The 54,770-nt window shown below is 59.4% G+C and carries 59 protein-coding genes (1 of these 59 only partly in view); 30 read left to right on the forward strand and 29 right to left on the reverse strand.

All coding sequences use genetic code 11. The features are described from left to right. Positions 1-200: 200 nt before the first annotated feature. Complete coding sequence (locus tag HX793_RS11195) at positions 201-1,412, forward strand: YeeE/YedE family protein (protein WP_016976431.1); 1,212 nt, start codon at positions 201-203, stop codon at positions 1,410-1,412. 1 nt (position 1,413) lies between these two features. Here the strand turns inward: HX793_RS11195 and HX793_RS11200 are convergent, their stop codons facing one another. Next, complete coding sequence (locus tag HX793_RS11200; protein WP_177095482.1) at positions 1,414-1,575, reverse strand: DUF2986 domain-containing protein; 162 nt, start codon at positions 1,573-1,575, stop codon at positions 1,414-1,416. 139 nt (positions 1,576-1,714) lie between these two features. Here HX793_RS11200 and panB point away from each other — a divergent pair, with 139 nt between their 5' ends. Next, a complete protein-coding gene (panB, locus tag HX793_RS11205) occupies positions 1,715-2,530 on the forward strand; it encodes a 3-methyl-2-oxobutanoate hydroxymethyltransferase (RefSeq protein ID WP_033901002.1) in 816 nt (271 codons plus the stop codon). Here panB and HX793_RS11210 read toward each other — a convergent pair. Genes HX793_RS11210 through HX793_RS11220 form a run of 3 tightly spaced genes read right to left on the reverse strand, consistent with a single transcriptional unit; the run spans position 2,518 to position 5,508 of the window. Continuing rightward, on the reverse strand, positions 2,518-3,912 hold the full coding sequence (locus tag HX793_RS11210) for an aminotransferase-like domain-containing protein (protein ID WP_177095484.1): 1,395 nt from the start codon (positions 3,910-3,912) through the stop codon (positions 2,518-2,520). The genes panB and HX793_RS11210 overlap by 13 nt on opposite strands. Positions 3,913-3,918: 6 nt before the next feature. Next, a complete protein-coding gene (locus HX793_RS11215; RefSeq protein ID WP_177095486.1) occupies positions 3,919-4,437 on the reverse strand; it encodes a DUF2569 domain-containing protein in 519 nt (172 codons plus the stop codon). Between the two features lie 27 nt (positions 4,438-4,464). After that, the gene (locus HX793_RS11220) at positions 4,465-5,508 is read right to left on the reverse strand and encodes an alpha/beta hydrolase family protein (RefSeq protein ID WP_177095488.1); all 1,044 of its coding nucleotides are present in this window, start codon (positions 5,506-5,508) and stop codon (positions 4,465-4,467) included. A 132-nt stretch (positions 5,509-5,640) separates the two neighbouring features. Here HX793_RS11220 and msrA point away from each other — a divergent pair, with 132 nt between their 5' ends. Continuing rightward, entirely contained in the window at positions 5,641-6,147 is a 507-nt protein-coding gene (gene msrA, locus HX793_RS11225) for a peptide-methionine (S)-S-oxide reductase MsrA (protein WP_038844295.1), read from the forward strand. A gap of 54 nt (positions 6,148-6,201) precedes the next feature. Here msrA and HX793_RS11230 read toward each other — a convergent pair whose 3' ends face one another. The 5 genes from HX793_RS11230 to HX793_RS11250 all read right to left on the reverse strand — a co-directional run bounded on the left by HX793_RS11230 (position 6,202) and on the right by HX793_RS11250 (position 9,490). After that, positions 6,202-6,648, reverse strand: coding sequence for a hypothetical protein (locus HX793_RS11230; protein WP_016976438.1), 447 nt, complete (start codon positions 6,646-6,648; stop codon positions 6,202-6,204). Between the two features lie 24 nt (positions 6,649-6,672). Continuing rightward, positions 6,673-7,188 (reverse strand): hypothetical protein, encoded by a 516-nt coding sequence (locus tag HX793_RS11235; RefSeq protein WP_177053545.1) that lies wholly within the window; start codon positions 7,186-7,188, stop codon positions 6,673-6,675. A gap of 144 nt (positions 7,189-7,332) precedes the next feature. Further along, positions 7,333-8,583 carry a flavin-containing monooxygenase gene (locus HX793_RS11240; RefSeq protein ID WP_177053544.1) on the reverse strand — a complete coding sequence of 417 codons (1,251 nt, stop codon included), beginning with the start codon at positions 8,581-8,583 and terminating at the stop codon, positions 7,333-7,335. A 20-nt stretch (positions 8,584-8,603) separates the two neighbouring features. Continuing rightward, a complete protein-coding gene (locus tag HX793_RS11245) occupies positions 8,604-9,050 on the reverse strand; it encodes a type II 3-dehydroquinate dehydratase (protein WP_016976441.1) in 447 nt (148 codons plus the stop codon). A 17-nt stretch (positions 9,051-9,067) separates the two neighbouring features. Then, positions 9,068-9,490, reverse strand: a complete 423-nt coding sequence (locus HX793_RS11250; protein ID WP_177053543.1) for a RidA family protein — start codon at positions 9,488-9,490, stop codon at positions 9,068-9,070. A 182-nt stretch (positions 9,491-9,672) separates the two neighbouring features. On the opposite strand from HX793_RS11250, the gene HX793_RS11255 reads away from it, so the two are divergent. From HX793_RS11255 to argE, 7 genes are all read left to right on the forward strand, one after another. Then, on the forward strand, positions 9,673-10,662 hold the full coding sequence (locus tag HX793_RS11255) for a LysR family transcriptional regulator (protein WP_016976443.1): 990 nt from the start codon (positions 9,673-9,675) through the stop codon (positions 10,660-10,662). Positions 10,663-10,916: 254 nt separating this feature from the next. Next, the gene (locus tag HX793_RS11260; protein WP_025999743.1) at positions 10,917-12,434 is read left to right on the forward strand and encodes an amino acid ABC transporter permease/ATP-binding protein; all 1,518 of its coding nucleotides are present in this window, start codon (positions 10,917-10,919) and stop codon (positions 12,432-12,434) included. Between the two features lie 26 nt (positions 12,435-12,460). Continuing rightward, positions 12,461-13,333 (forward strand): phytanoyl-CoA dioxygenase family protein, encoded by an 873-nt coding sequence (locus HX793_RS11265; protein ID WP_177053541.1) that lies wholly within the window; start codon positions 12,461-12,463, stop codon positions 13,331-13,333. A 27-nt stretch (positions 13,334-13,360) separates the two neighbouring features. Next, complete coding sequence (locus HX793_RS11270) at positions 13,361-14,191, forward strand: ABC transporter substrate-binding protein (RefSeq protein WP_177058770.1); 831 nt, start codon at positions 13,361-13,363, stop codon at positions 14,189-14,191. 54 nt (positions 14,192-14,245) lie between these two features. Beyond that, entirely contained in the window at positions 14,246-14,977 is a 732-nt protein-coding gene (locus HX793_RS11275; RefSeq protein WP_177053539.1) for a class II aldolase and adducin N-terminal domain-containing protein, read from the forward strand. A 9-nt stretch (positions 14,978-14,986) separates the two neighbouring features. Next, the gene (locus tag HX793_RS11280; RefSeq protein ID WP_177058768.1) at positions 14,987-15,661 is read left to right on the forward strand and encodes a DUF1028 domain-containing protein; all 675 of its coding nucleotides are present in this window, start codon (positions 14,987-14,989) and stop codon (positions 15,659-15,661) included. Further along, the gene (gene argE / locus HX793_RS11285) at positions 15,658-16,806 is read left to right on the forward strand and encodes an acetylornithine deacetylase (RefSeq protein ID WP_177058766.1); all 1,149 of its coding nucleotides are present in this window, start codon (positions 15,658-15,660) and stop codon (positions 16,804-16,806) included. The genes HX793_RS11280 and argE overlap by 4 nt, the downstream gene beginning before the upstream one ends. Positions 16,807-16,837: 31 nt before the next feature. Here the strand turns inward: argE and HX793_RS11290 are convergent, their stop codons facing one another. After that, on the reverse strand, positions 16,838-18,079 hold the full coding sequence (locus HX793_RS11290) for an acyl-CoA dehydrogenase family protein (protein WP_177095490.1): 1,242 nt from the start codon (positions 18,077-18,079) through the stop codon (positions 16,838-16,840). A gap of 241 nt (positions 18,080-18,320) precedes the next feature. On the opposite strand from HX793_RS11290, the gene HX793_RS11295 reads away from it, so the two are divergent. From HX793_RS11295 to HX793_RS11305, 3 genes are all read left to right on the forward strand, one after another. After that, positions 18,321-19,244, forward strand: coding sequence for an ABC transporter substrate-binding protein (locus HX793_RS11295; protein WP_177095492.1), 924 nt, complete (start codon positions 18,321-18,323; stop codon positions 19,242-19,244). 139 nt (positions 19,245-19,383) lie between these two features. Then, positions 19,384-19,686 carry a type II toxin-antitoxin system RelE/ParE family toxin gene (locus tag HX793_RS11300; RefSeq protein ID WP_016976452.1) on the forward strand — a complete coding sequence of 101 codons (303 nt, stop codon included), beginning with the start codon at positions 19,384-19,386 and terminating at the stop codon, positions 19,684-19,686. Between the two features lies 1 nt (position 19,687). Beyond that, complete coding sequence (locus HX793_RS11305; RefSeq protein WP_177058764.1) at positions 19,688-20,053, forward strand: addiction module antidote protein; 366 nt, start codon at positions 19,688-19,690, stop codon at positions 20,051-20,053. Position 20,054: 1 nt separating this feature from the next. Here the strand turns inward: HX793_RS11305 and gudD are convergent, their stop codons facing one another. Continuing rightward, a complete protein-coding gene (gudD, locus tag HX793_RS11310) occupies positions 20,055-21,380 on the reverse strand; it encodes a glucarate dehydratase (RefSeq protein WP_177095494.1) in 1,326 nt (441 codons plus the stop codon). Between the two features lie 19 nt (positions 21,381-21,399). Continuing rightward, positions 21,400-22,761, reverse strand: coding sequence for an MFS transporter (locus HX793_RS11315; RefSeq protein WP_177058762.1), 1,362 nt, complete (start codon positions 22,759-22,761; stop codon positions 21,400-21,402). Between the two features lie 382 nt (positions 22,762-23,143). On the opposite strand from HX793_RS11315, the gene HX793_RS11320 reads away from it, so the two are divergent. The 3 genes from HX793_RS11320 to HX793_RS11330 are packed head-to-tail and all read left to right on the forward strand — an operon-like array spanning position 23,144 to position 24,885. Further along, the gene (locus HX793_RS11320; protein ID WP_016976456.1) at positions 23,144-23,863 is read left to right on the forward strand and encodes a FadR/GntR family transcriptional regulator; all 720 of its coding nucleotides are present in this window, start codon (positions 23,144-23,146) and stop codon (positions 23,861-23,863) included. Beyond that, positions 23,860-24,555 (forward strand): tRNA (adenine(22)-N(1))-methyltransferase, encoded by a 696-nt coding sequence (locus tag HX793_RS11325; RefSeq protein ID WP_177058760.1) that lies wholly within the window; start codon positions 23,860-23,862, stop codon positions 24,553-24,555. The genes HX793_RS11320 and HX793_RS11325 overlap by 4 nt, the downstream gene beginning before the upstream one ends. A gap of 39 nt (positions 24,556-24,594) precedes the next feature. Continuing rightward, positions 24,595-24,885, forward strand: a complete 291-nt coding sequence (locus HX793_RS11330) for a DUF3144 domain-containing protein (RefSeq protein WP_016976458.1) — start codon at positions 24,595-24,597, stop codon at positions 24,883-24,885. A 52-nt stretch (positions 24,886-24,937) separates the two neighbouring features. On the opposite strand, the gene HX793_RS11335 is transcribed toward HX793_RS11330, so the two are convergent. The 3 genes from HX793_RS11335 to HX793_RS11345 form a co-directional block, all read right to left on the reverse strand. Then, complete coding sequence (locus tag HX793_RS11335; RefSeq protein WP_016976459.1) at positions 24,938-25,513, reverse strand: DUF2589 domain-containing protein; 576 nt, start codon at positions 25,511-25,513, stop codon at positions 24,938-24,940. Positions 25,514-25,584: 71 nt separating this feature from the next. Next, the gene (locus HX793_RS11340) at positions 25,585-26,238 is read right to left on the reverse strand and encodes a DUF2589 domain-containing protein (protein ID WP_016976460.1); all 654 of its coding nucleotides are present in this window, start codon (positions 26,236-26,238) and stop codon (positions 25,585-25,587) included. Positions 26,239-26,320: 82 nt separating this feature from the next. Further along, positions 26,321-26,704: a transcriptional regulator gene (locus tag HX793_RS11345; protein ID WP_016976461.1), complete on the reverse strand. Its 384-nt coding sequence runs from the start codon at positions 26,702-26,704 to the stop codon at positions 26,321-26,323. A gap of 164 nt (positions 26,705-26,868) precedes the next feature. Between HX793_RS11345 and HX793_RS11350 the strand changes: the two genes are divergently transcribed. After that, positions 26,869-27,483 carry a pesticin C-terminus-like muramidase gene (locus HX793_RS11350; protein WP_177058758.1) on the forward strand — a complete coding sequence of 205 codons (615 nt, stop codon included), beginning with the start codon at positions 26,869-26,871 and terminating at the stop codon, positions 27,481-27,483. A gap of 42 nt (positions 27,484-27,525) precedes the next feature. On the opposite strand, the gene HX793_RS11355 is transcribed toward HX793_RS11350, so the two are convergent. Further along, a complete protein-coding gene (locus HX793_RS11355; RefSeq protein WP_025999744.1) occupies positions 27,526-27,990 on the reverse strand; it encodes a hypothetical protein in 465 nt (154 codons plus the stop codon). A 75-nt stretch (positions 27,991-28,065) separates the two neighbouring features. Further along, positions 28,066-28,578, reverse strand: coding sequence for a M35 family metallo-endopeptidase (locus tag HX793_RS11360; protein WP_016976464.1), 513 nt, complete (start codon positions 28,576-28,578; stop codon positions 28,066-28,068). Between the two features lie 316 nt (positions 28,579-28,894). Between HX793_RS11360 and HX793_RS11365 the strand changes: the two genes are divergently transcribed. Together HX793_RS11365 and HX793_RS11370 are read left to right on the forward strand one after the other, a co-directional pair. Next, entirely contained in the window at positions 28,895-30,952 is a 2,058-nt protein-coding gene (locus HX793_RS11365) for a methyl-accepting chemotaxis protein (RefSeq protein ID WP_177095496.1), read from the forward strand. Positions 30,953-31,104: 152 nt separating this feature from the next. Then, positions 31,105-32,841 carry an OPT family oligopeptide transporter gene (locus HX793_RS11370; protein WP_177095498.1) on the forward strand — a complete coding sequence of 579 codons (1,737 nt, stop codon included), beginning with the start codon at positions 31,105-31,107 and terminating at the stop codon, positions 32,839-32,841. A gap of 38 nt (positions 32,842-32,879) precedes the next feature. Here the strand turns inward: HX793_RS11370 and HX793_RS11375 are convergent, their stop codons facing one another. After that, positions 32,880-33,320: a hotdog fold domain-containing protein gene (locus HX793_RS11375; RefSeq protein WP_177095501.1), complete on the reverse strand. Its 441-nt coding sequence runs from the start codon at positions 33,318-33,320 to the stop codon at positions 32,880-32,882. Positions 33,321-33,456: 136 nt separating this feature from the next. Between HX793_RS11375 and HX793_RS11380 the strand changes: the two genes are divergently transcribed. Then, positions 33,457-34,083, forward strand: coding sequence for a TetR/AcrR family transcriptional regulator (locus tag HX793_RS11380; RefSeq protein ID WP_016976468.1), 627 nt, complete (start codon positions 33,457-33,459; stop codon positions 34,081-34,083). On the opposite strand, the gene HX793_RS11385 is transcribed toward HX793_RS11380, so the two are convergent. Next, the gene (locus HX793_RS11385) at positions 34,061-34,516 is read right to left on the reverse strand and encodes a VOC family protein (RefSeq protein ID WP_016976469.1); all 456 of its coding nucleotides are present in this window, start codon (positions 34,514-34,516) and stop codon (positions 34,061-34,063) included. The genes HX793_RS11380 and HX793_RS11385 overlap by 23 nt on opposite strands. Positions 34,517-34,646: 130 nt before the next feature. Here HX793_RS11385 and HX793_RS11390 point away from each other — a divergent pair, with 130 nt between their 5' ends. Next, positions 34,647-35,273 carry a glutathione S-transferase family protein gene (locus HX793_RS11390; RefSeq protein ID WP_177058754.1) on the forward strand — a complete coding sequence of 209 codons (627 nt, stop codon included), beginning with the start codon at positions 34,647-34,649 and terminating at the stop codon, positions 35,271-35,273. Here the strand turns inward: HX793_RS11390 and HX793_RS11395 are convergent, their stop codons facing one another. After that, the gene (locus tag HX793_RS11395) at positions 35,274-35,900 is read right to left on the reverse strand and encodes a LysE family translocator (protein WP_177053523.1); all 627 of its coding nucleotides are present in this window, start codon (positions 35,898-35,900) and stop codon (positions 35,274-35,276) included. A 126-nt stretch (positions 35,901-36,026) separates the two neighbouring features. On the opposite strand from HX793_RS11395, the gene HX793_RS11400 reads away from it, so the two are divergent. Continuing rightward, the gene (locus tag HX793_RS11400; protein WP_177053522.1) at positions 36,027-36,749 is read left to right on the forward strand and encodes a BPL-N domain-containing protein; all 723 of its coding nucleotides are present in this window, start codon (positions 36,027-36,029) and stop codon (positions 36,747-36,749) included. Between the two features lie 12 nt (positions 36,750-36,761). Here the strand turns inward: HX793_RS11400 and solA are convergent, their stop codons facing one another. After that, on the reverse strand, positions 36,762-37,937 hold the full coding sequence (solA, locus tag HX793_RS11405; RefSeq protein WP_177095503.1) for an N-methyl-L-tryptophan oxidase: 1,176 nt from the start codon (positions 37,935-37,937) through the stop codon (positions 36,762-36,764). A gap of 67 nt (positions 37,938-38,004) precedes the next feature. Next, the gene (locus HX793_RS11410; protein WP_177095505.1) at positions 38,005-39,243 is read right to left on the reverse strand and encodes an epoxide hydrolase family protein; all 1,239 of its coding nucleotides are present in this window, start codon (positions 39,241-39,243) and stop codon (positions 38,005-38,007) included. Between the two features lie 108 nt (positions 39,244-39,351). Between HX793_RS11410 and HX793_RS11415 the strand changes: the two genes are divergently transcribed. After that, entirely contained in the window at positions 39,352-39,939 is a 588-nt protein-coding gene (locus HX793_RS11415; protein ID WP_177095507.1) for a TetR/AcrR family transcriptional regulator, read from the forward strand. Here the strand turns inward: HX793_RS11415 and HX793_RS11420 are convergent, their stop codons facing one another. From HX793_RS11420 to HX793_RS11430, 3 genes are all read right to left on the reverse strand, one after another. Continuing rightward, positions 39,940-41,187: a hypothetical protein gene (locus tag HX793_RS11420; protein WP_177095509.1), complete on the reverse strand. Its 1,248-nt coding sequence runs from the start codon at positions 41,185-41,187 to the stop codon at positions 39,940-39,942. A 70-nt stretch (positions 41,188-41,257) separates the two neighbouring features. After that, positions 41,258-41,620 (reverse strand): hypothetical protein, encoded by a 363-nt coding sequence (locus tag HX793_RS11425; RefSeq protein ID WP_177095511.1) that lies wholly within the window; start codon positions 41,618-41,620, stop codon positions 41,258-41,260. Positions 41,621-41,645: 25 nt separating this feature from the next. Continuing rightward, positions 41,646-42,017: a hypothetical protein gene (locus HX793_RS11430; RefSeq protein ID WP_177053517.1), complete on the reverse strand. Its 372-nt coding sequence runs from the start codon at positions 42,015-42,017 to the stop codon at positions 41,646-41,648. A gap of 216 nt (positions 42,018-42,233) precedes the next feature. Here HX793_RS11430 and HX793_RS11435 point away from each other — a divergent pair, with 216 nt between their 5' ends. The 6 genes from HX793_RS11435 to HX793_RS11460 all read left to right on the forward strand — a co-directional run bounded on the left by HX793_RS11435 (position 42,234) and on the right by HX793_RS11460 (position 50,143). After that, positions 42,234-44,072, forward strand: a complete 1,839-nt coding sequence (locus HX793_RS11435; RefSeq protein WP_177095513.1) for an ATP-binding protein — start codon at positions 42,234-42,236, stop codon at positions 44,070-44,072. A 645-nt stretch (positions 44,073-44,717) separates the two neighbouring features. Further along, positions 44,718-45,917 carry a DNA adenine methylase gene (locus HX793_RS11440; protein WP_177095515.1) on the forward strand — a complete coding sequence of 400 codons (1,200 nt, stop codon included), beginning with the start codon at positions 44,718-44,720 and terminating at the stop codon, positions 45,915-45,917. Then, positions 45,917-46,642, forward strand: coding sequence for a hypothetical protein (locus HX793_RS11445; RefSeq protein WP_177095517.1), 726 nt, complete (start codon positions 45,917-45,919; stop codon positions 46,640-46,642). The genes HX793_RS11440 and HX793_RS11445 overlap by 1 nt, the downstream gene beginning before the upstream one ends. After that, positions 46,635-47,618, forward strand: a complete 984-nt coding sequence (locus HX793_RS11450) for a beta-ribofuranosylaminobenzene 5'-phosphate synthase family protein (protein WP_177095519.1) — start codon at positions 46,635-46,637, stop codon at positions 47,616-47,618. The genes HX793_RS11445 and HX793_RS11450 overlap by 8 nt, the downstream gene beginning before the upstream one ends. Continuing rightward, a complete protein-coding gene (locus tag HX793_RS11455) occupies positions 47,611-49,278 on the forward strand; it encodes a non-canonical purine NTP pyrophosphatase (protein ID WP_177095521.1) in 1,668 nt (555 codons plus the stop codon). Before HX793_RS11450 ends, HX793_RS11455 begins: the two co-directional genes overlap by 8 nt. A 31-nt stretch (positions 49,279-49,309) precedes the next feature. Further along, positions 49,310-50,143 (forward strand): restriction endonuclease, encoded by an 834-nt coding sequence (locus tag HX793_RS11460; protein WP_177095524.1) that lies wholly within the window; start codon positions 49,310-49,312, stop codon positions 50,141-50,143. A gap of 606 nt (positions 50,144-50,749) precedes the next feature. Here HX793_RS11460 and HX793_RS11465 read toward each other — a convergent pair. Further along, positions 50,750-50,980 (reverse strand): DUF6124 family protein, encoded by a 231-nt coding sequence (locus HX793_RS11465; RefSeq protein WP_177095526.1) that lies wholly within the window; start codon positions 50,978-50,980, stop codon positions 50,750-50,752. Positions 50,981-51,321: 341 nt separating this feature from the next. Further along, a complete protein-coding gene (locus tag HX793_RS11470; protein ID WP_177095528.1) occupies positions 51,322-52,311 on the reverse strand; it encodes a zinc-dependent alcohol dehydrogenase family protein in 990 nt (329 codons plus the stop codon). Between the two features lie 103 nt (positions 52,312-52,414). Here HX793_RS11470 and HX793_RS11475 point away from each other — a divergent pair, with 103 nt between their 5' ends. After that, positions 52,415-53,299 (forward strand): LysR family transcriptional regulator, encoded by an 885-nt coding sequence (locus tag HX793_RS11475; RefSeq protein WP_177095530.1) that lies wholly within the window; start codon positions 52,415-52,417, stop codon positions 53,297-53,299. A gap of 44 nt (positions 53,300-53,343) precedes the next feature. On the opposite strand, the gene HX793_RS11480 is transcribed toward HX793_RS11475, so the two are convergent. Together HX793_RS11480 and HX793_RS11485 are read right to left on the reverse strand one after the other, a co-directional pair. Beyond that, positions 53,344-54,576: a serine hydrolase domain-containing protein gene (locus tag HX793_RS11480; protein WP_177095532.1), complete on the reverse strand. Its 1,233-nt coding sequence runs from the start codon at positions 54,574-54,576 to the stop codon at positions 53,344-53,346. Between the two features lie 173 nt (positions 54,577-54,749). Further along, positions 54,750-54,770: the end of a flavin reductase family protein gene (locus HX793_RS11485; RefSeq protein WP_177095534.1), read on the reverse strand. Its footprint extends 498 nt past the window's final position; 21 of the gene's 519 nt are visible here — the last part of the coding sequence; the start codon falls outside the window, past its right edge; the stop codon is at positions 54,750-54,752.

Below are 54,770 nucleotides of genomic sequence, written 5' to 3' on the forward strand. Positions count from 1 at the left end.
CGCCGCCACGCGCCATCCATGGCGCGGGGCGGCTAAACCGGCATCCCTGCCGGTTTACCCCCCAAATCCCTGTCGAATTCCGGCCAGCGTGTTTGACGGGGCGCCTAAGATCAAAAGCAAGATCAAGATCAAGAGCGGCTCGCTTCGCATCGTGGGTTGGGGTTTATACTCGCACCCATTCAAATCTACCGAGATACCCCATGAGCACCTCTGTTCCTCTCACTCCCGCGCGCAAGCCTGTTGCGCCGTTGGTGGCCTTTATCATCCTGGTGCTGGGCGCCTTGTTCCTGCAAAACAGCGTCGGCTCGCATCAGGTGCTGTTACTCGTGGTTGGTGCGGCACTGGGCTTGACCCTCTACCACGCGGCCTTCGGGTTTACCTCGGCCTGGCGCGTGTTCATCAATGATCGGCGTGGCGCTGGCTTGCGCGCGCAGATGGTGATGCTGGCGATCGCGGTGCTGTTGTTCTTCCCGGCGTTGGGGGCGGGCAGTTTGTTCGGGCAGCCGGTGGTCGGGCTGGTGGCGCCGGCCGGGGTGTCGGTGGTGTTTGGGGCGTTCATCTTTGGCATCGGCATGCAATTGGGCGGCGGCTGTGCGTCGGGCACGCTGTTCACCGTGGGCGGCGGCAATGCGCGCATGCTGGTGACGTTGTTCTTCTTTATCTGTGGCTCGCTGATCGCCACGCACCACGTGGACTGGTGGTTTGCGCTGCCGGCCTTCCCGGCGGTGTCCATCGTCAAGAGCTTCGGCGTGGTGCCGGCGATGGGCCTGAGCCTGGCGGTGTTTGCGATCATTGCAGTGGTGACCGTGCGCCTGGAGAAGGCTCGTCATGGTCAATTGGAAGAGGGGGTGAAAAGCGAGCATCAAGGCCTGCGCCGCTTCCTGCGCGGCCCGTGGCCATTGGTGTGGGGCGCCATCGGCCTGGCCTTGCTCAACTACGCCACCCTGGCACTGGCGGGGCGGCCATGGGGCATTACCTCGGCGTTTGCGTTGTGGGGCGCCAAAGTTGCCAGCGGCCTGGGTGTGGACGTGGCCAGTTGGGCGTTCTGGCAGATGCCGGGCAACGCCAAGGCGCTGGCTGCGCCGGTGTGGGAAGACATCACCAGCGTGATGGACATCGGCATCGTCCTCGGCGCGCTGTTGGCCGCCGGCCTGGCCGGGCGTTTCGCCCCCAGCCTGAAAATTCCGGCGCGTTCGCTGGTGGCAGCGGTAATCGGCGGCCTGCTGCTCGGCTACGGCTCGCGCCTGGCGTACGGCTGCAACATCGGTGCGTACTTCAGTGGCATCGCCTCGGGCAGCCTGCATGGCTGGGTGTGGTTGGTGGCGGCGTTTATTGGTAACAGCGTGGGTGTGCGTCTGCGACCGTTTTTCTTTACGGGCGAGCGACCGCAGGTGGCGTTGAGCGGTTGCTGAGTCAGTCCTGAACGGAACTGTCTGGCGCCTGAGCCGCTTCAGTCGCCAGCTTTTCCCGGTCCGCCTTGCTGATGTATTTATCCTTTTTCTTCGGCGCCAATTTGGCGTTGGCCTTCCTGGCTTTTTCCTTGAAGAGCTGCTGGAGTTTTTTCTGGCGGTTCATGGGGTTCTATCCGGGTTGTTCAGGCTCGGAATGATACCAGCTTCGCCCACTGGGTCGCTTTTTAGCGCCGATCTGTGCATTGAATCGCCTGTCCTTTCGCCAATAATCGGGTGTTCCACTGCACAACGGAAGACACTCGATGAGCCTCCACACCCGCACCAAACGCCTGACCGTCCCGCAATTGGTCGCCATGAAGGGCCAGCAGAAAATCGTTTCCCTGACGGCCTACTCCAGCACCATCGCCAAGCTGATTGACCCGTGGGTCGATTTCATCCTGATCGGTGATTCCACGGCCATGGTCGGTTACGGCCGGTCTTCGACCTTGAGCATGCAGCTTGAAGAAATCATCGGCCACACCCGCGCTGTGGTCGACAGCACGCGCCTGGCGTGTGTCATTGCCGACATGCCGTTTGGCAGTTATCAGGAATCCAACGAGCAGGCCTTTCGCAATTGCGCGCAGGTGTTGGCGCGCACCGGCTGCGATGCGGTGAAGCTGGAGGCCAACCAGGCTTTGGCCGGCACCGTCGAGTTCCTGGTGGCGCGGGGAATTCCGGTCATGGCGCATGTGGGGCTGATGCCGCAGTTCGTCAATGTGATGGGCGGCTTCAAGGCCCAGGGCCTCACCGCCGAAACCGGCGCGCGGATTGCCGAGGACGCGCGGGCCAATCTGCAGGCGGGTGCGTTCAGTCTGGTGCTTGAGGGCGTGGCTGAAGGCGTAGCCCGTCAGATCACCCTCGACTCAAAAATGCCCACCATCGGTATCGGCGCCTCACCGGCCTGCGACGGCCAAGTGCTGGTCACTGAAGATGTGTTGGGCCTGGGCGGTGAACACCTGCCGCGCTTCGTCAAACAGTACGCGGATGTGGGGGCAGTTATCCGCGACGCCTGCGAGCGGTTTGCCGAAGACGTACGCCACGGCCGCTTCCCAGAGGCGCGGCACTGCTACGGGCTCTGACGAACCGCGTGCGACAACTGTTCCACGGCCTGGGCAATATCCTTGCTCCAATCGAGGGTGAAACTCAGGCGCAGGTGCTGTTTCCAGCTGCCTTGCTGGCTGAACAGTTCACCGGGGGCGATGACGATGCGCTCGGCCAGCAAGCGTTCGAGCACCTGGCGCATGTCGACCGGGTGCGTCGCCGCAAGCCAGAAGCACGCGCCGCCTTGCGGCGTCATCACCTCAAAGGCACCCTGCGCGTATTCGTCCAGCAGGTTTTTCATGCGGGTCATGCAGTCGTGCAACAAGGCCCGCAGCTTGTGCAGGTGCGCATCGATGCGTTTGGACGTGAACAGCTTGGCGATCGCTTTCTGACGGATCGGTGAGAGGCGAAACGCCCGTTCCAGGAACAAACGCTGCAACTGCGGCCCACATCCACGGCATAGCACATAACCATAGGGGGCTTCCGAGCCGATCACCTTGTCGAAGGTCGAGAACACCAGCAGCTTCTGTGGGTCGGCAAAGTCGCGATAGCGCGCCGGTTGGGGCGCGAAATACAAGTCGCCGTACGTGTCGTTTTCGAACAACCAGATAGCCCGCTCCGCCAGCCACCGGCAAACCTGCTGCTTATCCTCGGCGGGCATGCGGCTGCCGTGGGGAATGTTCACGGTGGATGACAGCACTGCCAGGCGGACGGGCGTATGTTCGAGCAGTTCATTCAGGGCCAGCAGGTCGAATCGACCGTTGTGGTCCAGGTGCAGTTCGATCACACGGATGTTCGCCGCCTGCAACTGGCGCAGGATCGCCCACGAACACGGCGACTCTACGAGCGCCACGCTGCCCGCCAGGTCCAGGGCGTTGAGCGCCAGCTCCAACACACTGTGCAGGTCCGCACCGATGTACACCTGATCGGCCTGCCAGTAGTTGCCCGTGGAACAGGTGTAGCGTTCAGCCAATGCCGCGCGCAACTCGGGCTCGCCGAAGGGCAGGTACTGCGGTGTCAGGGCGCGCGGGTAGTGGCGGGCCAGTTCGCGCTCGATCATCAGCAGCGGGTTTTCCAGCGACAGCAGGATGGCCGGGACGTCGGCGCTCAAGGCCAGCATGCCCGGTTGGCGGGAGTTGGCGAAGACCTGGTCGAGCAGGTTGGATGAGCGTTGAGTCGATAAAGGCGCGGGTATCAACCGCGTGAAATAACCGAGCTTGGGCCGTGCGTAGATCCGTCCCTCATCCTCCAGCAACGAATAGGCGTATTTGGTGGTCGACACCGACACGCCTAGGCGCTGCGCCAACTGGCGCAGGGAGGGCAATTTTTGCTCGCCCTGCGCAGAGCCAGCCTCGATCAGCTCGACGAGGTAGCGATACACCGCTTGATAGGCGAAGGCGGTGTCCTTGGGGTTAGCCATGCGTACTCAAGAGCCGACGGCCGTGTGCGCGTCAGGGCTCTGCGGCTTATGCATGACAAACGTTGCCTTTACCCGTCTGGAGACCAGCATGTAAGGCACCCATATGAACAAGGCAATCAATGTCCGTGCCAGCTCTTTTGTCGTGTTGGCGTCGAAAATGGGTTCATCTACGAACACTAATGAGCACACCCAGGCATCGAGCGGAATGTACACCGCCGACGCAAGCACCGTAGCGATATAAACCTTGGGGAATAGATAGTGCTCGGTGATGAAGAGGTAAATGAGGTACGCGTAGGTGGCGACAAACAACACATTAATCAGCGCTTCCGACACCAGAATCGGCGCCCACAACGGGTTGTACAACTCCATCCCAGGCGTCGACAGCAGGGTAAAAGTACCATCCGCAAAAAGCGGGTAATGCACCGCAAGCAGGCTATAGGCCGTGCGGGAAATCGAGATGACCAGGCCTATTACAATGAGCACGAGCCAGCCTCGTAACCCTCTCAACTCTTCGCTTTCTTGCATGTTGCGCTCCATGGGTGACTCAGTTGATCAATGGCTGAACGATTGCTGCAAAAACGCAGTCATCAGTCCTACCACCTGTTGTTGGATCTCTGCCCTTGGCCGAGCGCCTTCTCCATCCCGGCAAATCATGCCATCGCCCGGCGAGCTTTCTTCAATCAGCTCCATGCCGCCCGGCTTGCAGATCGACATGAACGTGAAGTGCGTGGCATCGCGGATCTCCACGTACTGGGTCGAGGCTTTGGGCAGGCGCTTGACCAACGCGGCGGACTCCAGGTTAGGGTCCATATCTTCCGTGGGCACGCCACCCGCGATCACCAGCGCCGGTACGGGAAGTGTGGCCAGACTGGCGTCGGTGAAGCCGGGCGCGAGGCCCAGGTCCAGGGACACAATGGCGGTGACGCGTTTGTCGCTCAAGTCAGCGGCCAACTGCGCTTTGCCTTCGGGTGTGCCGGCGGGGTTCATCTCGTGGTAACCCATGCAACCGCCGAGCTTCGGGTGTGCGTCGCAGGCTTGGGTGAACAGATCGGGATCGAAACGCGCGCCGGCAATCTCAAGCACGGTCCAACCGCCGAGGGAGTGGCCGACGGCGGCAATGCGATTTTTTGCCACCGCGCCAAATTGCTTGGGCTGGGCCAGGACCGCGTCAATGGCGCGACTCAGGTCGGCCGGGCGCTTCCATAACTGAGCGGCGGCCTGCGGGCTACGGTCCTTGGTGGTGGTGCCGGGGTGATTGACCGCCGCCACGATGTACCCTTTGTGCGCCAAGGCACTGGCCAACCACACCTGTTTGCCCCAATTGCCGCCGTAGCCGTGGGAGAGCACGACCAAAGGATGCTCACCGGCATCTGGTGGTGCATCTGTCACCGCGAGGGCGCCGATGAACACCCCGTTGTCGGCGATCAGCTGGGGTTTTGTGGTGGTTGCAGCAGCGGGATACCAGACCACCATTTCCAGCGGGCGGCTGGTCTGCGCGTCGGGCAGGGTGGTGGTTTTGAAGCCGACGGGGCTTTCGGCCGCGAGGGCGGGCGTGGTCAGGCAAAACACAAGCAGGGCGCGCAAGGCGGTTTTCATTGTTGTTATCTTCCTTGATTTTGGTCGCGCATCATTACCTGAAACCGATCGTCTGGGTACCCCCCTTTACCCTTGGTATTTGTCAACCCAACCCCATAACTTGCCTGTATCCATTGCGCGGAAGAACCGACCATGACCAACCCAACCGAAACCGCCATCCTCGCCGGCGGCTGCTTCTGGGGCATGCAAGACCTGTTGCGTCGCTACCCCGGCGTGCTGCACACCCGTGTCGGCTACACCGGCGGCGATGTGCCGAATGCCACCTACCGCAACCATGGCAACCATGCGGAGGCGATCGAGATCGTGTTTGACCCGGCGGTAATCAGTTATCGGCAGATTCTGGAGTTCTTCTTCCAGATCCATGACCCGAGCACACCGAACCGACAGGGCAATGATCTTGGGCCGAGTTATCGCTCGGCGATCTATTACCTGAGTGAGCAGCAACGGGATGTGGCCGAGGATACGGCAGCGGATGTGGATGCTTCGAAGTTATGGCCGGGCCGGGTGGTGACGGAGATTGAGCCGGCGGGGCCGTTTTGGGAGGCGGAGCCGGAGCACCAGGATTATCTGGAGCGAATTCCCAACGGGTATACCTGCCACTTTATCCGGCCGAACTGGAAGTTGCCCAAGCGCGGTTAAGACAGCGCAACGGCAGAACAACAAAGGGGACGAATCAATCCGTCCCCTTCACGGTCAGCCAGCACAGGTCTGCTTGTCGATTTCGAACCGCCCGACTTCTTTTTCGTTTTTGCTGCCAAAAATATAAATCAAGGTGCCGCCCAGCGTGAGGATTGGCGAGCCTTTAGACATCTGCGCGGCGCAAACAACCTGGGTGATGTCGGAGAATGTCGCGTCCAGGTCAAAGCTATCGGGCTGGGTATCGTAATTGACCAACGTGTAATAGAACTTTATCGCGTGGCTGTTAGCCGCTTCCGCCCGGTCGAACCTTATGTCCTCGTTGACCATTCGATTACCAGCCGTGGTTCGCGCGGTCAGGATGATCAGGTCGCTGAGGTAGCTGGGTTTGCTGGGCTCGGGTGTTTCTTCGAAGGCCTGTTTTATCAGCACGCCGGCCAAACCAACAAACAGCAAGCCCCACGCGGAATACCAAAACACTTTCCTGGTTTTTTCTGTTGCCACGTTGTTGTCTCCTAGACCCGTCACCTATTTCCCTAAATCCCCAACGGCCAGGACCTGCGGTGCATATTTGAGGTACCACTCACGTTGGCCGACAAGCAGGTCGCGGGCGAGTTCGAGCTCTCGCTCGGACATGGCGGCGTAAACCCGCTCACGGTGGTCAACGTGTTGCACCTGGTTGTTGACCACTGTGTAGAGCGCCCAGCCTTTGCTTTCCATGCACAGACGGCTGCCCTGATTAATGATTTGCGCTTCGGTGTAGCCCAGGGAGCGAAGGACCTGCACACCCTGGCCATTCTTTTGGTCAGTAGCGACCTGAAATTGAACACAGGTGTTCAGGCTTTCGCTGAACTGAGTGGCGGAAGACACGTTGTGAGGCACTTTGAAATAGACGTTGCCATCCTTGAAGTCCATATCCGCTCGATCAGAGACCACACTTTGTGCAGAACTCAAATAACGGGTCTGAGGCGTCGAGGTCGATGCACATCCGTTGAGGAGGCTGCCGACCACGGCCAGCGTAAGCAGAGAAATGGTGATTCGCATCGAGACGTCCTTGAGGTGTTCCCAGGTAAATCCATTGGCCATTGAAGCCGTGCATTGCGCAGCTTTGGAAGGGCAGTGGCGCAGTGCGCAATGTTGACACAAACAGGGCGTTAACCGAAGAAACGGCTTCGTAGTTATGGGGGATCAGCGCTTTTCGTACGCCCTGTACTCGTTCTGCAGCACGATATGGTCCGCCACGTACTTCGCATCGTGCCAAACCCCATAGATAAACGACGATGCGCGGTTCACCAGATTCGGCAGGCCCAGGAAGTAAATCCCGCTCTGCGCCGAGATCCCGCGCTTGTGGAACGGCTCGCCTTTCTCATCGAACGCATCGACCTTCAACCAACTGAAATCGAACGTGAAGCCAGTGGCCCAGAGGATCGTGGTCACGCCTGCTTCTGCCAGGTCCAGGCTCAACATCGGATTCACCAGGCACTCAGGGTCTGGCAACAACTCCCAGGCCTGCGGTTCCGGCGGAAACGGCAACCCGTTCGCCTCGATATAGGCATCTGCATCGCGCAGCACGTCAAAGTAGGCGCGATCCCCTTCAGCTACGTTCCCAGCCAAGCCCGGTTGGAAGGTCATGACGCCGTCTTTCCAATCCTGGGTGACGCCCACCAGATGAATCCCTTGGTGTGCCAGGCGGCGGAAGTCGACCGTCTTACCGCCTTCGTAACCGCTGACCGCAAAGGCGACGTGCTTCTTCTTCGGCTGGATTTTGACTTCATCCCACAGGCCCAATGCACCCAGCCACCAGCAGTAGTCACGGCCGCGATAGGCGCGGGGAGGGCGGTAGTGTTCGCCCACCGAGAGGTACACGGTCTTGCCGGACTTTTGCAGTTCTTCGGCGATTTGCGAGCCGGAGGCGCCTGCGCCTACAACCAGTACGCCGCCCTCGGGGAGTTGGCCAGGGTTCTTGTAGCTGGACGAGTGCAGTTGATGCAGCGACGCGGTGGTCGGAACGATGTTCGGGATGGAAGGGCGCTGGAACGGGCCGGTGGCGGCGACCACATTGGCGGCCTCGATCACGCCGGCCGATGTGGTCACCTTGAAGCCGGGTCGTCCCACATGACGCTCTACCTGCTGCACTTCGACGCCGGTGCGCACGGGGGCCTGCAACTTTTCCACGTAGGCTTCGAAGTAGTCGGCCATGCGTTCCTTGGGAGGAAAGGCTTCCGGCGAAATGCCTTCGAATGTGAGGCCGGGAAACCGGTCATGCCAGGCCGGGCCGTTGGCGACCAGGGAGTCCCAGCGTTCCGAACGCCAGCGTTCGGCGATGCGGTGGCGTTCCAGCACGATATGCGGCACGCCCATCAGCGACAGGTGTTCGCTCATGGCGACGCCGGCCTGGCCTGCGCCGACGACCAGGGTGTTGATTTTTTCGACGGACATAGGCGGTTCCTGCACAGTCATTAGGCGGTTTGGTCCAGCAATTCGGCCACGGCCGTGAGTGCCAGTTGGTAACCCAGCGCCCCCAACCCGGCGATCACACCGGTGGCGGCCTTGGACACGTAGGAGTGGTGCCGGAAGTGCTCGCGCTTCCAGATATTGCTCATGTGCGCTTCGATGATCGGGCCGTCGAAGGCCAGCAGCGCATCCAGGATCGGCACCGAGCTGTAGCTGAGCCCGGCGGCGTTGATCACGATGGCGTCGGCGTTCAAGCGTGCCTCTTGAATCCAGTCCACCAGCACGCCTTCATGGTTGCTCTGGCGAAAATCCAGGGTCAGGCCCAATGTCGCGGCGAGGTCTTGGCAGCGGGCTTCGATGCTGGAGAAGCTCTCGCTGCCATAGGTGCCGGTTTTGTCCAGGCCGTAGAGGTTGGCGTTGGGCCCGTTGAGGAAAAAAACAGAGTGGGTCATGGCGTACTCCAGGTTATTCAGGACTGCCAGTCATCCGGCACAACAGCAATCACGTCGATTTCCATCAACCACTCCGGCTGGCCCAGGCCGGAGATCACCAGCCCGGTCGAGATCGGGAATACACCTTTGAGCCACTTGCCGACTTCCTGGTACACCGGCTCGCGGTAGCGTGGGTCGATCAGGTAGGTGGTGGTCTTCACGATGTGCGACAGATCAGAACCCGCCTCTTCCAGCAGTTGCTTGACGTTCTTCATTGCCTGCTCGGCTTGCGCACGCGGGTCGCCGAGGCCAATGAGGTTGCCCTCAAAATCAGTGCCGATCTGGCCGCGCACATAAATAGTGTTGCCCGCGCGCACGGCCTGGCATAGGTCGTTGTCCAGCGCCTGGTTGGGGTAGGTCTGTTGGGTGTTGAACATGCGGATGCGGGTGTGGGTCGGCATAACGGCAACTCATGGGACACGGGATGCAGCCAGCTTCACACCGGCCCGATTGCGACGAAACCAGCATTTGCGCGGGGTAGTGCTTAGGAAAAACCGAAGCCCGTGCAGGTCATCGCCTGGTGCCTGACACGGCACGAACCCTGCAACGCTCCCGGTACAGTCATTGTTGAGGGGCAGGCGTGATGCTCAGTCGTATTACTCAGCGTCAACTGGAGTATTTCGTTGCGTCGGGAGAGGCGGGCAGCATCAGTGCGGCCGCTGAACGCATCCACGTGTCGTCGCCGTCGATTTCGGCGGCGATCACCCATATGGAGGCCGAGCTGGGCATCCAACTGTTTATCCGCCACCACGCCCAGGGCATTTCCCTCACGGCGGTGGGGCGCCTGGTGATGCAGGAAGCCAAGCTGATCCTGGAACAGATGACCAACCTCTACACCATCGCCTCGGAGTCCTTGAACAGCGTGCGCGGCCCGCTGCGGGTCGGCTGCCTGGCGTCGCTGGCGCCGATGATCACGCCGGAACTGGTGTTTGGTTTCGGCCGCGCGTTTCCCGGCGTGCGGCTGACGCAAGCCGAAGGCAACCATGAGGAACTGCTGGAAAAGCTGCGCAGTGGCGAGCTGGATATCGCCCTGACCTACGACCTGGTGACCAGCCCGGACATCGACTTCCAGCCCCTGGCGCAGCTGCCGCCTTATGTCATGGTCGGCGAGTATCACCCGCTGGCGAACTCGCCGGCCGTCAGCATGCAAGACCTTGAGGCTTACCCGGTGGTGCTGCTCGACACACCGTGGAGCCGCGACTATTTCCTCAGCCTGTTTATCCAGGCCGGCACCACGCCGAACATCATCATGCGCTCCACCAACCTCGAAACGGTGCGTGCCATGGTGGGCAACGGTATCGGTTATTCCTTCGCGAATGCACGGCCGAAATCGAACCTGTCCCAGGACGGCAAGCGCGTGATCCGCCTGCGCCTGGCCGGCGCCCACCGCCCGATGCGCCTGGGCTACGCCACTGCCTGCAACACCCAGCCGTCGCGGGTGGTGTCGGCGTTTGCCGAGCGTTGCCGCATGTTTGTGTCCGATCAGTACATCCCCGGCATGGCGCCGCCGAGCTTTTTTGATCCGCATGCGGTGCGCGATTGTAGGAGCGAGCTTGCTCGCGAAGGTCGTTAACGATAACGCGTGAAACCTGAAACGACGCGGCGACTTTGGGTTTCTCGCGAGCAAGCTCGCTCCTACACACAAGCGGCAAGCCTGTTTTGCACTGAAATGTCGCGCGCAATGTGCCGCCCATTCCTGCGTGCACCGTTTTGAGCTGCATAGGTTCTGCCTACCCAGTGCCCCGGCTTTTACGAATTGACCCTGACCACCTCCCCCCACGACTCTGAACCCATCGATGTAGATCAACTTCTCAGGGCACAGCGACGATGACATTCGACTGGAATTACATGTTTGGCTTGCTGGGCGATACCGAGTTCTGGCGCGCGACGTGGACGGTGATCAAGCTCAGTACCCTGACCTGGGTCTTGAGCATCGGCCTGGGCTTTCTGCTGGCGCTGGCCAAGCAATCCAGGCACGGCCTGCTCAGCGTGCCGGCGCGCGGCTATATCTGGCTGTTCCGCAGCCTGCCGCTGCTGGTGCTGCTGATCTTTATCTACAACCTGCCGCAAGCGTTGCCCGGCACCTCGGCGATCCTGGCCGACCCGTTCTGGTCCGGCCTGCTGGCGTTGGTGATCTGCGAGACCGCCTACGTGGCCGAGATCCATCGCGGTGGCCTGCTGTCGATCCCCAAGGGGCAGGGCGAAGCGGCACGGGCACTGGGCCTGAAGTTCTTCGGCACGCAATGGCGTGTGGTGATTCCCCAGGCGTTGCGGGTGGCGTTGCCGTCGCTGGCCAACGAATACATCTCCATCGTCAAGCTCACCTCGTTGGTGTCGGTGATCTCGCTGACCGAGATCCTGATGGTCGGCCAGCGTCTGTATTCGCAGAACTTCCTGGTGATCGAGACCATGGCGGCGGTGGCGTTCTTCTACGTGTTTATCGTCACGGTGTTCGACTTCCTGCTCAAACGCCTGGAGCGCTTTCTCGACGTCAATCAGCGCAACGTTTCCCGCGTTCCTGATGCGGCGGTGCTGGCCCTGGCCACCCAACAGCGCACCGCCTTGGCGCGCCCGGCCAGCAACGGCGAACCCGCGTTGCAAGCCGCACGGCTGCACAAGGCCTACAACGATATCGAGGTGCTGGGCTCGGTCAACCTGCAGATCCAGCCCGGCGAAGTGGTGTCGGTGATCGGCCCGTCCGGCTCTGGCAAAACCACGCTGATCCGCCTGCTCAATGGCCTTGAGCAACTGGACAACGGCGAGATCAGGATCAATGGCCAGCCGTTCATTCACCTGAACAAAGTCGGCGCGCAGAAGCCCCAGTACATCGAGCACGCCGAACATCGCCTGAACATCGGCATGGTGTTCCAGAGCTTCAACCTGTTCCCGCATTTGAGCGTGCTCGACAACCTGCTGATGGCGCCGAAATACCATCGGCTGGGCGCGACGTCCGAGCTTAAGCAACAGGCCTACGCGCTGCTGCACAAGGTCGGCATGCTCGACCACGCCTGGAAATATCCGCACCAGCTGTCCGGCGGCCAACAACAACGCGTGGCCATTGCCCGCGCCTTGATGATGCGCCCGCAGATCATGCTGTTCGACGAGCCGACTTCGGCCCTCGACCCGGAGAAAGTCAACGAAGTGTTGCAAGTCATCGAAGCCCTGGCCGAGGAGGGCATCACCATGGTGATTGTCACCCACGAGATGAACTTCGCCTTCAAGGTGTCCGACCGCATCGTGTTCATGGAGAAGGGCCGCGTGGTCTGCGACGACACGCCGGGCGCCTTGCGCAGCGGCCACAACCCACGCGTGGAGGCGTTCCTCAAGGACGTCTCGCTGGCGTGACCCCCTCAACGTTCAGGAAAAACACAATGATCGAGCAAGCGCACATCGAACAATTCCAGCGTGACGGTTTCTTGGTGGTCGAAGGCGTGTTGTCGCCGGAAGAAGTGGCCGCGTTGCAGCACGATTTCGACCAGTGGGTCGAAGAAAGCCGCAGCCATGCGCAGGGTTGGGGCGCCACCGTCGATGGCCGCGAACGGTTTGATCTGGAGGGCGATCACCGCGCCGATCACCCGTCGCTGCGCCGGGTCAGTTCGCCCACCGAGATTTCAGCGGCCTATGAGCGTGTAGCGTTGCACTCGCGCATGGCGGCGATTTCCGCGCAGTTGATCGGCGCCCACGGCGCGCGTTTTCACCACAGCAAGATCAACTCGAAACTGCCCCATACGGCGACCCAGGTGAAGTGGCACCAGGACTTCCTGTTCACGCCCCACAGCAACGACGATATCGTCACCGCCTTGCTGATGGTCAGCGAAGTGACCCCGGAAAACGGCCCGCTGAACGTGATTCCCGGAAGCCACAAAGGCCCGCTGTGGTCGCACTGGCAGCACCAGCGTTTTACCGGCTCGGTGGACGACGCGGTCGTCGAAGAACACTGCCAGCAACCGGTGGCCTGCTACGGCCCCGCGGGCTCCGTGTGCTTCATGCACACCCGCCTTTTGCATGCTTCCAGCCCTAACGAGACCGAACTGCCGCGCACCCTTTTCATCAGCGTATACGCCGCTGAAGACGCGCTGCCATTTGGCGAAAACCCATTGCCCAGCGCACATGCCGGCCTGCTGGTGGCCGGTGAAGAAAGCGGCTTGGTGCGTTCCACCGAAAACCACGTGCGCTTACCGCAAAAGCCCCGTGGCGCCTCGTTCTTCGTGCAACAGGCGGGACAAGATTCAGCCACTGCCTAACCCCCCTAAACCTTGCAGGTAATCACCATGACAGCGTTTCGTAAAAGTGTTCGTCCCCTTGCCGTGTGCCTGCTGGGCGCAGCGGTTGCGATGACTTCGTTGGCGGCTTCGGCGTTCCAGCAGGACGGCAAGATCATCGCCGGTTCCGACGTAACGTTCTTCCCGTATGAGTACATGGATAACAACAAGCCCGCAGGCTTTGACATCGAGTTCATGGACGGCCTGGGCAAGGTCATGGGCCGCAAGGTCGAGACCCTCGACACGCGCTTCCCCAACCTGATCACCGGCTTGCAAGCGGGGCGTTTCGATGTGACCAACTCGTCGATGTACATCACGGCGGAGCGGGTCAAGGTCATCGACATGATCCCTTACCTCAAGAGCGGCGAGTCGATCCTGACCCTCAAGGACAGCAGCTTCAAGCCCAAGACCCCGGAAGAGTTCTGCGGCCACAAGATCGGCTCGATGGGCGCCACGTCGTGGCTGGCGCAGATGAACAAGCTGTCGGCCGAGTACTGCGTGGGCAAGGGCTTGAAGCCGATCCAGATCAGCGAATACAGCACCGACCCGCAAACCACCCAGGCCCTGCTGGCCCACGCGGTTGAAGCGCAGATCACCGACGCCGCCGTGGCCCGTGGCGTGATCGACAAGCTCGGCAGCCGCGTGGTGATTTCCTCCGACACGCTGATCTACCCGGTGCTGAACGGCTTCGGCGTTAAGAAGGGCAATGACACGGTAAAGAAGGCCTTGCTCGACGGCCTGGAAAAATACCGCGCCACGCCTGAGTACGCCGCCTTGCTCAAGAAGTACAACTTCGAAGCGCCGACCGATGCCGACATCGCGGCATTGATGCCGAAGTAAACCCATCAGCGTGTGCCGCATTCGCGTGCGGCCGCGCCCTGCGGAGACCGATTCATGGCGTTATCCCACGAAGACCAGACGCGCATCGACCTGGCGGCGACCTTTCGCATCATCGCGCACCTGGGCATGCATGAGGCGGTGGCCAATCACTTCAGCGCTGCCGTGTCGGCCGATGGCAAACAGTTTTTGCTCAACCCGAAGTGGAAGCATTTCTCGAGTATCCGCGCGAGTGATTTGCTGCTGTTGAACGCCGACGATGCGTCCTGTGCCGATCACCCGAATGTGGACGCCACCGCCTGGTCAATCCACGGGCAGATCCATCGGCTGCTGCCGCAAACCCGCGCGGTGCTGCATTTACACCCGGTCTGCACCACCGCTGTGGCATGCCTGGCCAAGCCGCATATCCCGCCGATCGACCAGAACACCGCGCGCTATTTCAACCGCGTGGCGGTGGACGAACTGTACGGCGGCATGGCTGACACCGAGGCCGAAGGCGCGCGCCTGGCGGGGTTACTGGATGGCAAGAGTCGGCTGCTGATGGGCAACCACGGCGTGATGGTGACGGCGGGTTCCATCGGCGAAGCCTTTGACGATATCTGGACCCTGGAACGCGCCTGCCAGATCCTCGTTACCGCCTGGTCCACCGGGCAGCCGTTGCGGGTGTTATCGGATGAAGTGGCGGAAAAAACCGCGCGCGGCTGGGAAGGCATTGCCGATTTCTCGCGGCAGCACTTTGAAGAAATGAAGCAGTTGATGATCGACGCAGACCCTTCCGTGCTCGACTGAGGACTCCACATGACGTTTTCCGTTGTCGCCCGCTGCGCCGAGACAGGCCAGTTGGGCATCGCCATCAGCTCATCGAGCATTGCCGTGGGCGCGCGTTGCCCGTGGCTGCGGCCCGGCGTGGGGGCGGTGGCGTCGCAGAACATCACCTTGCCGAGCCTGGGGCCGCAGGTGCTGGACCTGTTGGAACAGGGGGTGGCGCCGAGTGAGGCGCTGGCCGCGTTGGCTGGGCAGGATCACAGTGAGTACCGCCAGGTCACGGTGATTGATAGCCAAGGCCGCACCGCGCATTTCAGCGGCGCGCAGACCCTGGGCATGCACCATGCGGTGAGTGGCGAGCAGTGTGTGGCGGCGGGGAATATGCTCGCCGATCCTGCGGTGATCGACGCCATGGTGGCGGCTTTCGAACAGGCCTCCGGGCCTCTGGCCGCCCGCCTTCTGGCGGCGATGCACGCCGGTGTGGCAGGCGGTGGTGAAGCGGGGCCGGTGCATTCGGCGGCACTGGTGGTGGTGGATGACCTCTTGTGGCCCATCGTCAACCTGCGCGTGGACTGGGCCGATGAAGACCCCATCGGCGCCCTCGACCAGCTCTGGCAGGCTTATCGCGGGCAGTTGCAGGCCTACATCGATCGCGCCATCAACCCCCAGATCGCACCCGGCTACGCCGTGCCGGGAGACGACCGATGAACAGCCGCGACCTGCTGGCGCAACTGGTGCGTTTTGACACCACCAGCCGCGAATCCAACCTGGCCTTGATTGACTTTGTGCGCACGTATTTGCAGGACCACGGCGTGGCCTGCGAGCTGGTGTACAACGAACACAAGAGCAAGGCCAATCTGCTCGCGACTATCGGCCCGGCAGAAGTGCCCGGCATTGTGTTGTCCGGGCATACCGACGTAGTGCCGGTGGATGGGCAGCGCTGGAGCGTGGCGCCGTTTGACCTTACCGAGCAAGACGGCAAGTTGTACGGCCGTGGCACGGCAGACATGAAGGGTTATATCGCCTGTGTGCTGGCGTGTGTGCCGGCCCTGGTGAAGGCTTCGCTGCGTATGCCGGTGCACATTGCGCTGTCGTATGACGAAGAAGTCGGCTGCCTGGGTGTGCGTTCGCTGATCGAGCGATTCCATGGGCAGCCGGTCAAACCGCTGCTGTGCGTGATCGGCGAACCCACCGAACTCAAGCCGGTACTCGGCCACAAGGGCAAGCTGGCAATGCGTTGCCACGTGCACGGCGCGGCGTGCCATTCGGCCTATGCGCCGGCGGGGGTGAATGCCATTGAATACGCCGCGCGCTTGATCAGCGAACTGGTGCGGCTCGGTGAAGCGCTGAAGGCACCGCAGCATCTGGATCAGCGTTTCGATCCGGCATTTTCCACGGTGCAGACCGGCTTGATCAACGGCGGCAAGGCACTGAACATCGTCCCGCAGGACTGCAGTTTCGACTTCGAAGTGCGCGCCTTGCCAACCCAGGATCCCTGGCAGGTTGCCCGGCAATTACAGACATACGCCGAGCAAACCCTGCTGCCGGCGATGCGGGCGGTGAGTGGGCAATCGGTGATCAGTCTCAGCGAGTTGTCCAGCTATCCAGGTTTGGCCACGTCGCTGGAAAGCCAGGCCGCCGAGTGGGTGGCACAGTTCTGCGGCTCGCGGGAGTTCGGCACCGTGGCTTTTGGCACTGAAGGTGGGCTGTTCGACCAGGCCGGCATTCCCACGGTGGTGTGCGGGCCGGGCAGCATGGAGCAGGGGCACAAGCCGGACGAGTTCATCAGCGTGGCGCAATTGCAGGCCTGTGACCGGATGCTGGCGCGGGTGCTGGGGTTTGTGAGCGACTAGCCTCTGCGGCGAGCGGGGCAAGTTATGGCCTTTATACTTTCGCTACACCTACCCGCCACTGCGCAGGCGGCAGGATCCCATTCACCAGGTAATTCCCCACAATCCGCGATTTGTACACGCGCGGGTTGTGGTTCGCCAGGGTCCGCGCGTTTCGCCACAGCCGGTCCAGCGCCTTGTTGCTGGCCGTGGCACTGGCGCCCAGTGCATCGAACAGCGCCGTGGTGGCCGCCAGTGTCGCATCCACCACTGGGTTCACTGCCAGGCACACTTCCAATTCAGCCAGCGCAACCTGCGGATCGTCATCGTGCAACGGCTGGTCATGGGCGATCACATACCGCGCGGTGTGCTCCAGCCGTTGCGCCGCTTGCTGGGCGATGGCTTGCGCAGCGTAGGCCTGGCTGGCGACTTCACCGATCACTTGCAGCAGTTGCACGTCCTGGCCGGCGGTGTCGGCATTGCCGGTGGTGAAGGTGCGCGCGCGCTGGCTGAGTTCCTCGGCACCGCTGAGGGCGGCGCGGCGGGCGATGCCAGCGAGGGTGCTGAGGTGGTAGAGCTGGAAGAACGACTGGCCGTGGCCAAAGCGTTGTTGGGTGAGGCGTACCTCGTCGTCCACCACGGGCGCGTTGTCGAAGATGCAGGTGCCGCTGGCGGTGAGGCGTTGGCCGAAGCCGTTCCAGTCATCGACGATCTGCACGCCGGGCGCCTTGAGGTCGACGACTACGCTGTAGATCGTGCCGTCTTCGCCCGTCGCGATGGTGTTGATCAGGTCGCTGTAGAGCGCGCCGGTGGTGTAGAACTTTCTGCCGCTGATGCGCAAGGCGCCGGCTTCGTCACGGTGCAGGCGGGTTTCGAAATCGCCACGGGTCTGGTTGCCGACTTCGGTGCTGCCGGGGGAGAGCAGGGCGCCCTGGCCGAGCCGGTCCAGCCACTTGGCGCGCCAATCCAAGTCCTTGGCGCTGAGTACGTCCTCGCAGAAACCGAAGTGCCCGCGCAGGGCCTGGGTGATGTTGGAGTCGGCGGCGGACAGCTCTGTGAGCAGCGCCAGCAACTCGACCAACGTTGCATCCTGGCCGCCATAACTGGCCGGCAGGCGCCAGCGCGGCAGGCCCAAGGCGTTCAGTTGCTGGATCACGGTGGCGAGGCTGCCACGTGTCTGATCCGACACCGCCGCCTGCGCGAGAATCTGCGCAAAGAGCGGGCGAAACGGTGCGGCCAGTTGTTCGTAACGGGCAGTGGGCGGTGCGCCCCAGATGTTCAAAGCGGGAATCGACATGCAATGGACCTTGCAGAAAATGGTTCAGGTGCTGGGGTCCAGTGGTCTGGTGAGCTCACCCTAACTCAGGCGCGGCGAAGTTTTTAATACGAAAAGCAGCTAGCGACCTGTACGACGGTTCTATCGATAGTGCCCAACAGTATTAAACCCCGCGCTTTTATTGCGTTAGCTTCTACGACAAATGACCAGACTGCACGCCCACAGATGGTTGAACCTACCCTCCAACCCTGTGGGATTTTCCATGATCAACCGTCGAACACTGCTGTCCTTGTTGGGCCTGGCCTCTCTTGCGCTGTATGGGCCGTCGGCCAGCGCCGCCGAACCGCTGACCCTTACCGTGGGTGACCAGTTCTTCTCCAACCGCATCGTGCTGGAGCTGTCGGGCGAGCTGAAAGACTTGCCCTACAAAATCGACTTCAAGCGCTTCAACACCGGCTCGCCGGTGGCCTCGGCCGTGGCCAGCGGCGCGCTGGACGTAGGCATCGTCGGCGACACCCCGGTGATCAGCCTGGCCGCCAATGGCGCGCCGGTCAAAGTCGTCGCCAGCACCCAGACCAGCCTCGACGGCGTGGGCATCGTGGCGCGCAAGGGCATTCAGTCGGTGGCCGACCTCAAAGGCAAGACCGTCGCCATCTGGAACGGCTCATGGAGCCAGCAACTGGCGTACAAGGCGCTGGATGAAGCCGGTGTGCCGCGCAGCAGCGTCCACTTCAAATACCTGCTGCCGGCCGAGGCCAGCCTGGCACTGACCCAGGGCGACATCGACGCCTTCGGCACCTGGGAACCCTACGTGTCGCTGCAGGAAAAAGAAGGCAGCACCCTGATCCGCAACGCCAAGGGCCTGATGAGCGCACCGACCTATATCGTCGCCTACGAGCCGGCCCTGGCACAGAAAAGCGCGATCATCAAGGACTTCATTGCTCGCCTGACCCGCGCCCGGGTGTGGAGCAACACGCACGTGGATGAGTACGCCGAAGCCTGGTCCAAGGCCAACCAATCGGCGCCGGAAATTGCCAAAGTGTGGTTCAAGCGCGACGCGATCAAGGTGCTGCCGATCTCGCCGACGATCATCAGCGAGGCCCAGGCCACGGCGGATTTTCTGGTGGATGCGCAGATGTTGAAGCAGCGGTATGACGTGGCGCCGTTGTTTGATCGGGTGCTTTAAACGCAGGGGAAATAAGCGCTCACAGTATCCACGGGCTGTTTGTACAGGTGCTGAACTAGGATTTTTGATTCCGGCGCTCACCGGAAACAAAATTCCACTGGCATCGACAAGGAGTAGCCAGTAGGCTACAAGTGATACTGTGACTAATTCAATCGGCAGGACGCCGGAGTTTGATACATGGCTCGACGGTATGCGGGATATTTGGGGGAAAACGGCGATTCTGGCTCGCTTGGACCGGGCGGAGGAAAACAATTTTGGGGATTGTGAATCCGTAGGTGACGGCCTGAGTGAGATGCGTGTGTTTGTCGGGCCCGGCTACAGGATGTATTTCGTGCGTACGGGAATCACCGCTTACCTGATGCTGTGGGGGAGCGATAAAACCGACCAGAAAAGAGGAATCAAGCGGGCTAAAGAGATTCTTGATGCCCTGAGAGGTAGATGAAATGAGCGAATCGAAATTCAAACCCGAGGACATGCCGATCCTCGATCTGGATACGTCCGGCACTAGCATCTATGAAGCGTCGCGCTTCCTCGACAGTCCGCAAACCATCAGTGCGTATCTGGCGCAGAGCATGACGTCTCAAGACCCGCAGGTACTGATGAAGGCGCTTGCCGAGGTTGCCAAGGCCCAAGGTGTGAACAAGGTGGCTGAAGCGGCTGGGGTGAATCGGGAGAGCCTGTATAAAACCTTGAAGGGGGGCTCGAAGACGCGCTATGAAACGATCCAGAAGCTGATGCTGGCGTTAGGGGTTGAGTTGACTGTGCGGCCGATTGCAGGAGCGAGCAAGCCCGCCCCTACAAAAATCTGAATCAGCGCACCAGGCACGGCTGCTTGTTGTTGAAGCGCCACCCCGGAATCAAAAACTGCATCGCCACGCTGTCATCCCGCGCGCCAAGCCCCATGCCTTTGTACACCTCATGGGCCTTGGCGACCGCATCCATGTCGATCTCCACTCCCAAGCCTGGCTTGCTCGGCACTTTTACATAACCCCCTTCGATTTTCAGCGGCGCCTTGGTCAGGTGCTGGCCGTCCTGCCAGATCCAGTGGGTGTCGATGGCGGTGATGTCGCCCGGGGCTGCGGCGGCGACCTGGGTGAACATCGCCAGGGAAATGTCGAAGTGGTTGTTGGAGTGCGAGCCCCAGGTCAGGCCCCATTCATGGCACATCTGCGCAACGCGTACCGAGCCCTGCATCGTCCAGAAGTGTGGGTCGGCGAGGGGGATGTCCACCGATTGCAGCTGGATCGCGTGGCCCATTTCGCGCCAGTCGGTGGCGATCATGTTGGTGGCGGTTTTCAGGCCGGTGGCACGGCGGAATTCAGCCATGACTTCGCGGCCCGAGTAGCCGTTTTCGGCGCCGCAGGGGTCTTCGGCGTAGGCGAGTACGTGGTGCTGGTCGCGGCACAGGCGGATGGCTTCTTTCAATGACCAGGCGCCGTTCGGGTCGAGGGTGATACGCGCATCCGGGAAGCGTTCGGCCAGGGCGGTGACGGCTTCGATTTCTTCGTCGCCGCTCAATACGCCGCCTTTTAGCTTGAAGTCATTGAAACCGTACTTGGCTTTGGCGGCTTCGGCCAGGCGCACCACGGCGTCGGCCGTCAGGGCGGTTTCGTGACGTAGACGGAACCACTCATCATCGCTTTCGGCGTCGTTGCGGTAGGCCAGGTCGGTGGCACTGCGATCGCCGACATAAAACAGATAACCGAGCATTTTTACCGCGTCGCGTTGCTGCCCTTCACCGAGCAAGGCGGCCACCGGGACTTCGAGGAATTGACCGAGCAGGTCGAGCAGCGCGGCTTCCATGGCGGTGACGGCATGGATGGTGATGCGCAGGTCGAAGGTCTGCAAGCCACGGCCGGCGGCATCGCGGGAGGCAAAGGTGCTGCGCATCTGGTTGAGGATGCGCTGGTACTGGCCGATGGGTTGGCCGATCACCAGGCTGCGGGCGTCTTCCAGGGTTTCGCGGATGCGTTCGCCGCCGGGCACTTCACCCACGCCGGTGTTGCCGGAGCTGTCCTTGAGGATGACGATATTGCGTGTGAAGTACGGGCCGTGGGCGCCGCTGAGGTTGAGCAACATGCTGTCGTGGCCGGCGACGGGGATGACCTGGAAGTGAGTAACGACGGGCGTAGTCATGGCAAGTTCCTGAATAGTCTTAAAGAGGTTTGCTGAGGGCGGCGCGGGTGGGCACGGCGCTCGGTGAAGCCAGCGCGGCAGAGGGCGCGGTCTTGGCGAAAAACACCAGGATCGCGGCGAGCACCGACGTGCCGGCCAGGCCATAGAGGCCGCCCTGGATCGAGCCGGTGGTCTGTTCCAGGAAGCCGAAGGTGGTGGGCGCAACGAAGCCGCCCAGGTTGCCGATAGAATTGATCAACGCGATCACGGCGGCGGCGATACGCACATCCAGGTAACCCTGGGGAATCGGCCAGAACAGCGACGATGCCGACTTGAAGCCGATGGCCGCAAAACAGATCGCCACAAAGGCAAAGATCGGCCCGCCGGTGGTGGACATGAACATGCCCGCTGCCGCAATCAACAGCGCTGCCGCCACCCAGGCCTGCTGGAACTTGAACTTGCCCGACAACGAGGCGAAGGCGTACATGGCGATGATCGAGATCAGCCAGGGGATCGAGTTGAAGAAACCGACCTGCACATCACTGAGGTCCCCCATCTTCTTGATGATGCTCGGCAGCCAGAAGGTGGCGGCGTAGATCGTCAGTTGGATGCAGAAATACAGCGCGCAGAACAGCAGGATCTGGCGGTCCTTGAGCAGCTTGCCGAGGGTCGGCTTGACGCTGGTGAGGGCCTCGCGGTCGCGCTGTTCTTGGTCGATGGCGTTGACCAGCGCGTCCTGTTCTTCGCGGGTCATCCATTTTGCGTCGTGAGGTTTGGAGTCCAGCCAGAACCATACAAAGAAGCCAATCACCACCGAAGCCAAGCCTTCAATGGCGAACATCCATTGCCAGCCGTGGAAGCCAAAGCCCTCGATCTGCAACAGCACGCCTGACAGCGGGCCGGAAATCAGTGACGCAACCGCCGAGCCACTCAAGAAGATCGCGATGGCTTTACCGCGCTCCACGCCGGGCAGCCAGCGCGTGAAGTAGTAGATCACCCCAGGAAAGAAGCCGGCCTCGGCCACGCCCAGCAGGAAGCGCAGGATGTAGAAGTGGGTTTCGTTCTGGATGAACGCCATCAGCGTGGCGACAATGCCCCAAGTGAACATGATGCGGGTCAGCCAGATACGCGCGCCGACCTTTTGCAGCAGCATGTTGGAGGGTACTTCGAACAGGGCATAGCCGATGAAGAACAACCCGGCGCCGAAGCCATAGGCGGCTGCGCCGATGCCCAGGTCATGCTCCATGTGCGTGCGCACAAAGCCGATATTGACTCGGTCGATGTAGTTGAGGATGAACATGATCACGAACAGTGGGAGCACATGGCGCTTCACTTTGCTCACGGCGCGCGCGAGGACGGGATCACTTTCGGGTGCGGCAGATACATGGATTGAATGGGTCACAATTCAAAACTTCCCCTGATTATTTTTATGCGGGTTTGCGTGTCTTGTTGATAGACATCATACAAGTTGTTTTTTTCAGATCGCAATGGGGGTGATGATGTTTTTGTGTTTATAAGCAGGTTTATTGAGCATTTATTAGGTTCTAAGGGGTGTTCGAGGCTGGATGCTTGCGAAGGTCGGCAAGGCGATTGATATTGGTTGTCATACAAGTTGAGGTCTTCTGCTTCACACGACATCCTGTGTAGGAGCGAGCTTGCTCGCGAAAAACGTCAACGATAACGCGGGCACCCAGGATGAACGCGGCGTGCTCAGGTTTTTCGCGAGCAAGCTCGCTCCTACAGGGTGTTAAGCTCGCACCCGCTAACTCTGTGGATTCGTCACTATGCCCATTGAACATGGACCCGCTGTCCGTAAACGCTCCACCAACCTGGCCCAGGGCGTGGTCGATGCGCTGACCCAGCGCATCCTGCTCGGCCAGTTGAAACCCGGCGAAAAACTGCCGTCGGAATCCACCATCGTGCTTGAACACGGCGTGAGCCGAACCGTCGTGCGCGAAGCGATCTCCAAGTTGCAGGCGTCGGGACTGGTCGAGACCCGCCACGGCATAGGCACCTTTGTGCTGGCGCAACAGGCGCAGCAGGGCTTGCGCCTGCATGTGGACACGGTCGCCAGCGTGCGCAACATGCTCGAACTGCGCCTGGGTCTGGAAGTGCAAGCCGTCGCACTGGCCGCCGTGCGCCGCACCGACCAACAACTGGCCCACATGCGCCAGGCACTCGACGACTACCAGGCCTCCCTGGCCAACAACGACAGTTGCGTGGAGGAAGACAAACGCTTTCACCAACTGATCGCCGAGGCCACCGGCAATACTTTCTTCAGCGAAATCATGCTGCACCTGGGCAATGCGATGATCCCGCGCACCCAGGTTAAAGGCGATGAACGTGGCGGCGCCGACTTTGCCAAGCTCGGCCAGTTGGCCAACCTGGAACATGAAGCGATCTTCAACGCGATCAAACGCCAGGACCCGGACGCCGCCCGCGCCGCCATGGTGTTGCACCTGACCAACAGCCGGGACCGTTTTTCGGGGGAGCAGGGGCGTTGAACGAACACACCTTATCCCTGCGCCTGGAGCGCGTCGCCGCCAACGTACCGACGGGCGCGCGCCTGGCCGATATCGGCTCCGATCACGGTTATTTGCCGGTGGCATTGATGCGCCGTGGCCTGATCACGGCGGCAGTGGCGGGGGAGGTCGCGACCACGCCCTTTCATGCGGCACAACGGACCGTGCGCGACAACGGCCTGGAGCAACAGATCACCGTGCGTCTGGCTGATGGTTTGGCGGCCATGAAGCCCGATGACGGCATCACCGCGATCAGCATCTGCGGCATGGGCGGCGAGACGATTCGTGACATTCTCGAAAGCGGCAAGCGGCACCTGAGTGGCCAGGAACGATTGATCCTGCAACCCAATGGTGGCGAGCAACCGCTGCGCCAATGGCTGATGGACAACGGTTACTCGATCCTCAGTGAAGAGCTGCTGCGGGAGAACCGCTTCTACTACGAAATCATCGTCGCTGAGCGCGCAGAGGCGGTGGTTTACACCGCTGAACAACTGTACTTTGGCCCGCTGCAAATGCAGGCGCGCAGCCCAGTGTTCATCGCCAAGTGGCAACGTATGCTGCGCCAAAAACACAAGACCCTGGCCAGCTTCGAGCACGCTCGGCAAGCGGTGCCGGAAGAGAAGCGAAAAGAGATCGCGCAGCAGGCCAGATGGATTACCGCACTACTGGCCTGATACCCCTTCACTCAAACCTGATGACCTAGGACACCCACCATGGCCGACGCCACCGACACCACCTTCTACGACCGCGCCGACGCGCACATCGAATTGTCGAACGAGCAGCTACAGGCTCACGAAAACCTCGGCCAGGTCAGCGCCTCGATGATGTTCGGCACCACGCGTTTCAATGCCTGGGCCAGCGCACGCAACTTCAAGTCCGGCGCGGAAATGGCCGATGCGCGGGAGGCGATGTTGAAGTATTTCTGTGACCAGTACCGGATGATGCTGGAGGACAACCTGGACGATCACATCAATAATTTCAGCCGGTACATGCAGGCTAAGTAGGCTGTCGTGGACTGCTTCCTAGAACCGTTCGAGGAAGTCGCTTGTTCAGGCATCAAGGCGCGAAATCTGACGGACCCAGGTTGAAGGGTTGCTCAGGGATCGGCGGGTTGATCGGTGCTTGTGCCTTCGGGCTGATCAGGTTGGTGTATTCCTCAATGATGCGGTTGATCGCCTCGGGCGGTTCGCACGCCTTGAACTCGATGCGGATCTGGACTTCATCCGGGTCACGGTCCTGGCCTTCGCGTTTGGAGTTGCCGAAGGTCACGAAAAACTTTTCGCTGTGCAGGTCTCCGTTTTCCAGGTCATGGTTGGCTTTCTGCACTTCGCTGGAGTGCATCTTCACCGATAGCTCCACGTCCATCTTTTGCAGTGCCAGGCCCTTGGGGGCTACCAACGCAATCAGCGGCACGCTGATGGTGTGGCTTTCGGTCAGGGCGATTTCGACCATTTTGGCTTTCATCGGGGTGCCGAGGTCTTCAGTGTTGTAATCGAAGAACTGGTCGAACAAGGTGATGTATTGCTGGGCGATCAGGTTGTGCGTGGCCGCCGCTGCCTGGTGCAACCCCCGGGTAATGTGGCTCAAGTCGCTGGCCGACATGGGTTCCTTGGGGCGTGAAAAGAGTGCCATGGTGATCTCCTTAAGTCGTGAGAGGGTTGCCCCGCCTGAGTGGCGGGCGGGGCGAGGTGGGCCATTTTTTGTTACGCGGCTTTGCCGTCGGACTTCGCGTCAGGCATAGGCAGCACGCCGGTGGTTGGCAGGGTATCGGCGCTGGTTGGGGCGGCTGATGGGAGGATGATCGGTTTGGTGGCGGCCTCGGTGAGGAAGTCGATGACGCGCATCAAGGCTTCCGGTGGGTCCTGTCGAACGATCTTTGTGTGGATGGCGTAACGGGCGCGAGTGTCGGTCTTGCGCGTTTGTGACGACTTGTGACTGGCAGCGCCTTTGGCCGTGACCGTGAACGGGCCCCAACCCATCTTGGCTTCGAAGCTGCCGGAGACATCGCTGGAACTGGTGTCTTCAGCCATCTGGCTGATGGTCAGTTCGAAGTCGATGGTCCCTTCTTCGATGGTGATGTTCGGGTGACTGATGGCCGCCAGCAGCGGAATGCGCATGGTCTTGTTGACCGTGCCCTTGAAGACCCCCTTGTCGTCGACCAGGGTTTCGTCATAGTCGAACTGCACCGAGACGGCTTTGCCGTCCTGGATGCACACGCCCATGATGAAGTCCGCATACGCTTTGCTCGCGGCGACCTGAGCCTGGATCATTGCCATCAGCGGACCGCTGATCATCTTGTCCAGAGGCAGTGCGGCAATCACGCCGCCAATAAGCCCTTTATCAATTGGATCTGGCATTTTTAATTTCCTTATCGAGAGTGCGCGAAAGTGCGCAACTTCAATCTATCCATGGCGCAACGGTTGATTCAGTAGGAAGTTATTACCGATGAAAGCAAACTTCCTGGCGCCGGATATTGGCTATTTGCCGCAGACTCAGGCCGTACTTCTCGGCCAATACGCTGCGCGAAATACCATCGGAAATACCGGTCTGGATATTCTGGTTTCGTATCTGGCGAAAGAAATGATCGGACTTCGGAATCTCCAGCGAGATACCCGCAAAGGCATCTATCAGGGCTTGCAGTGATTCTGGCGAGAGGACCAGTGCCAGTGAGGTGCGTTGAGAATGTTTGGGAATGTATTTCGGGCGTCCGCCATACACGCACGTCAGCCGAAAAGCGCTTTCAAGTCCGACGCAGGCAATCAGCACCTGAAGTGAGTGAGGGAGTTGCCGTACATCAATGAGTTCCAGATCTTTCTGTTCCATCGGTAATACCTCCTTGGGGTGCGAAGCTGCTCAGAGCTTGGAAGGTACGTATGCCGATAAGCAGTAGGAAACTTTACCTATGAGAGTAGGGAACTTTTACCTTCTGATACTGTTGCGGTGAGGGTGATGGACTGCGGTTTCCTAAAACCCAAAGGAAACTCACCATGAACGAGAAATCACCCCAGAAAGAAAGTGCCGTTGATATGGCGTTTATCGGCAAGCAGGAAGGTGCGTCGATAACCAGGGGCTATGTGCCCTTGGCGGATAAAAGCCAGAGCGGCGTGACTATCGCGACCGGCTTTGACATCGGTCAGCAGAGCAACCTGGATATGCTGCGCGCAGATCTGCGTGATCGCCTCGCGCCTTACCTGCACCTCAAAGGCGCAGACGCGAAGGCGTTCCTTCAGAAGCATCCGCTGGAGATTAGTGTGGCCGATGCGAAGGCGATCGACGACGCCTACGAGGCTCAGTTCATTCACACGCTGATGACCAAGTACGATAAGGCGACATCACTTCTTTTCGCCAAGTTGCCCACCGAGAGGGTTATCCCTTTTGCCGACTTGCCTGCCGGAGTGCAGACGGCCATCGCCTCGGTCGCTTTCCAGTACGGAGACCTGGCGACCCGCACGCCAATATTCTGGGGGCAAGTGACGCAGCGCAAATGGGCGGATGCTATCGCTACCCTGGAAGACTTTCATGACAGTTACCACGACCGTCGCAAAGCGGAGGCGGCGTTGATGAGGGCTGACAAGCCCGCCGATGACCGATCAAACAGTTGAAGGACAGCCGCCTGCTAATTTAGCCAGGCGGCTTTTTTTGGGTTACGGGCAAGGTCGGGCCAGCAGCAGACTGACGCTGCCCATGCCGCTTGCGTCTTCAGCGTCGGTGCCTTCAGGCAGGCTGCGCCAATCGACATCGACGCAGATCGCGGTGACAGCAATGCCGCGCTCTATACCGACCTTATCGCCGAACTCATAACGATACGTTGCCAGGCTGGTTTTATACGCCGTGACACTGGTGGCGTTGGCCAGCGTGTGCACGATCTTCTCGCCTGCTTTACTCGAGGGCGGTGTGAAGTGCGTGGTATGAGCCGGGTTGAAGTAGTGGGCCAGACGCGTGGCATGCCACAAACGTTGCCACTGATGTTTGGCTGCATGGGCACTCAAGGTCACGGCGTACTCCATGAGTAGGTGAGGTTCGGCTTCCTCAGTATTCAGTGCGTAAGCAGAGGGTGCCAGTGAGCACGCCATTGCGAGCGAGAAGGCACGTAGTAATCGACGATCCATGGTCAACTCCTGATAGAGCGGGTGATGAAAAAAGCCTGTTCGATAACAGGCTTTTTCGAGTGCTGCGATCGCAACTCAGTAGGTGTGTTCCACCAAGTATTCCCAGTTGTCGGCGTTGGTCAGGACGGTGTGCAGGTTGCCGTCGCCTTGCTCGGCTTGTTGCACCAGTCGCAGGCAGGCCTCCTGGCCGTAGGCGTGGTCGTCGGTGCCCAGCACATCGTTGAAATGGCTGGTTTCGTGGATCAACGTGCCAGCGCGCGAGTCGTTGCCATAGGTCGGGGCGGTGAAGAATGCCCCTCCCAGCGTAATGTGATGTCCCGCGTCGTTGGGGTGGACCTCCGCATACCAATCTGCATTGGGTTCGCAGTTGACCTGCCCTTCATGAATGTTTTGCAGTGCCTGAAAAATTCGGTCCAGGCGTTGAGCCAAGACTTGCAGGTTTCCAGGTTGCTGGACGCCCATCCACACCCTAGCGACATCGGCATTGCCGCCGTTCAGGTGATGGATGGTGAATTCCAGTGAGCGCAACGCGGCATAGCGAGCTGCACGGAAAGTTCTGCGTTCGGAGCTGTTAAGTGCACGTGCCATGATGAATCTCCAGTGGTATTAGGAGATTTCAGTGTGAGCGGGAGGAAAAGTGCTCATCAGCAGGAAGTAATTCCGCTGTTCCTACGCACTGCGCCATTAGTTACAGCTATCCCTTCGCCACTGAGTGCTTTTGCCCCATTTTCGAGCACGGCACGTGCACGCTCAGTGGGCGCGCCCGTCTGTCTCCAGCCCTTCTATCAACGGCCCGTATCTTGCTTGAGCCAAGCTAATCAATGACATGGCATTTTGCCGTCAGTCATTTCAAAGCTTCACCCAGCGGTGCACCGCGTGGGTCGTTTTTGGGGAGTGGTCGGACATGCACAGCCTTTTGTCACCGGGTATTCGCCTGCTGGGGCGTTTCGGCTTCGCGCGCAAGTTCCAGATCCTGTTCTTCCTGTTCATGCTGCCCCTGGCGGGTAGCCTGTGGATGATCGGCTCGGACTATCGCGACAAACTGACCGTGATTTCCAGCGAGCAGTCCGGGGTTCGGCAACTGCTGGCCCTGGATGCGCTGGATGGCCAACTGACGGCCCAACGTAACCTGGCGGCGCGTTGGAAAGCCGCAGACATTCTGCACGCGCCGACCCCGGCGGCGAAGGCGGCGATGGACAAGGTGGATGCCAATTTCCCGGTGATCCTGCAAAGCCTGCAAGCCCTGGGCGATTCGCTCAAAGCCCAGAACGCCAGTGCCGATATCCTCGCGCGCTTCGAGGCGTTGCAGGCGACAGTCAAGGGCATGGACTCCCAATCCCTGCGCACGGTGGGCTGGTGGCCGGACGGTTACGACCGTTTCACCTCGGCCCTGACCGCGATGCAGACCCTTCGCGAGCAGATCACCCTCGACGCCGGGTTGATCCTCGACCCGTGGCTGGAAACCTACCTGCTGATGCAGATGTCCACCCAGCACACCCCCGACCTGATCGAGCGTATTGGCCGCATGGCCAGTGTCGGCCAGTCGTCCATCGCTTCGGGGCAGTTCACCCTGCAAAGCCGCTTGCAGATGCGTGACCTGCGCAGCCGCATCGGCGATGCGCGGGACCAATTGGTCAAGGCCGCGGCCTCGCTGAAGGCCAAGCAGTATGCCGGTCTGGAACCATGGACGGCGCAGTACGACAGCAGCCTGCAACGCCTGGACAACGAACTCAAAGTGCTCGACGACGGCGTATTCGGCGGCACCATCAAACTCGACACGGCGGCCTTTGAAACCAGTGTCGACGACATGCTCGACAGCCTGGGCGCGCTGCGTAGCCAATCGCTCAATTCGCTGGATGCGCGCCTGGGTCACTACCGTGATCGCTCACTGCAGAAGTTCGTCCCGGTGGCGGCGACCTTCAGCCTGTTGGCGTTGGCTGCGTTGTACCTGTTCATCTGCCTGCAAGCTTCGATCCGCCGCAGCGCCAGTGGCATCACCACCCTGGCCGAGTCGCTACGCGACGGCAACCTGTGCGTCGAGGTGGCGGTGGAAGGGCGCGACGAGCTCGCGGCCATCAGCACCGCGCTGAACGTGGCGGTGGTGCAGTTGCGCACCAGCCTGTTGGGGGTCAATCACGAGACGCAGCAACTGGGGGCGGCGGTGCTGACCCTCAATTCGCAATCGGGCAGCACCCTCACCGAAGTCGAAGACCAGCAACAGCAAATCAGCCAGATTGCCGCCGCCGCCACCCAATTGGCCGCGACGTCCCTGGGCGTCGCCAAGAGCTGCGAACAAGCCTCGGGCAGCGCCCAGCAGACCCGACGCATCGCCGAAGACAGCAGCCGCGACAGCCAGCGCACCACGGCCAGCATCCAGCAACTCAACCTGCGCCTGACCGACACCGCCGATGCGCTGGAGCAGGTCAGCCAGCAAGGCCAGCAGATTCAATCGGTGGTCGACACCATCCGTGGCATTGCCGAACAGACCAACCTGCTGGCGCTCAACGCCGCCATCGAAGCCGCCCGTGCCGGTGAGCAGGGCCGCGGGTTTGCCGTGGTGGCCGATGAAGTGCGCAGCTTGTCGCAACGCACCCAGGCGTCCACCGCGCAGATCGCTGGCACGGTAGACAGCCTGCGCGCCACGGTCAGCCAGGCGGTCACGTTGATGGGCGCCGCGTGTGAACAGGCCCTGACGGATGCTGAATCCGTCACCGGGCTGGGCACACGTTTGGGCGAGATTGCCGGTGCGGTGCAGCACGTGACCGACACCTTGGCGCAGATCGCCACCGCTGTTGAAGAGCAAGCGGCGACGGCGGATGAAGTGAGCGGCAATATCCAGCAAGTGGACCAGGCGGCAGGGCGTTTGCTTGACGGCGCACGGGCAGTGAACCGCGCGGCCGACACCTTGAGCAAGGGCAGCCAGGCATTGAGCGATAACACCGCGCGGTTTCGCCTGGGCTGAGCAGGTTTTTGTGGTCAGCAAACTTCCTATGGTGAGCCCGCTCCCCACAGGAAGCCCAATCACCACAACAAGCTCCCCCCACCACAGGAACCTTCGGCTTCTACAGGGCTCACTTACTAGGTCGCTCTGTTTCGTCGCCGAAAGGACTCCGCATGACTTCAGCCCCGCCAACAACCCTCCCGCACGGCCCCGTCACCCGCGAACTCAGCCTGCGCGCCGTCATCACCGGCAGTGTCCTCGGCATCCTGCTCACACCTTCCAATGTCTACGCCGGGTTGAAAATCGGTTGGTCGTTCAACATGTCGATCATCGCGCTGCTGATCGGCTACGCCATCTTTCAAGGCGTGGCCAAGCGTTCCACCGACCACCTGCCGTGGACCTTGCATGAAAGCAACATCAACCAGACCGTCGCCTCGGCCGCGGCTTCAATCATTTCCGGCGGACTGGTAGCGCCGATCCCGGCCTATACCTTGCTGACGGGCAACCAGTTGGACGCTATCCCCATGATTGCCTGGGTGTTCTCGGTGAGTTTCCTGGGCATCTGGATCGCCTGGTATCTACGGCCCTCGTTGCTGAATGACAAGGCGTTGAAATTCCCCGAGGGCATGGCCACCCTGGAGACCTTGCTGCACATCTACAACCATGGGCGCGAAGCCGCGACGCGCTTGAAGGTGCTGCTCAGCGCCGCGTTGCTCTCCGGGCTGGTCAAGTGGGTCGATACCTTTATGTGGGCCTTCCCGCGCTGGTCACCCAGCGCCCAGTTGGAGCGCCTGACCTTCACCGCCGACCCTTCGCTGTTGTTGGTGGGCTTTGGCGGCATCATCGGCATTCGCGTGGGGCTGACCCTGCTGCTCGGCGCCTTGCTCGCCTGGGGTGGCCTGGGTCCCTGGTTGTTGGCGCAACAGCTGGTGACGCTGCCGGCTGACAGCAGCGGCCCGCAGTTCGCCGCGTTGGTGGAGTGGTTATTGTGGCCGGGCGTAAGCCTGATGGTGTGTTCCACCTTGGCCTCGCTGACGATTCGTTTGTGGGCGTTGTACCGGTCAACCGACGCCAGCGGCGGTTCGACTTGGACAGTGCCCAAGCCGGGGCCGGCCGCCGGTTTTGTATTGTCGATCGTGCTGGTGGTGAGCCTGCAGGCAGCGCTATTTGGCATCAATCTCGGTATGGCGTTGCTCACCATTCCATTGGCGATCTGCCTCGCCGCCGTCGCCGCGCGCGTGGTGGGCGCCACCGGCATTCCGCCTATCGGCGCCATTGGGCAACTGTCCCAGCTGAGCTTCGGCATCGTCGCGCCGGGGCAGGTGCCGATCAACTTGATGAGCGCCAACACGGCCGGTGGTTCGGCCGGGCAGTGCACCGACTTGATGAATGATTTCAAGGTGGGCAAGGCCATTGGCGCCACGCCGCACAAGCAGGTGATCGCGCAGATCCTGGGGATTTTCATCGGCAGTATCGTTGGCGTCTTCGCCTACCTGGCGTTGATCCCGGATCCGCAAACCATGCTGCTCACCGAAGAGTGGCCGGCGCCGGCGGTCGCCACCTGGAAAGCCGTGGCGCAAACCCTTACCCACGGGTTGGATTCACTGTCCACCAGCATCCGCTGGGCAATTGCCATCGGCGGCTTGGTCGGTGTTCTGCTGGGTGTGGCGGACAGCCTCTTGCCTGCCCATCGCGCCCGCTTCCTCCCGAGTGCCGCCGCCCTGGGCCTGGCCTTTGTGCTGCCGGCCTCGGTTTCGCTGATGATGGCCCTGGGCGCCATACTGACCTGGCTGCTGAGCTGCCGCTGGCCGAGCCTCACCGAGCGCTTTGCGATTACCGCCGCCGCCGGCTTGATTGCGGGGGAGAGCATCACCGGCGTAGGCGCTTCGTTGTGGTCGATGATGGGCTGAAGCGTGGCTCGGCAGTTGCCGAGCCTGCCGCCATGGCCTCAGGCGATCTTCACATTCATGGTGATCCTGGCGGTAAACACCTTCACTTCGCCCTCATCAAAAATATCCACCGGCACGATCTTGTCCCCCGCGGTGGACCAATCAATGCCGCTGCCATCCGCCACGGCGCGGATGTTCGACTTGGCCTTCGCCAGGTACTCCACGGTCATGCCCTTCGGAATCCACTTGGCGCCTTGGGGGATCGACACGTCCGTCATCGTCCCACCGGCCAGCTCAGCGGCGTTGCACAGGGCGATGGCATGCACCGAGGCCAGGTGATTGGTGATTTCCTTGCGAAACGGCACGTTGACCACGGCATGCCCAGGACGCAGTTCGGCGATTTGGGGGCTGATGGTGCTGAAGTAGGGCGCCACCTGGCAGGCCATTTGGCTGAACGCTTCGGGGCCTGCGCTGTTGAACATGTTGAGAAACTGGCTCATGGATAATCCTCCTGATAATGATTACAGAATAATATTCTGTAACGGAACAATATTCCGTAAAATCCAGCCATGTCAAGCCATGCCTTCTCTGCGGGCGGCTGTACCTTTAGACTCCGTACATTTGGCGAGCCACTTCATGCATGCACCTGACCTGATCGAGCGCACCTTCCCGGGCCGGCGCAGCGACCTCAAGCGCAGCATCCTGCGCGAGGCCCTGGCCAGCTTTAACGACGTGGGTATTGAAGCGACGAATATCGAAACCATCCGCGCGCGGTGCGAGACCAGCGTGGGCGCGATCTACCATCATTTCGGCAACAAGGAAGGCATCGTCGCCGCGCTGTTTTTTGCCGCGCTGGAAGATCAGGCCGCCTTGCGGGAGCAACACCTCAAGCAGGCGCAAACCGCCCAGGCCGGCGTGGAAGCGCTGGTGCGCAGTTATGTGGAGTGGGTGGATGCGCAACCCGAATGGGCGCGCTTTATGTTCCAGAGCCGTTTCGCCGTGGCCAACGGCCCGCACAAGGATGAGCTGCTCACCCGCAACAAGCAGCGCAATGCACAGCTGACCGAGTGGATGAGCGATGAAGGCCGCCGTGAGGCGTTCAGCCATATCCCGGCAGAACTGCTGCTGTCGCTGATCATCGGCTCGGCCGAAAGCTATGCCCGTGCGTGGTTATCCGGCCGGGTCAAGCACAGCCCGAATCACTACGCCGCGTTGCTGGCACAGGCGGCGTGGGCCTCGATCAGCCAAACGCCTCCACAATAAACGCCTCCAGCGTCGCCTCTTCGAGGATCTCCATGGAGAAATGCCCGAAGCGCTTGGGCAGCCAGATAATGCGCCCCCCGGACGGCGATTGCAGGTTCTCGCGGGCCAGGGGTACGCCGTTTTCGTTCTCCGGCTGCACACCGGCGGCGATCAGTTCGTCATAAGCGATCTCGATGTCCGGCGTGGTGTAGCAGTGGCGGTAAATCATGCCTTCGCCGTGGGCGTCCAATAGCTCGCGCAGGTTGCCGGCGATCGGCTGGACCAGCATGAAGCGTTCTTGCCCCATCAACACCACGGCATAGCGCACATGCAGGCCGCCGCGCTCCCACACGAACGTCTTGGAGATGCGTGCCTTGAGAATGCGTGCGTAATAGGCACAGGCTTCTTCAAGGTTTTCGACCAGTATGTCGACGTGGCTGAATTTCAGATCCATGGTGTGCCTCCTCTCGAACCGATCCCCATGGTAACCACGGCGTCCGTCACGTGGAAAATAATTTGTCGGCACTCCCGAAGGCTGGCGTAGTCTGTTTCCAAGACATTCCTCTCGCCCTGCGGAGCCTTCAATGATCATCGTCCACCACCTCAACAACTCACGCTCGCAACGCATCCTGTGGCTGCTCGAAGAACTCGGCCTGCCCTATGAGATCAAGCGCTACCAACGCGACCCGAAAACCAACCTCGCGCCGCCGGAGCTCAAGGCGATCAACCCGCTCGGCAAATCCCCGGTGATCGAAGACGGCGGCCTGGTGCTGATCGAGTCCGCTGCCATCATCGACTACCTGATCCGCCGCCACGGTCAGGGCCGTCTGCAACCGGACCCTGCCAGCGCCACCTACGACCACTACGTGCAGTGGCTGCACTTTGCCGAAGGCTCGGCCATGTTGCCGTTGATGCTCAACCTCTACGTCGGCCGCCTGGGCGAGGCAGGCGCGCCGTTGCATTCGCGTATCGAATCGGAAGTTGCCAACTACCTCGGTTACCTGAACGACGTGCTCGCGGGCAAAGCCTACCTGCTTGGCGATGAGCTGAGCGGCGCGGACATCCAGATGAGTTTTATCGGTGAAATCGCCAGAGCCCAGGGCAAGTTGCAGGCCTACCCGAACCTGGCGGCGTGGGTGGAGAAATTCCAGGCGCGACCTGCGTATCGCAAGGCGGTGGAGCAGGGCGGGGCGTATGCGTTTGCCCAGTGATTAACGCTGCTGCAACGCCACCTTTAGCCCGAGGCCCATAAACAGCGTGCCGATGATTTTGCCTTCCCAGCGCCGCAGTTTGGACAGCCCCTTGATGCCTCGGCTCAAGGGGCGGATGGCGAGGGCGAGCAGGCTGGTGTACAGCGCACTGAGCACCGAGAAGATCAGGCCCAGCACCGCGAACTGAACCAGCGACGAGCCGGATTCCGGGTGGACGAATTGCGGTAGGAACGCCAGGAAGAAAATCGCAGTCTTCGGGTTGAGCACCTCGGCGCCCACCGCCTGGAAAAACGCCTGGCGCGGGGTGACGGCGGGCAAGGTCAGGCCCGCCTGTGTGCCGGTCTTGGCCATGAACGCGCGTACGCCCAGGTAGATCAGGTAGGCCGCACCGGCCCACTTCACCGCGTTGAACGCCGTGGCCGACGTCATCAGGATCGCCGACAACCCCAACGCCGCGCCCAGGGTATGCAGCAAGTCGCCGCACGCCACGCCCAGCCCGGTCGCCACGCCGACCTTGCGCCCGCCTTGCACGGTGCGGGTGATCACCAGCAACACAGAGGGGCCTGGAATCAGAAACAGGCCAATCACTACGGCGACATAGGTGATGAGGGAGGCGAGTTCAAACATGGCGGACGCTCTCGAAATAGGGCACGGCCTCCAGTTATCCTCAAGTGAATGGCGTTTACAACTGTTAACGGATTGAACGGCGCAATCGCTATAGGCTTTGGGGTGTCCGCCCTGGAGCCCATCGCCATGAACCTGCGAGCCGTCACTGCCACGTTGTTTGCCTTTGTCCTGTTGCTGCCGTCACCGGCCGAGGCCGCGACGCCTATCACCCACGTCGCCATTTACCGGGGCCCGGCGGGTTGTGATGACTGTTCCGAAAACGTGGCGAAGGCCCTGCAACGACTCAATCCCAACTATCACATCGATTTTGTGGGCGCGGATGAGTCGATCGACATCACGCCACAAACCCTGGCGCGCTATGACCTCTACGTACAACCCGGCGGCGGCCAGGACATTCCCGCAGCGCTGCGCAGCCTGGGTGAGGCACGTAGCGAGGCCATCCGCAGCTACGTCGCCAACGGCGGCCGCTACCTGGGCTTGTGCATGGGCGCCTACCTGGCGGACGACAACAACCTTGGCCTGATCCCCCAGGACCTCGACGGCGAAGCCGGCCGCCCCGGTTTCGAAGTGCCCGGCATCGCCGACGCCGCCGTACAAGTCACGTGGGCGGGCAAGCCTGATCACGTGTTCTTCCAGGACGGCCCCTACTTTCCGAAAGGGTCGTACAAAACCATCGCCACCTACCGCAACGGTGACGTCGCGGCGGCGCGGTATACCTTTGAAAAGGGCGTGGTGGTGCTGAGCGGCCCGCACCCTGAGGCCAGCCAGCAGTGGTTCGAGAATGCCGAGATCCCAGTGAGCAAAATGCCCGAGGGTGATCTGTTTGGTTCGTTGATCCGCAGCTTTTGAAGCCCCTTGTTCTTAGAACGATTGCCCTTCAAAACGCTTCAAAGAAAACGACGACAGATCCAACTCGCTCTCGCCCTTCATGCACCACTGCGCAAATGCCTCACCCAGCGCCGCCGAATGCTTGAAACCGTGCCCCGAACAGGGCGATACCACCAAGGTGTGCTGCAACGTCGGGTGCCGGTCGATGATGAAGTGGTGATCTGGCGTCACCGTGTAGGCGCACACCGCTGACTTGACCACTTTGGCCGTCAGCCCGGCAATGCGGCCTTGCACCTGTTGCTCGTACATCTCCCGCTCCTGGGCGGGCGAAACAGTGCGGTCCAGCGTCTGCGGCGTGGATGAGGTGTGGTATTGCGCCGTCGCCACTTTCAAACTGCCTTCACCGGGCAACGCGGGGAAGCCGTAGTTGGTATGACCCTCGCCCGGCCCATGGATAAAAATGAACGTAGGAGACGCGCCGACCAGCGCTGCATCCGGCTCCGTTTCGAACCAGAACAGCTGCTGACGATAGACCTTGAGCAACCGATCAAACGGCGCTCCTAGCAAACCGCCCGCCCAGTTGCCCGCGCTGACCACCAGCTTGTCAGCCAGCAGGGTGCGTTGGTCAGTGGTCACCGTCACGCCGTGCTCGTCCGAGCTGATGTGGGTCACGGTTTCGCCCTTGTACAACGTCGCACCCTGTTGCTCGGCCAAGCGCAGTTGCACCTCGATGCAGCGCTCGGGCCGCACGAACCCGCCGCCCGGTTCGTAGTAGCCGATGGCGCTGTCGACCACCTGGGCAAATTGGGGAAAGCGCTGGCGAATCTGCGCCGCGTCCAGCACTTCATGCTCGATACCGTAGGTTTGCGCCAGGCCGATGGTACGCAGGGTGAAGTCGGTTTCATCGCTTGGGTCGAAATCCTCACGGGAGGTGAGCACCAGCAACCCCGACTGTTCGAACAGCGACTCCCCCGACAGCGCCTCCAACTCCCGCCAGATGCGATGGGAATTGCGCACGATGGGCACGTACTGCGCGCCTTCACCCACCGACAACCGGGTGATCCGCGTATCGCCATGGCTGGAGCCAAACGTGTGGGGCGGGTGATGACGGTCGATACCGGCGACCTTTACACCGGCCTTGGCCAGTTGGTACACCGTGGCTGCACCCATGGCGCCCAAGCCGATGACCAGCGATTCATAACGTTCCAATGTCGATACTCGCTAGAGGGGAGGCCACATAGTTGAGTGCAGCCACGGCTAAAACACAAGGGTCCGATCAGCCTGTGGTCGCGCGAAACGGCCGGAACGCCTTCCACAGTTCCTCGGCAAAAACCTGCGGCTGTTCAAACGCCGCAAAGTGCCCGCCCTTGTCCACGGCATTCCAATAGAACAGGTTGGCCCACGCCGCTTCTGCCCACGGCCGTGGCGGCTTGAAGGTTTCGGCGGGGAAAATGCTCGCGCCCATCGGCACCTGGATGCGCTCCACGCCGCCGCGCGACGACGAGAAGAAGTCCGCGCCACGAATGGTCGCGCCCACGCCTTCCCAGTACAGGCGCGCGCTGGACGTGCCGGTGCCGGTGAACCAGTACAACGAGATGTCATCAAGCATCTGGTCGCGGGTGAGGGCGTCTTCGGGGCGGCCGTTGTTGTCGGTCCACTCCCAGAACTTTTCATACATCCACGTGGCCAAGGCCACCGGCGAATCGTTCAGGCCGTAGCCGATGGTTTGCGGGCGAGTGTTCATCTGGTTGGCGTAGCCGGCCTTGTCGCTGACGTAACGCTCGATGTCCTCAAAGGCCTGGCGCTCTTCTTCGGTGGGGTGGGCGGGCAATTGCGCCGGCACCACCATCGGCAAATTCACGTGCGCGGCCATCAGGCCCTCGGGTGCCTGGCCGGCCAGTGCGGTGGTGATGGCCGCGCCCCAGTCGCCGCCCTGGGCCACCCAGTGCTTGTAACCCAACCGCTGCGTCATCAGCACCGCCCAGGCCCGGGCGATGCGCGCCGGATTCCAGCCTTGCTCGGTGGGTTTGTCGGAAAAGCCGTAGCCGGGAATCGCCGGCACCACCACATGGAATGCGTCTTCAGCCTTGCCGCCGAACGCCACCGGATCGGTGAGGCGCTCGATCACATTCAGGAACTCCAGCACCGAGCCGGGCCAACCGTGGGTCAGCAGGATCGGCGTGGCGTTCGGGTGCGGCGAGCGGGCGTGAATGAAGTAAATACCCACGCCGTCGATCCGCGTGCGGAACTGCGGGAAGCTGTTCAAGCGCGCTTCAAACGTGCGCCAGTCATAGCCGTTGAGCCAGTAGTCCACCAGTGACTTCGCGGCATCCAACGGCACGCCTTGGGACCAGTCCTCCACCAACTCCTGATCGGGCCAACGGGCCAGGCGCAAACGCAGTTGCAAATCCTCGATGGCGGCTTGGGGCACGTGCACCTCAAACGGGGTGACGGCCTCCGTGGCGGGCGGCAACACCAAAGGGCGATGGGCGGAAAAATCGAAGGTGGCGGGCATTTCTGTCTCCAGGGTTCAATGGTTTGTAACGACCGCTACAAAATAGCCTGGGCAGAAATCCCTCGTCAATGATATTGTATCGGCCGATACAGAATCGGCAGGTGAACCATGGCGAGAAAAATTGCGTTTGATTACGACCAGGCCGTCGAGAAGGCCAAGGTGTTGTTCTGGCAGCGCGGCTACGTCGCCACCGGCCTGCGCGACTTGCTCAAGGTCATGGACATCGGTGAAAGCTCCTTCTACAACTCGCTCAAGAGCAAGAAGCAGCTGTACCTGGCCTGCGTGCAGCGTTACGAAGATGATGTGGTGGCGCGGCGCCTGGAAGCCCTGGTATCGGCGCCCACGGCGGCCGAGGGTATTCGCGCATTTTTCAGCGTGATCCTCGATGACCTGGAAGGCGCACAGATGCCATCGCCCCTGTGCATGGTGGCCGCGATGGTGACGGACGTGGTGTTGTCAGACCCGGAACTGCGCGAGCGCGCTGAACAAGGGTTGGAAGCGGTGCGCGGCATCATGGCCGAGCGCCTGGGCGAAGATCAGGCCCAGGGCGTGCTGCCAGCATCCCTCGACCCGCAAGTGACCGCCTCGGTGATCCTTACCTACCTGCAAGGCCTGTGGCGCATGGCGCTGGTGAAGTTCGAGCGACCTGGCTTCGAACGCCAGGTCGACACGTTTTTGCAGGGGCAGGGGCTTTAGTCAGCGCACCACGTCGAGGGTCTGAATTTCATTCACGTAGTGGGTCTGGCTCGACGTCGACTCCAGCGTCAGCGCCACGCCCAGGTCTTTGATAAACGCGCGATTGGACGAATAACCGTCCTGCTCGCAAGTCAACCGAATGGCATCGCCCGTCAGCGACGCAAACACCTGGCGCGCCGGGAAGCGCTCGCCCACCTTGCAGGTCAAGGTGGTTTCGAGCGGTTTGTCGGTAGGCTTGACCGGCACATTGGCCATCTTCAGGTGCGCACTCAGGGTCTGGCCCGGCGCCCAGCTCGTCGGCAGTTTCACCTCGGCCTCACGGGTCTGCAGCACCTGGCCTTCGCCCACGCCGTTCATTTTCGATTTCAGCTGGATCAGGTCCGCCAGCATCAAACGGTCCACATTGAAGGCGGCGCCGTAGGCTTCATTCTTCACCAGCAAACCGCCCTCGGTTTTGAAGCGGATGGTGATCGGTGCGTCCTTGCCCGCGTCGTTCTTCGACAGGTAGCTGTAGCTCAACGTCTTGAACTTGGGTTGCAACAGCGGCGCGTCGAGCCCCTTAAGCACGTTGGGCGGCACCGGCACATCGCCGAGGTTGGTTTCCGCCACGGTGCGCGGGTAATCCACCGGCGCGATGTCCGGCCGCAGCAGCGCCAGCAGCCCGGCATTCACGCCACCCTGCACCGAACAGCTCACACGAGAATGCGTGCCCTCCGGCTCCACGATCAGCACCCGCTCCACATTGCGCAGTCCCGGCGCCTTGCCCGGCATCGGCTTGATCGCCTGCCAACTGTTGCCCACCTTCAACTCGCTGCGCGTGTATTGGCCGTCGCCTTTTTGCAGGGCCGCAGGTTGATCCAGCAACGCCGCCACGCGCGGGGCGACTTCATCAATCGTGCCGTCCACCGTAAAGCCCCAGAAGTAATACAGGCCCAACGGGCCAAGATCGCTGACCTCGTCGTTATAGGACAGCAGCTTCAACCCCGCGATGGCCGGCGCACTCACCGGCACTGCCGAGGCCTTGGGTTCGGTGCGGTCGCGCACCGCGATCCAGGTGAAGTCCTTTTGCTGCTTGAGCGGCGCATAGGCCTGCCAGGCGTCGCGATGGGTGTTCAGGCGGCTGAAGAACGTCTCGTCACAACGGATGAAGGCCTTGAGCGTGTCGACCAACGCGGCGTCATCGGCCTGGGCAAAGGAAGGCGCCAGCAGGGCAGACGCGAGCAGGGCAGCGGAAAACGGCAACTTCATGGGACAGGACTTCCTTATCGGCAGGCGAGGAACAGGGCCGGGGCATTATCCAGCAGTTGGGTGTCAGTCTCTAGTTGGCTGAACGCATCAGACGCAAACGCCAGTTACCGCCGTGCTGGGCGTGGCAGGCTTCTTCAGAATCCAGGTGAACGCAACGCGTCAATTGCACGGGCGGGATCTCGGCGTCGTGCAGGGCGGTGGCGGTCAGCTCGCGGATACGCGCATCCAGCCCCGTCGCCACGGCCTGCGCCTGGCTGGCGCGGGTGTCGAAGACCCAGGTGATGCGCAGGCTGCCGGGGAAGTCGGCGTAATTGACCGTGTGGGTCAGCCATTCAAACCCCGGGATTTCGGCTTTGGCGGTTTCGCAGGCGTCGGTGAGCGTGGCGACAAGGCGGCGTTCGATACGGGAGCTGTCGCGTTTTGATTGAGCCATGGAAACCTCCGAAAGAAGACGAGCGCTATTCTTTGCGACCTTCGCACACCGCCTTCAAGCCCAGCACCGTAGTGGGCGTCTGGCCGATATGCGTGGTGGTACTCACCACCATGTTCGCGCCGCTGTCGCCTTCCAGGTGATACGGCTTGCCGTCGCAGACTTTCGCCGCTTTCTGGTTGATGTTTTCCAGCAGGCCCTCACGCGAATTGAAGATGCTGCCATGGCTGGTGATCATGTATTCGCCCGGTGCCACTTCGTTGGCGCCGGTGAAGGTGCAGCCAGTCAGGGTTGCGGTGATGCAGCCGAGCAGCAGGAGTTTTTTCACGTCCATGTTCTCAAGTAGGGGGTTGAAGGCCGGGAAGTCTACAGCAATGCCAAGCTGTTTTTGCGGTTGCACCTGCGACCCCAACGTCAGCAACAACAAAGATCAACTGTAGGAGCTGGCTTGCCTGCGAAAGCGGAGTGTCAGACAAGAAAAAGTCGACTGACAGGCCGCTCTCCCAGCGTAGCCAAAGCCCAAACAGCGACCCCCACCGAACGTCTGCCCCTGGCGCGTGGTCACAGCTTTGCTGATACGCTGCTAATAGCTCAATGCCATTCCCTTGGTAGTCCCATGAAAACCCTACGCACCGCCTTCCCGGCCGCTTTCCCCCTTGGCGTTTCCCGTGACTCGGAAACCGCCCTGTCGGACATCGAATTCCTGCACCGCATCAGCCTCGACCTGATCGGCGAGCAAGACCTCGAAGCCCTCTATGGCAAGATCGTCGACGCCGCCGTGTCCATCACCGGTTCGCAGTTCGGCACCATGCAGCTGCTGTGCCCCGAAGGGCACCCGTCCGGCCACGGCGGCCAGTTGCAGCTCTTGTGTTCGCGCGGCCTGCCACCGGAAGCGGTCGGGTTCTGGCAATGGGTGAGCCCAATGGCCTACAGCAGTTGCACCATGGCCCTGCAACTGGGCCAGCGCGCCATCATCCCCGACTTTGAAGAATGGCCCGACATCGCCGGCACCGATGACCTGCAAGCCTTCCGCAACACTGGCATCCGCTCGGCCCAGACCACCCCGTTGCTGTCCCGCGACGGGCGCCTGCTCGGCATGATCTCCACCCACTGGAGCACGCCGCACCAGCCGTCCGAGCGCGACCTGCGCCTGCTCGACATCCTCGCCCGCCAAGCCGCCGACCTGCTGGAACGCACCATCGCCGACGAAGCCCTGCGCGAAGCCGAAGCCAAACTGCGCGCCCTCAACGAAACACTGGAGCAGCGTGTAGCCGAACGCACCGCCCTGCTCATGCAGGCCGAAGAAAAACTGCGCCAATCGCAGAAGATGGAAGCCGTCGGCCAACTCACCGGCGGCCTGGCCCACGACTTCAACAACCTGCTCGCCGGCATCTCCGGCGCGCTCGAACTGATGAACCGCCGCATCACCCAAGGCCGCCTGGCCGACGTCGACAAATACATGGTCGCCGCCCAAGGCTCGGCCAAACGCGCCGCCGTCCTCACCCAACGCCTGCTGGCCTTCTCGCGCCGGCAAACCCTGGAACCGCGCGCCACCAACGTCAACACCCTGATGTACGGCATGGCCGAACTCATCCAACGCACTGCCGGCCCCGGCATCCAGATCGAAACCACCGGCGCCCCGGATGCCTGGACCGCCTTCGTCGACGTCAGCCAACTGGAAAACGCACTGCTCAACCTGTGCATCAACGCCCGCGACGCCATGCCCCAAGGCGGCCGCATCCAACTGCAAACCAGCAACCACTGGCTCGACGCCACCGCCGCCCGCGCCTACGACCTGGCCGAAGGCCCGTACCTGCGCCTGAGCGTCACCGACACCGGCACCGGCATGTCCCCCGACGTGATGGCCCACGTGTTCGAACCCTTCTTCACCACCAAACCCATCGGCCAAGGCACCGGCCTGGGCCTGTCCATGATCTACGGCTTCGCCCAACAATCCGGCGGCCAAGTGCACCTGCACTCCACCGAAGGCGAAGGCACCTGCGTGTCCCTCTACCTCCCACGCCACCACGGCGCTGCTCCGGGTGATGAGCTGGCCCCAGGGCAAGTGGATATCGAAGTCGCCCAACACGGCGAAACCGTGCTGCTGGTCGACGACGAATCCACCGTGCGCATGCTGCTCGCCGATGTACTGGGCGAGCTGGGTTACACCGTGATCGAAGCCGCCGACAGCGCGGCGGGGCTGAAACTGTTGAGGTCGGATGTGCATATTGATTTGCTGGTGACGGACGTGGGGTTGCCGGGTGGGATGAATGGAAGGCAGATGGCGGAGGCGGGGATGGAATTGCGGCCGGGGTTGAAGACGTTGTTTATTACCGGGTATGCGGAGAATGCGGTGATGGGGTATGGGCAGTTGGGGGCGGGGATGGGGGTGTTGACGAAGCCGTTTGCGGTGGAGGTGTTGGGGGGGAGGGTTAGGGAGTTGTTGGGGAGGTAGAGATAGAGGTAGAGGTAGAGGTAGAAAAATTGTGTGATGCGGAGGGCGGAGCGGATGATCGTCCGCTTTCGATCCGATGTGGTCATCTCAGTCACTAGCTGCTTGTCCACGGCACCTCGTTGCCAAGCTACACTGCTGTCACAATATCAGCGATCCAAACCAATTATTAAAGTTCGGACAGCTGGAGTCACACTACAAAAAAACACCGGGTGTACATATCGCTTTTTTTAGTTTTAGACGGACTTGGGTTTTATAGGAGGCCAAGCACATAGTGTCCTCACCTCGACTCTGATCCCTAGCCATCTCTCAACTGACCACGGTCTGGTGCTTCGGCGGAACAAGCCTGCTCCGCGAGAGCCAATCCCCCAAGACGGAGAGTGGTTGATCTGTGGCAATCTCAAACGCAAAAAGCGATGATGTGGCGATGAGTCAATCGCGATCCATAAAAGTAAGGGTGATTTCTCAAGCGCCAGGTCACCTCCCCAAGGGGTATGGCCACGGGCTGGAAGTATTCTGACGTAAACGAGCATTGGCATATCAGCGCAACTGACTTAATTAAAAAACCTCGATTCTCAATGGTTATTAAATATCGAAACGAGTCACCATTCGGGCGATGGAGAAAATTTGGCATGATTGGAGCACCGAATGTTCAACGCTGATTCCAGAGGGAACCACGAGGATGTCCTCCACGGAGAGGCCTTATCGTTGCGCGGAGGGCCCAATGCTCCACCTTCCCTGGCCATAGGCGAAGATTTGCCTTGCAATGACATCCCTAAAATCAAGGCTACACTAGACTCAGATATAGAGCATGATAAGGCGTATCTGCCATTGACTAGGTATTACGGCAGTAAACGTAGACTTATCGGCTGGATGGTTAGTGAACTCCAACAATATGAGTTTCAAACAGCGCTTGATGTTTTTGGAGGAACATCCACGGTGTCCTTAGCTCTAAAGAATTTAGGCAAACAGGTCACGTACAATGACATATTGGAATCAAATCGAGTTACTGCAACTGCTCTGCTTTCTAATCGGCCATGTCTTACGACTCAAAAAGATCTAGAAGTTTTTTTCTCGAAAATTATCCCCGTACATGGATTTGTATCTGAGCACTTTCATGGGATTTATTATACTTCAGAAGAAAACAACTGGCTTGATGGCGCTATCAACGAGCTGAGCAAAATCGAGGACGCACTTAAAAAGTGTGAAATATTATATTGTCTGATGCAGGCGTGTTTGCAAAAGCGGCCGTTTAATCTTTTTCATCGCAAAAATTTACATCTGAGGGAAAACAACACTAGAGACACCAAGTTCGGAAACTGGGCGACTTGGGAAAGACCATTTTCGGTTCTCATTAGCCGAGCACTGGGCGAAATAATCAAAGCACGACAACCCGCCAAATACGACCCAATCATTCTGCCCTGCACTGACGCCATTGAGATCCCATCGGGCTTTGATTTTGTCTACCTTGACCCGCCATATATCCCGTTGAAAAAGAAAGACATAACCTACATGGACAGATATCACTTTCTTGAGGGGCTATGTAATCCAGGGCAATGGAAGGACAAAATTGATTTAGCGAAGATTAACCGACCAATTCCAAGCCCAGAGGATATGTGTAAATGGACGAGCAAGAAGCAATTTAAAGACCATCTATTCACACTGATCGAGAAGCATAAGGGCTCTACAGTCTGCCTCTCTTACGTGCACGACGCATATCCTGATGTGCAAGATATTAAGAGCTTTTTCTCAGCTACATTCAAGCATACTGCTTTGCTTGAACATGACATGCCCCATGCACTGAGTAAAAAAACAAAAAAGGAAATTATTCTGATAGGGAGATCGTAATGGAAATGTCGAAATTGAGATTTGTAGTGCAAGCACCTCTTTTGTATTTTATGGCATTAGTATTAATTGCTCTAGCTATAAGCTCCATGCTCTACTATACAGATGCAAATGCTGACGCTCGGTATATCGGTGTTCTTAGCGGCCTTGTGACTGGCTTAGGTATTGCGGCGATTCAATTTTTCACACAGTACATTGAGCAAAACACCCTGGCCGAATACAAAAAACATGGCTTAGATGAGTTTCTGCCGAACAGAAAAGATGCAGAATACTACCGAAAACTCATAAAGCAGACAGAAGTCGGAGATAAAATTGTAGTGGTAGGAGTCACGTGCAATAGGTTACTTGATGACTTCGCCAACCCTATAAATGACCAATCACAGGACCTTCTGGAAGCAATGGCGCGAAATGTCGACGTGACTCTGCTTCTGCCAAAGGTAAGATATCTTGTTGAGCCGAATCTCTCAGATTTCAACAATAAAACTCTCCTCAAGGCACAAGTCATCGAAGCGCAGTACCCTTCAAACTTTAAAATTCGCTATTATGACTTCGAGCCTTCACACAGTATTTTTCTCGCAGGCTCATACTGCATAGTTGGCCCTATATTCAAAAACATCCCGAGCAGGGATACCCCGGCGATAAAATTCCATAAGGATGGTCGCTATATAAAACCATACCTCCAGTATATTAACGAAACAATAAACAATTCCTCGTCCAATCATGTTTAATAAAATAAAAATTACAGCTCCTGGGCGCATTCATGTCAATTTATTTGATATGAGTAATAGTGGGTACCGACAAAATGGAGGTGTTGGATTTTGTATAGCTGGACTGGATACAATAATTGAGTTTGCCGCATGCAGTAATTTTAAAATAATCGACAATCGAGCAACTGCTTACTCCGATCGAGAAATCGGTTCTTTGATGGCTTTCTTAGAAGAGTTATATGCATCGCGTGCGTATGTACAGAAGTTTTGTCTAACATTTTTATCCGGCCCGGCGCCGCACAGTGGATTTGGTACTGGTACATCCACCCGATTAGCTTGCGTCGAGGCTGCATGCCGCTTCAACAATGTCGATGCTGATATAAAGCAGATGACATTAGCATCTGGGAGAGGTGGAACTTCTGGAGTAGGAGTTAATACCTATTTCAGTGGAGGTATGAGTATAGATCTCGGGGTTAGATCTACCAGTTTACCGTTAGCCCCATCTTCCGCGAGGCAAGGCCCATCCATCTTGCCGATCCAAATACTGAGTCTTCCTTTGCCGATCAGTTGGCAGGTTGGCATTATTGTCGCACCGAAAGCTTATAGAATTTCGGCAGAGGAGGAGATTGATTTTTTCAACAGAACTTGCCCTGTAGATCCTCTTTCCGTTCAGCAATCAATATATCATGCTCTCTCAGGGATGGCGTGCAGTGCGATTGAGTCGGATTTCGACACATTCTGTTCGGCAATTAACGCTATACAGAGAATTGAATGGAAAGAGGCAGAATGGCGTGCGCAGGTGGACTCCCTTGCTGAACTGAGGAAAGCTCTGCACGAAGCAGGAGCCAAATGCGTTGGTCTCTCTAGCTTAGGTCCAGCTATCTACTTCATGTCTGATGACCTTGATGCAGTATTCGCTAGCCTTAACCTAGCAAGTGACTACTGGCTGACAAAATGCTTTCCCAACAATTCAGGGAGGACTTTAGAAATTGATTAAACTTTTCTTTCTGTCCTCAAACCTAACGAAAATAGCACACTTTGAATATTTGCTTCGCGAACACCCGATCATGCTCTTACCGCCTCCTAACTACGGGAAACCATACTATGAGCCGCGTATCGAGGATCGGGACGAGCTATTAAAAGAGAGCATTCAGAGCGCAAACCTCAAGCTAGCAAAAAACGCTGGAGGAGGTGACCAACCTCTTCAGCCCAATATAGCTTTCAATACTGACAACGAAAACACTAGCCTTCTAGCAAGGTATGCATCAAAACATCAGCATCGCATTTTTTTTATTGAAGATACCTCAATTGCCATCGAAGCTCTTAGCAAAGGCAAAGAGTTTCCTGGCGTAGACGTCAAATATTGGATGAGAGAGACCTCATTCTCCGACCTGGATCAGCAGCTGAAGTTACTAGGCAACAACAGAAGGGTCACGGTCAGATCCGATATTGTATTGTATCTACCGCCACATCTGCGTGACAGGCCTGAGGAAACATATAAGGTATTTGTAGGTGAGGTCGCTGGATCTATTGTTGACGAAGAGGCCTCTTTCAAGACAAATAAAGTGTATCCATGGTTAGATAATAAAACATTCAATAAATGGTTTGTTCCCAAGGGGGCAAAAAAGCCTATAAGCCAGCTATCAGTCAGCTCCAGTCTGAAGTACGATTTTAGAAATCTAGCTTTGCGAAAGTTGATCTACTTTCTGAAAAAAAAGGATCTGCTTGATACTAAGCAGTCACAGATAAAGCCTTTGCAGGGAGAACTTTTCCCAAGAAAAAACTACATAATCTGCGGTGCTACATGCGCGGGTAAAACTGTTTTGGCATCATCCCTTACACGCTTTCATGCTTACCAACACATAGAGGCGAGTGATTTTATGAGGTGCGCTCTGTATTCTAGGCATGGATACACGACCACGATGAAGATTCAGAATTTTGCCATAGATGCTTTAAAAAAAGATCCGGGAATTGTAGCGCGTCAGATTGCCGCTTACCTAAAAAATATGCCGACGACAGGCATCGTAATTACAGGATTTCGCTCCCCTGAAGAGATTAAGATCTTAGAGGCTGAGCTTTCAGGTATTAGTATTGAGATACTTTACATAGATAGCAGTCTTGAAACGAGATACCAACGCAACCGTAAAAGAAATCGTGCTGATGCGCCTATTAGCTTACCTGAGTTTCGCACAAAAAATGATGCGCAGAATGCAATGGGGCTCGATGCGATTCGTGCACAATCTAAAATAATACAAAATGAGAAGAGCATATTCTCCTACATAAGAATGACGCTTCGGTTGCTCACTGATGACTCTCATTTGATACCATTTAATTGCGATTTTTCTAAAATAGTGGCATTTCTTCCACTTGAGCAGGCGCTTCTTATATCTATGCTAATGGATCATAAAAAAGGGCTTCTTCCTCTCACAACTACGCAAATCGCTAGAAATGCCGAATCTAATATTCCAGGATTGAGGATGAAAGGAGATAAGTATCTCCCCATGGATAAGAACAACGTTAGCAGATTTTTCAACCAGCGTTTTAGCCCTCATTTTGAGGCGTTTAACCAAAACGAGAAGCTATACTTCAGCTTGTCACATACGGGTATAAGTGCAGCGATCTCCCTCTTGCGAAAGATTTCAAGCGATACTCAATAATCCAGTCTCGACTCTATGCGCCCGAGCGAATATGACGAATCCGAAGCAGTGGTACGATTTTCAGGAACAGATAGCGGATCACTTCCGTATGTTAGGCGTATCTGCTAAGACTAATATATCGATTGAAGGTGTTAGGACGTCTCACGATGTTGACGTTTTAGTATCAACTAAATTTCTCGGCGCAGATATAACTTGGGTTGTGGAGGCTAAGTCTTGGAGGAGCAACGTCCCAAAAGAAAAAGTTTTAGCGCTTAGATCTATTGTTGAAGACATTGGTGCAGACCGAGGTTTCTTGATTTCTGAAAAAGGTTTTCAGAGTGGAGCTTGGGAAGCCGCGCACAAAACGAATGTTGAATTAGTAAGGTTTTCTGATTTAAAGGATCGAACAAGGAAAATAATTCAGTTCGAAATGCTTCAGGCATATGAGAATCGAGCGGAGTTACTCGTAGAGAGATATTTCTCTCACTCAAAATCAGTAAGGATAGAGTACGGATTGCGGAACGATACATACAGCTTAGGAGAACGATTATTTAGTGGGCAGTTGTTCATTGGAATGATTTTTGGCGCAATTGAAAGAGCTAAAAAAAACGAATATCCTATGAATGTAAGATCTCTGCTTGATATAAAAGCGGGAGAGGATGTGGTTGAAAGCTACTTCGAGCTTGCGAACTGGCTGAATGTCAATCTTAATATGTTTGACGAAATGCTACTCCACGCTGAGAATGCAATGATATTGGCTGGCGACTTCAAACCTCACGTAGTCGACCGAAGTAACCCTTCTGTTGTTGCGTCATACCAAGAATATCAAAAAAATCGAAGGGCCGCCTATGCATCAGTGGGCCGGAACTTGTTCTCTGAAAATTAACACCTTCGATAGTAACCTTTTCTAAGGCTTTCACTAATTTGAACGCAAGACCTATGGACCACGAACTCACCCAATGACAACGATTTGAATGAAGAAAAGATGGGGTTGGAGGCCGTTAAGGCCGTCAGACATAAAGTTCGATATTCTAAAGTGTGGCAGTGGAGCGCAGAAAGGCCTTAAGGTACAGAGTTTTTGCGCCGGGTTGTCCAGCGGTGGCCCAACCTAACGGTGATACCCACGAGTGGATATGACATCAAGCTTCTATTGTCCCGGGGAGGCTTTTTACCTCCAGAAATTCTGGTCAATTGAAATCCTTTTCTCGCAGTAGCGGAGCTAATTCAACTAGGGATCTCGGAGCGAAAGTCAGACAACCGCAGAGCGCAAGCATTGCCCCTCTTTAGCGTGCATTCTATTCAGCGCAGTTAGGAAGCCCGAATTTGAATGTCCGCTTATGGCCGAAAGCAGACCCTGGGCTGCGCAAGTAAAGTCGAGGGTTTGGTCCTGCTCCGGAGTTCATCTCTTTCATGGGAATCAAAGTCGCCGAATCGTAGGTGCCGCATACGACGATTCGGCGAGCAGTCAGCTAGTGACTGGGATTTCTGTTATTCAACGAGGACAGGGTGCTTCGCGGTCTAGCAGTCTTGCCGTCATGAGTGCGCCCAGTTCGCTCAATTGGTGAATCGCGAGTGCAATGTCACGGTGCTTACCGCTGAGGTCTTCCGATAGATCGAGCAGAAGAGTACTGACCGAGCTAAAGGTCTCGTAGCTATTGGCAATGAGCGCTTCATTGCTAACGTCAGGAGCGACAATGAAGAGCGTGGTCGAATCATTAACCATCGTTAAGTTCCTTACCTTGATGCCACCACCCCATCGCTACTAAACGAAAAGGCGGCAGCTGTACGCAGGTTAGTAGACCGGTGGAACCTAACAAAACCGGCGCGCCCGGGGGCGCCCTGCGCACAGCCACCATCAAGTACAGACGGAGGCCGTCTGACGGAGGATGCTCATGCACTTGTTAGGTTGAATCGTAGGCTACTAAACCCGATCACCGAAAAATTCAGCGACCGCGCAACCATAGATTCCGCCACCCCAGCGCACAAGCCGGCGGATTCTGACGCAGGCGTAGGCAATCGGGCAAGCCGCTGCCCAGCTTTGGGAAATGTCCTAGGACATCGCCCTCACACCGTCACCACCACCTTGCCCACTTGCTGGTTCGCTTCCAAATACCGATGCGCCTCCTGCACCTCATCCAAGGCAAACGTCTTCGCAATCACCGGCGCCAACGCTCCCGAAGCCAGCCCGTCCAAAATAAACGCCTTGGCCCGCGCCAACGCAGCCGGATCACCGACGATCTCGGCGTACAAATACCCCTTGAGCGTCAAACATTTGCCCAACACGGTAAACAGCGGAAACGGCGTCGGCTCGGCACTCAGTGCGCCGTACTCCAGCAAGATCCCGCCCTGGGCCATGCTTTGGGTGAGGGCTTCAAAGCCCGGCCCGCCGATGGGGTCGAACACCACGCGGGCGCCTTTGCCGTCGGTGAGTTGCATCACGCGTTCCACCAGGTTTTCTTCGTCGCTGACGATGACGTGGTGGGCGCCAGCGTCAAGCAGGGCTTGTTGTTTGGCGCGGGTGCGGGTGACGGCGATGGCGGTGGCGCCGACGCTGCGGGCGATCTGGAAGGCGGCGAGGCCGACGCTGCTGGAGGCGGCGGTCACCAGTACGTAGTCGCCTGTGGTGAGTTTGGCTTGTTCGACCAGGGCGCCCCAGGCGGTGACGTATTGCATCCACGAGGCGGCGGCTTGGACGAAGCTTAGGTTTTGCGGGTGTTTGACGGTGAGGTGGGCGGGTACGTTGGCCACTTCGCCGTAGGTGCCCCAGCGGGCGATGTCGAGGGGTGGGATGACGCTGACGGCGTCGCCCACTTGGAGGTCGCTGACGTTGGCGCCGATGGCGGTGACTACGCCGGCGGCTTCGTAGCCCAGGCGGCTGGGGAACTCGGCTTCTTGCAGGTAGGCGTGGTTGCGGAACATCACTTCGGCGCGGTTGAGGCCGAAGGCTTTGACGTCGATTTGCACTTCATCGGCGGCGGGGGCGGGCACGTCGATGTCTTCGAGTTTCAAGACGCTGGCGTCGCCGTAGGCGTGGAGTCGGACAATGCGTGGCATGGGTGTAGACCTCGGTGTTGATCGATAAGGCGTTCAATTTAGGCTTGGGAAGGCGTGGGATAAAGGCCTAGGATGACGCAACACTAGAAACAACGGGTTTCCAATGGACCGCCTTACCTTGATGGCCACTTTCGTCAAAGCCGTGGAGCTGGGCTCGTTCAGTGCGGTGGCGGATGAGTTGAACCTGTCGCCGCAATTGATCGGCAAGCAGGTGAAGATGCTGGAGCAGCACCTGGGTGTGTCGCTGCTCAACCGCACCACGCGCAAGCAGAGCCTGACCGACTTTGGGCGCACGTTTTATCAACGCGCCAAGCTGATTCTGGCCGACATGGACGCCGCCGAAGAAATGGCCGCCGTCACCCGTGGCGTGCCCAGTGGGCGCTTGCGCATCAATGCGCCGGTCACGTTTGGCGTAAGCACCCTCGCGCCGCGTTTGCTGGAATATATGGTCAAGTACCCGCAGGTGTCGGTGGACCTGACCTTGTCCAACGAGCTGATCGACCTGGTGGAAGACGGCTACGACGTGGTGTTTCGCATCGGCGAGCTGGCCGACAGCGGCCTGACCGCCTTGCCCCTCAAGCCGTATCAGATGGTGTTGTGCGCGGCGCCGGCCTATCTGGCGCGGCGGCCCGCCCTCAGCAGCCCTTGGGATTTGCAGGAGCATGAGTGCCTGGCGTTTGCCTATTCGGACGGGCGCTCGCATTTGCAGTTCGACGGGCCGGAGGGGCGGGTGGAGGTGCCGATTACAAGCCGTTTGACGATTAATCAGGGCGACCCGCTGTTGTCGGCGGCGGTGGCCGGGCTGGGCGTGGTGTTGCTGCCCCAGGAGTTGGTGAACGACGCGCTGCGCAAGGGCACGTTGGTGGCGTTGTTGCCGGGCTACAGTGTGCCGGTGTTGCCGATGAACTTGCTGTACACGGCGGGTCGGCAGGTGACGCCGAAGGTGCGCAGTTTTGTTGAGTTTGTAAAAGGGGTGTTGGGGCGGTAATCAAGGGGGCGGGCCAGCGTCAGAATGGCTCGCCCCCTGTTCCGTTACGGCAGCACCTTGGCGATGGCGTCAAACGCGACCATGTCGTCGATCACTTTGCCGCCAGTGGGCTGGGTCTGGGCCTGCCACACCACGATCACCACGTTTTTGGTCGGGTTGATGTAGACGTACTGGCCAAAGGTGCCTGCGGCGGTGAAGGCTTTGTCGGCCTTGGACGCGTCGGTCCAGCCGGGCCACCACATGGAGGCGAACTCGCCGTAGGCGCCATCTGAACCGGTGACCGCGCTGGCGAAGCTCAACCAACCTTCCGGCAACACTTGCTTGCCACCGGCCTTGCCGCCGCTGAGTACGAATTGACCGAAGCGGCCGTAGTCTTCCAGGGTGGCGCTAATGCCACTGCCACCCACTTCGTTGCCGTTGGCGCCGTCGAGCCACCATTTGGCATCGGTCTGCATGCCGTAGGGTGCCCAGATTTTTTCGCTGAGGTATTGGGTGAGGGGCTTGCCCACGGCGGCGCTGACCAGTTGGCCCAGCACTTGGGTTTCGCCGGTGCTGTAGTTGGTGCGGGTGCCCGGTGGCGCGGCGGTGGAGAGAGTGGCCATGAACTTGAGCAGGGAGCCGGTCACCTGCTCGCTGCGCAGTTGGATCAGGTGGCGTTCGTCGGAGGTGGGGTCGGTGTATTTTTCGTTCCACTTGACCCCGGAGCGCATGGCCAGGATCTGCCGCACGGTGACCTGGTCGTAGGCGCTGCCGGCCAGGGCGGGCAGGTAGTGGGTGACTTTGTCGTCCAGGCTTTTGATCGAGCCGTCCTGCAGGGCCGCGCCCACCAAGGTGGAGGTGACGGATTTGGCCACCGACATCGACATCCAGCGGGTCTCGGCGGTGTTGCCGTGGGCGTAGCGCTCATCCACGATCTTGCCGTCCTTGAGCACCAGCAGGCCGGTGACGCGGTTGGTCGCCACGTAGTCGTCGAGGCTGTAGTGCTTGCCTTTGAACTCGAACGCCACGGGGGCCAGGGGTTTGGCGCTGCGCGGCAGGGGGAACGGATGCCCACCCGCCTTGATGGTGCGCACCGGGAACAGGCGGTCGGTGTTGCGGAAGGTGGTTACCGCCAGTTCCGGGCTGAGTTTGCCGTCGTAGATGGCTTGCACGTCGCCAATCGGCTCCTGTGCGTGGGGGTAAGGCTGGGTCGCGCAGGCGGCCAGCGACAGGGCGAGTGTGGCGGCGCCCATCAACACTGGCAGGGCGCGGCGCTTGAAGCGCGGGAGCACGGGCATAAGAACCTCTTTATTATTGTGGGTCGGTCTTGAGGGGCGGCGACGCGTCAGCGAGGCTGGCGTGCCGGAACCAGCATGCGGTGGGGGATTTTTTTTGGCGCGCGGGATCGGGCCGGTTTATGCGTGGGATTGGGACAGCGGCCGCCCCTGGCGAGGGCGGCGCGGGTAACGGCTCACACCACGCCGGGCGCGGC

Origin of the sequence: Pseudomonas reactans (genome assembly GCF_013387025.1) — a bacterium.
In the GTDB taxonomy this organism is placed as follows: Bacteria; Pseudomonadota; Gammaproteobacteria; order Pseudomonadales; family Pseudomonadaceae; genus Aquipseudomonas; species Aquipseudomonas reactans.

What these genes read in the sequence shown, in the direction of transcription:
- HX793_RS11195 (WP_016976431.1), top strand. Translation starts at nt 201, where the DNA reads ATGAGCACCTCTGTTCCTCTCACTCCCGCGCGCAAGCCTGTTGCGCCG.
- HX793_RS11200 (WP_177095482.1), bottom strand. Translation starts at nt 1,575, where the DNA reads ATGAACCGCCAGAAAAAACTCCAGCAGCTCTTCAAGGAAAAAGCCAGG.
- panB (WP_033901002.1), top strand. Translation starts at nt 1,715, where the DNA reads ATGAGCCTCCACACCCGCACCAAACGCCTGACCGTCCCGCAATTGGTC.
- HX793_RS11210 (WP_177095484.1), bottom strand. Translation starts at nt 3,912, where the DNA reads ATGGCTAACCCCAAGGACACCGCCTTCGCCTATCAAGCGGTGTATCGC.
- HX793_RS11215 (WP_177095486.1), bottom strand. Translation starts at nt 4,437, where the DNA reads ATGCAAGAAAGCGAAGAGTTGAGAGGGTTACGAGGCTGGCTCGTGCTC.
- HX793_RS11220 (WP_177095488.1), bottom strand. Translation starts at nt 5,508, where the DNA reads ATGAAAACCGCCTTGCGCGCCCTGCTTGTGTTTTGCCTGACCACGCCC.
- msrA (WP_038844295.1), top strand. Translation starts at nt 5,641, where the DNA reads ATGACCAACCCAACCGAAACCGCCATCCTCGCCGGCGGCTGCTTCTGG.
- HX793_RS11235 (WP_177053545.1), bottom strand. Translation starts at nt 7,188, where the DNA reads ATGCGAATCACCATTTCTCTGCTTACGCTGGCCGTGGTCGGCAGCCTC.
- HX793_RS11240 (WP_177053544.1), bottom strand. Translation starts at nt 8,583, where the DNA reads ATGTCCGTCGAAAAAATCAACACCCTGGTCGTCGGCGCAGGCCAGGCC.
- HX793_RS11245 (WP_016976441.1), bottom strand. Translation starts at nt 9,050, where the DNA reads ATGACCCACTCTGTTTTTTTCCTCAACGGGCCCAACGCCAACCTCTAC.
- HX793_RS11250 (WP_177053543.1), bottom strand. Translation starts at nt 9,490, where the DNA reads ATGCCGACCCACACCCGCATCCGCATGTTCAACACCCAACAGACCTAC.
- HX793_RS11255 (WP_016976443.1), top strand. Translation starts at nt 9,673, where the DNA reads ATGCTCAGTCGTATTACTCAGCGTCAACTGGAGTATTTCGTTGCGTCG.
- HX793_RS11260 (WP_025999743.1), top strand. Translation starts at nt 10,917, where the DNA reads ATGACATTCGACTGGAATTACATGTTTGGCTTGCTGGGCGATACCGAG.
- HX793_RS11265 (WP_177053541.1), top strand. Translation starts at nt 12,461, where the DNA reads ATGATCGAGCAAGCGCACATCGAACAATTCCAGCGTGACGGTTTCTTG.
- HX793_RS11270 (WP_177058770.1), top strand. Translation starts at nt 13,361, where the DNA reads ATGACAGCGTTTCGTAAAAGTGTTCGTCCCCTTGCCGTGTGCCTGCTG.
- HX793_RS11275 (WP_177053539.1), top strand. Translation starts at nt 14,246, where the DNA reads ATGGCGTTATCCCACGAAGACCAGACGCGCATCGACCTGGCGGCGACC.
- HX793_RS11280 (WP_177058768.1), top strand. Translation starts at nt 14,987, where the DNA reads ATGACGTTTTCCGTTGTCGCCCGCTGCGCCGAGACAGGCCAGTTGGGC.
- argE (WP_177058766.1), top strand. Translation starts at nt 15,658, where the DNA reads ATGAACAGCCGCGACCTGCTGGCGCAACTGGTGCGTTTTGACACCACC.
- HX793_RS11290 (WP_177095490.1), bottom strand. Translation starts at nt 18,079, where the DNA reads ATGTCGATTCCCGCTTTGAACATCTGGGGCGCACCGCCCACTGCCCGT.
- HX793_RS11295 (WP_177095492.1), top strand. Translation starts at nt 18,321, where the DNA reads ATGATCAACCGTCGAACACTGCTGTCCTTGTTGGGCCTGGCCTCTCTT.
- HX793_RS11305 (WP_177058764.1), top strand. Translation starts at nt 19,688, where the DNA reads ATGAGCGAATCGAAATTCAAACCCGAGGACATGCCGATCCTCGATCTG.
- gudD (WP_177095494.1), bottom strand. Translation starts at nt 21,380, where the DNA reads ATGACTACGCCCGTCGTTACTCACTTCCAGGTCATCCCCGTCGCCGGC.
- HX793_RS11320 (WP_016976456.1), top strand. Translation starts at nt 23,144, where the DNA reads ATGCCCATTGAACATGGACCCGCTGTCCGTAAACGCTCCACCAACCTG.
- HX793_RS11330 (WP_016976458.1), top strand. Translation starts at nt 24,595, where the DNA reads ATGGCCGACGCCACCGACACCACCTTCTACGACCGCGCCGACGCGCAC.
- HX793_RS11335 (WP_016976459.1), bottom strand. Translation starts at nt 25,513, where the DNA reads ATGGCACTCTTTTCACGCCCCAAGGAACCCATGTCGGCCAGCGACTTG.
- HX793_RS11340 (WP_016976460.1), bottom strand. Translation starts at nt 26,238, where the DNA reads ATGCCAGATCCAATTGATAAAGGGCTTATTGGCGGCGTGATTGCCGCA.
- HX793_RS11345 (WP_016976461.1), bottom strand. Translation starts at nt 26,704, where the DNA reads ATGGAACAGAAAGATCTGGAACTCATTGATGTACGGCAACTCCCTCAC.
- HX793_RS11350 (WP_177058758.1), top strand. Translation starts at nt 26,869, where the DNA reads ATGAACGAGAAATCACCCCAGAAAGAAAGTGCCGTTGATATGGCGTTT.
- HX793_RS11355 (WP_025999744.1), bottom strand. Translation starts at nt 27,990, where the DNA reads ATGGATCGTCGATTACTACGTGCCTTCTCGCTCGCAATGGCGTGCTCA.
- HX793_RS11360 (WP_016976464.1), bottom strand. Translation starts at nt 28,578, where the DNA reads ATGGCACGTGCACTTAACAGCTCCGAACGCAGAACTTTCCGTGCAGCT.
- HX793_RS11365 (WP_177095496.1), top strand. Translation starts at nt 28,895, where the DNA reads ATGCACAGCCTTTTGTCACCGGGTATTCGCCTGCTGGGGCGTTTCGGC.
- HX793_RS11370 (WP_177095498.1), top strand. Translation starts at nt 31,105, where the DNA reads ATGACTTCAGCCCCGCCAACAACCCTCCCGCACGGCCCCGTCACCCGC.
- HX793_RS11375 (WP_177095501.1), bottom strand. Translation starts at nt 33,320, where the DNA reads ATGAGCCAGTTTCTCAACATGTTCAACAGCGCAGGCCCCGAAGCGTTC.
- HX793_RS11380 (WP_016976468.1), top strand. Translation starts at nt 33,457, where the DNA reads ATGCATGCACCTGACCTGATCGAGCGCACCTTCCCGGGCCGGCGCAGC.
- HX793_RS11385 (WP_016976469.1), bottom strand. Translation starts at nt 34,516, where the DNA reads ATGGATCTGAAATTCAGCCACGTCGACATACTGGTCGAAAACCTTGAA.
- HX793_RS11390 (WP_177058754.1), top strand. Translation starts at nt 34,647, where the DNA reads ATGATCATCGTCCACCACCTCAACAACTCACGCTCGCAACGCATCCTG.
- HX793_RS11395 (WP_177053523.1), bottom strand. Translation starts at nt 35,900, where the DNA reads ATGTTTGAACTCGCCTCCCTCATCACCTATGTCGCCGTAGTGATTGGC.
- HX793_RS11400 (WP_177053522.1), top strand. Translation starts at nt 36,027, where the DNA reads ATGAACCTGCGAGCCGTCACTGCCACGTTGTTTGCCTTTGTCCTGTTG.
- HX793_RS11410 (WP_177095505.1), bottom strand. Translation starts at nt 39,243, where the DNA reads ATGCCCGCCACCTTCGATTTTTCCGCCCATCGCCCTTTGGTGTTGCCG.
- HX793_RS11415 (WP_177095507.1), top strand. Translation starts at nt 39,352, where the DNA reads ATGGCGAGAAAAATTGCGTTTGATTACGACCAGGCCGTCGAGAAGGCC.
- HX793_RS11420 (WP_177095509.1), bottom strand. Translation starts at nt 41,187, where the DNA reads ATGAAGTTGCCGTTTTCCGCTGCCCTGCTCGCGTCTGCCCTGCTGGCG.
- HX793_RS11425 (WP_177095511.1), bottom strand. Translation starts at nt 41,620, where the DNA reads ATGGCTCAATCAAAACGCGACAGCTCCCGTATCGAACGCCGCCTTGTC.
- HX793_RS11435 (WP_177095513.1), top strand. Translation starts at nt 42,234, where the DNA reads ATGAAAACCCTACGCACCGCCTTCCCGGCCGCTTTCCCCCTTGGCGTT.
- HX793_RS11440 (WP_177095515.1), top strand. Translation starts at nt 44,718, where the DNA reads ATGTTCAACGCTGATTCCAGAGGGAACCACGAGGATGTCCTCCACGGA.
- HX793_RS11445 (WP_177095517.1), top strand. Translation starts at nt 45,917, where the DNA reads ATGGAAATGTCGAAATTGAGATTTGTAGTGCAAGCACCTCTTTTGTAT.
- HX793_RS11450 (WP_177095519.1), top strand. Translation starts at nt 46,635, where the DNA reads ATGTTTAATAAAATAAAAATTACAGCTCCTGGGCGCATTCATGTCAAT.
- HX793_RS11460 (WP_177095524.1), top strand. Translation starts at nt 49,310, where the DNA reads ATGACGAATCCGAAGCAGTGGTACGATTTTCAGGAACAGATAGCGGAT.
- HX793_RS11465 (WP_177095526.1), bottom strand. Translation starts at nt 50,980, where the DNA reads ATGGTTAATGATTCGACCACGCTCTTCATTGTCGCTCCTGACGTTAGC.
- HX793_RS11470 (WP_177095528.1), bottom strand. Translation starts at nt 52,311, where the DNA reads ATGCCACGCATTGTCCGACTCCACGCCTACGGCGACGCCAGCGTCTTG.
- HX793_RS11475 (WP_177095530.1), top strand. Translation starts at nt 52,415, where the DNA reads ATGGACCGCCTTACCTTGATGGCCACTTTCGTCAAAGCCGTGGAGCTG.
- HX793_RS11480 (WP_177095532.1), bottom strand. Translation starts at nt 54,576, where the DNA reads ATGCCCGTGCTCCCGCGCTTCAAGCGCCGCGCCCTGCCAGTGTTGATG.